Raw genomic sequence first — 57,671 nt, 5'->3', positions numbered from 1 at the left:
GTGGCCGCCCTGGCGGAGCCGCTCGCCGGCAAGATCGTCATCGACTGCGTGAACCCCCTCGGCTTCGACAGGCAGGGCCCGTACGCGCTGCCCGTCGAGGAGGGCAGCGCCGTCCAGCAGGCCGCCCGGCTGCTGCCGGAGTCCCGGGTCTGCGCCGCGTTCAACCACGTGAGCGCGCCGCTGCTGGCCGACCCGGAGATCGACCGGATCGACCTCGACGTGCTGATCTGCACCGAGGAGCGGGAACTGGTCGATGTCGTGGCGGCGCTCGCCGCCCGGATTCCCGGCATGCGCGGCATCTACGCCGGGCGGCTGCGCAACGCCCACCAGATCGAGGCGTTCACCGCGAACCTGATCGCCATCAACAAGCGCTACAAGGCGCACGCCGGCATCCGCGTCACGGACCTGTGAGCGCCTCGGGCTGACCGTTGGAGATCTTGGTACGAACTGGCCCCTCCGGGGGCCGTTTCGTACCAAGATCTACGGCTGGCGTGCCGCCGGGAGCGGATGACGGCGGTACCGGGGGTCCGGCGGGCCGACCGAGACGGCATTTTCGTCGAGCCCGTTGAAGACGACCAGCTCCGCCTCGGCGAAACGGAAGCCGAGCGCCAGGCTGCCGTTCGCCAGGTCGCCCGCGCTCCCGTGCCACTCCAGCAGGGCGGGCTCGTGCAGCGGCCGACCGATGAGCCCGGCCAGCTCCGGCAGCGGCTCAGGCCGCCACGCGAGCCGGAAGTCGTCGGACGTGGGCCAACGAACGCCGGCCGCCGGGTCGACGGTGTTCCAGGTGATCGAGATCTCCTCGAACTTCTGGTGGTTGATCTCGACCTGCTCGCCGGCGAAGTCCAGCAGTACGGGGCAGTCCGCGAACCAATTGTCGTCGTCGCGGGGGCGCGACCGGCTTTCCGACGCTGCCAGGCAGGGGTGTCAACAGGGCCCCTGCTTTACCGAAAGGTGTTGACAGGGGCCCTTCCCTGCACCTCAGAACGTGTGCTCGGCGGCGGGGAACGTGCCGCCACGGACCTCGTCGGCGAACCGGCGGGTCGCCTCGGTCAGCACCCCGGACAGGTCCGCGTAGCGCTTCACGAAGCGCGGCGCCTTACCGGTGCGCAGGCCGGCCATGTCCTGCCAGACCAGCACCTGGGCGTCGGTGTCCGGGCCGGCGCCGATGCCGACGGTCGGGATCGGCAGCTCGGCGGTGATCCGCTTGGCCACCTCGCCCGGCACCATCTCCAGCACCACCGCGAACGCGCCCGCCTCGGCTACCGCCCGGGCGTCGGCGACGACGTCCTCGGCCGCGTCGCCGCGCCCCTGCACCCGGTACCCGCCGATGGCGTGCTCCCGCTGCGGGGTGAAGCCGATGTGCGCCATCACGGGGATGCCGGCGCCGGTGATCGCGGCGACCTGGTCCGCGCAGCGCCGGCCGCCCTCCAGCTTCACCGCGTGGCAGCCGCCCTCCTTCATGAACCGCACCGCCGTGCGCAGCGCCTGCGTCGGCCCCTCCTCGTACGAGCCGAACGGCAGGTCGGCCACCACCAGCGCCTGCCGGGTCGCCCGTACCACCGCGCGGACCAGCGGCAACAGCTCCTCGGCGGTCACCGGCACCGTCGTCTCGTAGCCGAAGACGTTGTTCGCCGCCGAGTCGCCGACCAGCAGCACGGGTACGCCGGCGGCGTCGAAGATCGACGCCGTGTACTGGTCGTACGAGGTGAGCATCGGCCACCGCTCGCCCCGCTCCTTGGCGGCGAGCAGGTCGCGGGTGCGGACCCGCCGGGTCGCGGGGCCGCCGTAGAGGGCGGTCACCTCGGTCGGGGTGGACTCCACCATGACTGTCTCCTTTCCCTCGAGGCCGCCTGCGCGGTCCCCGGGTTCTGCCGCGATCGTCCCACCCGGGCGGGTGGCGGCGGCAGGGCGCAGTGGAGGATTTCACTCCCGACGACCCGCGGCCGGCCGGCCACGCACCCGACGTGCGAGCCGGCCGGGCGCCCGACCCGCGGCTGGCCAGGCACCCGACGTGCCGAGCCGGACCGGCCCGGCCGGGACCGGCTCAGCCGTGCTCGCGCCAGCGGTTGGTGATCGGCAGCCGCCGGTCGCGCCCGAACGCCTTCATGGAGATCTTCGTGCCGGGGGCGGACTGCCGGCGCTTGTACTCGGCCGTGTCCACCATGCGCAGCACCCGGTCGATCACCGCCGGGTCGTGGCCGGCCGCGACCAGGCCGTCGCGGCCCAGGTCGCCGTCGACGTACCCGATCAGGATGGGGTCGAGCACCTGGTAGTCGGGCAGGGTGTCGCTGTCGAGCTGGCCGGGGCTCAGTTCCGCGCTCGGCGGCTTGCCGATGGAGCTCTCCGGGATCGGCGGGGTCTCGCCCCGGTTGGCGGCGTCGGCGTTGCGCCACTTCGCCAGCCGCCAGATCAGCGTCTTCCACACGTCCTTGACCGGGTTGAACCCGCCGACCGAGTCGCCGTACAGGGTCGAGTAGCCGACCGCCAGCTCGCTCTTGTTGCCGGTGGTGAGGACGAGGTGACCGTCCTGGTTCGACAGCGCCATCAGGATCACCCCGCGCACCCGGGCCTGGAGGTTCTCCACCGTCACCCCGGACAGCGACATGTTCGCCAGGTACGTGTCCACCATGGGCTGGATCGGCTGGACCCGGTAGTCCAGCCCGGTCCGCTTCGCCAGGTCCTCCGCGTCGCCGAGGGAGTGCTCGGAGGAGTGCCGGCTGGGCAGGGACACCCCCACCACCCGCTCCGGGCCGAGCGCGTCGACCGCGAGCGCGGCCACCACGGCCGAGTCGATGCCGCCGGAGAGCCCCAGCACCACCGACGGGAAGCGGTTCTTGTCGACGTAGTCGCGCAGGCCCAGCACCAGCGCGCGCCACACCTCGGCCTCGTCGGCGACCGGCTTCTCGATCCCGCCCACCGCGGCCGGGCCGTCCGCCGGCGGCAGGGCGGCGTCGATCGGCGTACGGACCAGCCGCATCCCGTCGGCCAGCTCGCCGTCGGCGGCCAGGGCCGCCGCCGCGGCCGGCAGCTCGACGTCGTGCACGAGCAGGTGCTCGACGAACTGCGGGGCGCGGGCGAGCAGGGTGCCGTCCGCCGCCACGATCATCGAGTCGCCCTCGAAGACCAGCTCGTCCTGGCCGCCGATCATGTTGACGTACGCGATCGTCGCGCCGGCCTCGGCGGCCCGGCGGCGGACCAGCGGCAGCCGGATGTCGTCCTTGTTCAGCTCGTACGGCGAACCGTTGATGTTGACCACCAGGCCCACCCCGGCCTGCCGGGCGACCGCGAACGGCCCGCCGGCCTGCCACAGGTCCTCGCAGATGGTCAGCGCGACGTCCACCCCGCCGACCCGCACGACGGTCAGCGTGTCGCCCGGCACGAAGTAGCGGTCCTCGTCGAAGACGCCGTAGTTGGGCAGGTGGTGCTTGAAGTAGGTGGCGACGACGGCGCCCCCGTGCAGCAGCGCGGCGGCGTTGCGCGCCCCCCGGCCCGGCTCGGCGTCGGAGCTGATCTGCGGCGGGCCGTCGGCGTCCAGGTAGCCGACCACCACCGGCAGGTCGCCGAGCCCGTCGGCGGCCAGGTCGGCGGCGAGCCGGTGCAGCGCGGCCTGGGACGCGGCGACGAAGGACCGGCGGAAGACCAGGTCCTCGACCGGGTACCCGGTCAGCATCATCTCCGGGAACAGGACGAACTGGGCGCCGGCGTCGGCGGCCCGGCGGGTCCAGCGACGGACCAGGTCGGCGTTGCCGACGAGGTCGCCGACGGTCGGGTTGACCTGGGACAGGGCGAGACGCAGGGTGGGCATGACCTCATCTTGCCCCAGCCGGTCGGCCCCGACACGCGGGGCGGCGGAGCAGGCGCCCGGCCGGGCGGCGGGCGGCGGGCGGCGGGACAGGGCGCCGGGGCGCCGCCGGGCGGCACGGACAGGCGCCGGGTGCCGGCGCGTCCGGGTGGCGGGGCACCGGGGTACGCGTCCCAGACGGTTCGCGTAACGTCTCCGTAAAGAGGTGGTTGGAGACTGGGCGGTCAGGGCGGACCGGCCGGGCCGGTGGCCGACACAGTGTCGCGAGGGGTGGAAGTGGACCGTCAGCAGGAGTTCGTCCTCCGTACGCTGGAAGAGCGGGACATCCGGTTCGTCCGGTTGTGGTTCACCGACGTGCTGGGCACGCTCAAGAGCGTGTCGGTGGCGCCCGCCGAGCTGGAAGCGGCCTTCGAGGAGGGCATCGGGTTCGACGGCTCGGCGATCGAGGGCTTCGCCCGGGTCTTCGAGTCCGACATGGTGGCCATGCCCGACCCGACCACCTTCCAGGTCTTCCCGTTCGAGGGCGGGGGGAGCGGCGAGAGCGCCCGCATGTTCTGCGACATCCTGCTCCCCGACGGCGGGCCGTCCTGGGCCGACCCGCGGCACGTGCTGCGCCGGGCGCTGTCCAAGGCCGCCGAGAAGGGCTTCACCTTCTACACCCACCCCGAGATCGAGTTCTTCCTGCTGGAGAACGGCGCGCCGGACGGCGCGGTGCCGACCCCGGTGGACACCGGCGGGTACTTCGAGCACACCACCCACGCGGTGGCCCGCGACTTCCGCCGGCAGGCCGTGCTCGCGCTGGAGCGGATCGGCATCTCCGTGGAGTTCAGCCACCACGAGGTCGCCCCCGGCCAGCAGGAGATCGACCTGCGCTACGCCGACGCGCTGACCACCGCCGACAACATCATGACCTTCCGGCACGTGGTCAAGGAGGTGGCGCTGTCCACCGGCGTGCAGGCCAGCTTCATGCCGAAGCCGTTCACCGACCAGCCGGGCAGCGGCATGCACACCCACCTGTCGCTGTTCGAGGGGGAGCGCAACGCGTTCCACGACGGTGGCGACCCGATGAAGCTGTCCAAGGTGGCGAAGTCGTTCATCGCCGGGCTGCTCGTCCACGCCCGGGAGTACACCGCCGTGACCAACCAGTGGGTCAACTCGTACAAGCGGCTCTTCCCGCAGGCGCTGCCGGACCGGATCACCGAGAGCCCCGCGTACATCTGCTGGGGGCACCTCAACCGGTCCGCGCTGGTCCGCGTCCCCGCGTACGGCAAGCCGAACTCGGCCCGGGTGGAGGTCCGCTCGCTGGACTCGGCGGCCAACCCGTACCTGGCCTTCGCGGTGCTGCTCGGCGCCGGCCTGAAGGGCATCGAGGAGGGCTACGAGCTGCCCCCGGGCGCCGAGGACGACGTGTGGTCGCTGACCAGCGCCGAGCGCCGCGCCATGGGCTACGAGTCGCTTCCGGAGAACCTGTCCGAGGCGATCGACGTGATGGCCGGCTCCGAGCTGGTCGCCGAGGTGCTCGGCGAGCACGTCTTCGACTTCTTCCTGCGCAACAAGCGCGCGGAGTGGGAGCAGTACCGCCGCGAGGTCACCCCGTACGAGCGGCAGCGCTACCTGTCGCTCTAGGCCGGGGCTCCACGGGTTGCGCCGGCCCGCTATCGTCTCGATCACCGTCCCGGTACCCCCGCCGGGCGGAGACGCCTCGGGAGGCAGTCGGTGCTGGCGGACCTGTTCGGCGGAGCCTGGCAGAGCATCGTGTTCGGGGTCGTCGGGGTGGGGCTGATGGCGGCCGGCTTCGGGCTGGTCGACCTGCTCACCCCCGGTCGGCTGCGGGAGCTGATCTGGGTACGGCGCAACGGCAACGCCGCGTTGCTGCTGGCCGCCAACCAGCTCGGCATCGCCGGGATCGTGTTCACCGCGATCCTCACCAGCTACAGCGACTTCGCCAAGGGGCTCGCCTCGACGGTGATCTTCGGCCTCATCGGCCTGCTGATCATGGCGCTGGCGTTCTTCGTGCTGGACCTGCTGACCCCCGGCAAGCTCGGCGAGATCATCTGCTCCGACGAGCCGCACCCGGCCGCCCGGGTCAGCGCCGCCACCCACTTCGGGGCCGCGCTGATCGTCTGCGCCTGCATCGCCTGACCGCGTGCCCGACGCGCTCAGCTACGCCGACGCCGTTCGGCTGCTCGGCGGAGAGAAGAGCAAGGTCGTCGACTGGTTCGACAAGCTGACCGGGGGCGTGCTGCTGGCCGCCTCGGTGCCGGTGCCGGCGTTGCTCGGCATCTTCGACGCCAAGGCGGAGTTCGTCCGGCTGGGCCACGAACTGGTCAGCGGCGCGTCGGAGCGGCGCTCCGGGCTGTCCCGGTACGGCAGGACCCAGCGGCTGGAGGCAGCGCACGCGGTCGTCGCGGTGACCGCCTTCTTCGAGGCTTTCGGCGAGCTGGACCTGCCGTTCGAAGTCAAGGAGCTGAGAATCAGCCGCGCGGAGCAGGTCCTGCTGGCTGGGGGCAGCCCCGGGGACAGTCTCATGGGCGCGCTGTTCACCACCGCCGCTCCGGTGCCCGGCCCGCACCTGCCCTACCCCGCGCTGCGGGAGGTGCTCCGCACCTACTACGAGGGATTGACCAACCGCCTCACGGCCTTCCTCGGTGGACTGGCGGTCGTCGACGCGCTCTCCGACCGGCGATGGAGCAAGACCCAGCAGGTCCTGTACGCCCTCCCGGCCGCCGCCGCCGACCGGCACCGCGACCTGCTGACCCGGCTCGCCGTCGATTTCCCCGAGGTGGCCCTCTGGCTCGACCTGCACGAGCACGAGGCGACCCGGGCCGACATCCGTTGCCTCTCCGTCGGGCTGGCCGAGCTGCACCGGACCCTGTCGGAGATCTCCACCGGCCGGGCCCCGGACGACCGGCGGGCCGCGCTCGCCGCCGCGTACGCCGCCGAGCTAGGCCGGCCGATCATCGCCTCCGGCGACGTGCCGGCCGGGCTGACCGTCCCGGCGCTCGGTGAGGCGTACGTCCCGCCGCTGTGCCGGATCGCGGAGCTGGACCCGGCGGCGCGGCCCAGCGACGAGGGCTGGTGGGACGGCCAGCCGGTACGCGACGACCTGTGGCAGTCCCTGGTCGTCCACCTCACCTCGCCCGGGGCGACCCGGGCGCCGCTGCTGGTGCTCGGGCAGCCGGGCTCCGGTAAGTCGCTGCTGACCCGGGTCGTCGCCGCCCGGCTGCCGGCGGCGGACTTCATGGTGGTCCGGGTGGTGCTCCGGGACGTGTACGCCGCCGGCGACCTCCAGGACCAGATCGAGCAGGCGATCCGCAACGACACCGGGGAACGGCTCGACTGGCCGGCGTTGGCCCGGTCGGCCGGTGACGCGCTGCCGGTGGTGCTGCTCGACGGCTTCGACGAGCTGCTCCAGGCCACCGGGGTCAGCCAGACCGACTACCTGCGGCGGGTGGCCGCGTTCCAGCGCCGGGAGGCCGACCAGGGCCGGCCGGTGGCGGTGCTGGTCACCAGCCGCACCAGCGTGGCCGACCGCGCGCAGCCGCCGCCCGGCGCGGTCGCGATCCGGCTGGAGCCCTTCGACGACGCGCGGGTCGGGGCGTGGCTGGACACGTGGAACCGGGTCAACGCCGCCGCGTTCCGGAGGCTGGGCGTGCGCCCGCTGGACCGGGCGACCACGCTGGCGCACCGCGAACTGGCCGAACAGCCGCTGCTGCTGCTGATGCTGGCGCTCTACGACGCCGAGGCGAACGAGCTGAGCCGGGCCGGGGAACTGCGCCGGGGCGAGCTGTACGAGCGGCTGCTGTGCCGGTTTGCCCGGCGGGAGGTGGTCAAGCAGCGGACCGGCCTGCCCGACCAGGAGCTGGACCGGGCCGTCGGGGAGGAGCTGCGCCGGCTGGCCGTGGTCGCGTTCGCCATGTTCAACCGGCGGGCCCAGTGGGTCACCGCGACCGACCTGGACGCCGACCTGGCCGCGCTGCCCTTCGGCGGCACGCCGGCAACGGGGGAGCGCGCCGGGCTGCGGGCGCCGCTGGCGGCGGCCGAGGTGGTGCTCGGTCGATTCTTCTTCATCCACCGGTCCCGGACCCACGACGACGAGCGCCGGCGCGAGACGTACGAGTTCCTGCACGCCACCTTCGGCGAGTACCTGGTGGCCCGGCTCACCGCGCAGATGGTGGACGACCTGGTGGCCCGGGACGCCGCCGCCAGCCTGTCCTGGGGCGGCGAGCCGGTCTCCGACGACCTGCTGCACGTCCTGCTCTCGTACGCCGTGCTCAGCACCCGGGTCACCGTGTTCGCCTTCCTCGCCGAGCGGCTGGCCGGGCGGGACGAGGCGCACCGGCGGGCCTGGACGGACCTGCTGCTGCGGCTGTTCCGGGCCGCCCCGTACGCCGCCGGCGCCCGCCGGTACGACGGCTACCGGCCCCGGCGGCTGCCGATGCCCGCCCGGTACGCCGCGTACGGCGCGAACCTGCTGCTGCTCGTCCTGGCCGCCGCCGGCGAGGTCACCGGGCGGGCGCTGTTCCCGGAGGCCGCCGACCCGGTCGACGGGTGGCGGGCCGAGGTGGGGCTGTGGCGCGCCCAGCTCGACGGCGAGGAGTGGCAGAGCCTGAGCGACCTGCTGGCGCTGGAGCGGCAGGGGGAGGGCGCGAACCGGGACGTCCGGGTCTGGGCGGACGGCCGGTTGGCGGCACCACCGGACCTGGACGTGCTGTGGGCGCTGGGCCTGCCGGAGGGAATGGCCTACGGGCTGGCACGCGAACGGCTCGCCCGGCTGCGCCGCGACGCCCACCTGAGCTGCGACACGGACGCGGCTGTCGCGGCGCACGCGCTGGAGCCGATGCTCGACAAGCTACCCACGGCGCTCGCGCTGTTCCATGACGCGGGGTCGGGCGTGGTCACCTCCGTCGCCCGCGCGCTGGCCGACGCCTGGCTCCTGCCGCTGCGCCCGGCGACGCAGCAGGAGCGCCGCGACGTCTACCTGCGCTGCGTTCGGTTGGCGTCAGGGACGCGGGGCCTGACCGACGACTGGGATCGGGCCGCCTTCCTGCGGCTGCTGCTCGACCGGCTGGCGGGGGACCGCGAGGCGTCCGTCCCACTGGTGACCGAGGTGCTGCTGCTCGCCTGCACCGATGACACCCTGTTCAGGGACAACGATGCCCTTGACGGAGCGCTGCGCTGCGTGCAGCGGGTGCTGGGCGCCGCCGCCGACGTCCACCCACGCCTCGGCTCGGTGGTCGCCACCCTGCTGGATGCCATCGCCTTCGAGTCGGACGGTTGGCTGGACGATGCCGCGATCGACGTGCTGACCCGCATGCACGAGCGAGGCGTGCCCATCCTGCTCGACATGGACTCCCTGGCCACCATCCTTGAGGAGGACCCCCAGGCGGGGAACCGGCCCGACCTGGCACGGCGGCTGCGCGCGCTGGCGTCCGACAAGCCCGGACCCAACGGACGGCGCGGGCATGACGGCGTCGCGGACGGGGATGAGGCTGCTTCCTGACGGCATGTCGCCGACATGGCGGTGTCCTGCTCATTCGGACACCGCCATGTCGGCGAAAATGCGCGTCAGACGGGCGCGTCAGGCGCGTCAGACGGGCGCGTCAGGCGCGGCCGGGGCGGGCCCGGGCGTGCCCCGCGTCACTTGTCGCCGCGCTCGCCGTGCCAGCCGCCGAGCCAGCCGCCGTGGCCGCCCGCGCCGGGGAAGACGCCGGCCTCGACCGCCTTGGTGATCGCGTCGGCCTGCTCCTGGGTGAGCTTGCCGTCCTTGACGGCCTGGTCCAGCCGTTCCTTCAGCTTCGCCTGGCGGTCGGCGGCGTTCCCGTCGCGGTCGCCGCGCTCCGGCCGGTCGGCCTTGTGCTGCTCGCGCACCTTCTCCAGGGCGGCCGTCACCTTGTCGGTGGAGACGCCCAGCTCCTTGGCCAGCGCCTCGGCGAACTCGGCCTGCCGGTCGGCGCGCTTCGACTGGTCGGCGTCCTGACTCGCGCCGGCGCTCGGCGCCGGGGTGGCGTCCTCGGCGAACGCGACGGCCGGCGCCGCGACTCCCACGCCTAGCACGCCGGCGGCCGCCAGCCCGACCAGCAGGCGCTTCTTCGAAATGGTGCGGGACATCTGTCCTCCAACTCGGCACTCGTGTGCGATGACCTCACCGACAGTGACCGGACGAGCTGGGCGGAAGCCGTGGCGAACCTGTCAACAGGCTGAAAACCCGAGGCAGCGCCGGGCAAAATCGGTTGCCGAGGTACGCCGTGCCGGCGCAGGGTGGGCCGAGCCGAGCAGGGAGGCGGACGTACCCGTGACAGCCCCCACCATCCGACAGACGGCGCTGCCCGACGCGCGCTCCGGGCCGTACGGGATCACCGTGGGCCCCGACGGCGCGCTCTGGCTGACGCTGGTCCACAGCGGCGGCATCGCCCGGGTGGAGCCCGGCGGCGCGGTCGAGACCCACCCCGGGGACGCGGCGAGCCGGCCCCTGGCCATCACGACCGGCCCGGACGGGGCGCTGTGGTTCACCCGGTCCGGGGACGACCGGATCGGCCGCCTCACCACCGCCGGGGAGGCGACGTCCGTGGCGCTGCCCGCCGGCACCGCGCCGTGCGGCATCGCCGCCGGGCCCGACGGCGCCCTCTGGTACGCGGGCATGAGCAGCGACACCGTCGGCCGGGTCGGCACGGACGGGGCGGTCACCTCGTTTCCGCTGCCGATGACCGGGGCGTTCCCGTCGATGATCGTCGCCGGGCCGGACGACGCGCTGTGGTTCACCCTGAACCAGGCGAACGCCGTCGGCCGGATCGCGCCCGACGGGGCGGTGGCCCTGCACCCCCTGCCGACCGAGGCGGCCGGGCCGGTCGGCATCACGCTCGGCGTCGACGGCGCGCTCTGGTTCGTCGAGATCGCCGCCGGTCAGCTCGGCCGGATCAACGCCGACGGCCGCATCGCGGAGTTCCCGCTGCCGGACCGGGCCGCCCGGCCGCACGCCATCGTCGCCGACCCGGCCGGGGGCTGCTGGTTCACCGAGTGGGCGGCCAACCGCATCGGCCACGTCACGCCGGACGGCCGGATCGAGACGTACGACCTGCCGACCGCGCAGGCGGAGCCGCACGGCGTCGCCGTCGGACCCGACGGCACGGTCCACGCCGCCCTTGAGGTGGGCGCGATCGCCCACCTCACCCCTGACCGTCCCCCTCACCCCCTGACCGCCCACCTTGGCCCACGCGCCCGCCGCAGACCCACCCCGCCCCGTTGATCATGGAGTTGACGGCGTTTTCGATCTCCGTGACCGCCGCCAACTCCATGATCAACGGGAGTCGGCGGGGGCGGCGGGGCAGGGGGCAGGGGGCGGTGGGGGGCGGGGGCTAGGCGGGGCGGACGGCTGGGGCGACCGTCAGGGTGCCGGTCGTGGCGTCCAGGGTGGCTGGGGTGCCCAGCGGGACCGTGAGCTGGCCGTGGCCGTGGCCGATCGGCAGGCCACCGAGGACGGGTACGCCGAGGTCGCCGAGGCGCTCGGCCAGCACGTCGGTGACGGTCGTGTCCCAGCCGTCCGCGCAGTCGGTGAACTGGCCGACGGCGACCCCGGCGACCCGGTGCAGCGCCCCGGCCCGGCGCAGCTGGGTCAGCATCCGGTCGACTTTGTACGGCGGCTCCTGCACGTCCTCGACCAGCAGGATCGCCCCGGCCAGGTCGGGCATGTCCGGGGTGCCGACCGAGGCGGCGATCAGACAGAGGTTGCCGCCGAGCAGCGTCCCGGTGGCGCGGCCGGGGACGCGTACGCCGCACGTCTCCTCCTCGGGCACGGCGGTCACGGTGACCGGCTCGGTGGTCATCAGCGCGGCGTGCAGCGACTCGGCCGAGCGCGGCGGGGTGCGCTCGTCCAGCCAGGCCGCCCCGGGGCCGTGCACGCTGGCCAGCCGGGCACCGCGCCACAGCGCGAGCTGCAACGCGGTGATGTCGGAGAAGCCGGCCACCACCTTCGGGTCGCGCCGGACCGCCGTCATGTCGACGGCGTCGACGACCCGCTGGGCGCCGTACCCGCCGCGCGTGCAGATCACCCCGCGCACCCCCGGGTCGCCGAACGCGGCGTTCAGGTCGGCGGCGCGCAGCTCGTCCGCCCCGGCCAGGTAGCCCCGCCGGGCGTACGCGTTCGGCGCGAGCACGGGTCGCAGCCCCCAGCCGGTGAGCAGCTCGATGCCCCGGGCCACCCGCTCCGGCCTGGTCGGCCCGGACGGGGACACCAGCATCACCGTGTCCCCGGGACGAAGCACGGGCGGCCGCCGGACACCGTCGTCATCGCTCACAGCCGCTGAGCCTAGCCCGGCTTGTTGCACGTCGATCATGGAGTTCTGGTGTCCGACAAAGCGGAACATTTGCCGTGTTTGCTGGCACCGCAGCTCCATGATCGGCGAGAGTGGGCCCGGGGGGACGAGGCCTGACTGGCGGGCGGGGGCACACCGGATAGCCTCGACGGCGTGGGAACCGCGCTGGTGATCGAGAACGATCCGACCGACGACGTCCGCCGGCTGGGGGAGTGGCTGGTGGAAGGGGGGCTGGAGCTGCGGGTGCTGCGCCCGCACGCCGGCGACGAACTCCCCGCCGACCTCGACGGGTACGTGGCACTGGTCGTGCTCGGCGGCGAGCAGCAGGCGTACCCGCTGCCCGACGGCTCCCCGGGCGCCCCCTGGTTCCCGGCCCTGGAGGGGCTGCTGCGCAAGGCGGTCCGGCACCGGCTGCCGACCCTCGGCGTCTGCCTCGGCGCGCAGCTGCTCGCCACCGCGCACGCCGGGCTGGTCGAGCGCAGCCCGTCCGGGCCCGAGGTCGGCCCCGCCGTGGTCGGCCGGCGTGACGCCGCCGAGGCCGACCCGCTGTTCCGGTACGTGCCGCTGATCCCGGACGTGTTGCAGTGGCACTCCGATGAGATCACCGAACTGCCGCACGGGGCGACCCTGCTGGCCGCCTCCACCCGCTACCCGCACCAGGCGTTCCGCCTCGGCGACCGGGCCTGGGGGCTGCAGTTCCACATCGAGTGCGATACCGCGATGATCGCCGACTGGGCCACCGACTCCACGCTGCTCGCCGAGCTGGGCTACGACCCCGAGCTGGTGGTGGCGGCCTGCGACCGGGTGATGGCCGACGTCGAGGAGGTGTGGCAGCCCTTCGCGGTCCGGTTCGCCGCCCTCGCCCTCGGCGAGCTGGCGGACGACACGGTGCGGCGCGGTCTTCCGCTGCTCGGGCACTGAGCCGTGCTGAGCAGACCCACCCGGGGGCGGCTGGCCCGCTACGGCTTCGGCACGGCCGAGGGCGACGGTGGGGCGCGCGCGGCCGACCTGCTCGGCCCGGCCGGGCTGGGCCTGTGGCGGCCGGACGAGCAGGAGCCGGTCGACGAGCGGGCCGCCGAGCTGCTCGCCGCCCTGTCCCGGGCCGCCGACCCGGATCTCGCGCTGCGCCAACTGCACCGCCTCGCCGAAGCCGAGCGCCGGGCCGTCGAGGTCGAGCGCCGGGCCGTCGAGGTCGAGCGCCGGTCGAGCGTGGAAGCCGAGCGCCGGGCCGTCGAGGTCGAGCGTCGGTCGAGCGGCGAAGCCGCGCGCGCGGACGCTGCGGGTGGGCGTCGCCCGAGCGGCGAGGCCGAGCGCCGGGGCGGCGGCCAGGAGGAGGAGCCGTCCGAGCTGCTGGAGGCGCTGTACGCCGACCCGGGGCTGCGGCGGCGGCTGCTCGCCGTCCTGGGTGCCTCGGCGGCGCTCGGCGACCACCTGGTGGCCAACCCCCGGCAGTGGCCGGTGCTCGACACCGAGCCGGACGGGCTCGCCCCCACCGCCGAGGGGCGGCTCGACCTGGCCGCCGCCGCCCGCCGCACCGCGTCCGACCAGCCGGTCGCGGTGCTGCGCCAGGCGTACCGGGTGGCCCTGCTGCGGATCGCGGCGGCCGACCTGACGGGCGCGCGGAGCCTGGAGCAGACCATGGCCGCGCTCTCCGCGCTGGCCGACGCCACCCTCGCCGCGGCGTACGGAATCGCCGTCGGCGAGCTGCCCGAGGGCACCGCCCCGCCGAGGCTGGGCGTGGTGGCGATGGGCAAGTGCGGCGGCGGCGAGCTGAACTACGTCTCCGACGTCGATGTGATCTTCGTGTGCGCCGAGGACGACGACCTGCCGGCGGCCACCACGGTCGCCACCCGGCTGATCCACGTCTGTGGGCTGGTCGCCTGGCCGGTCGACGCCGCGCTGCGTCCCGAGGGCAACCGGGGGCCGCTGGTGCGCACCCTGGCCAGCCACCTGGCGTACTACCGCCGCTGGGCGCGCACCTGGGAGTTCCAGGCGCTGCTCAAGGCCCGCCCGGCGGCCGGCGACCTGCCCCTGGCCCGGGAGTGGATCGACCAGCTCGCCCCGCTGGTGTGGCGGGCCGCCGAGCGGCCCGAGGCAGTCTCCGACGTCCGGTCGATGCGTCGCAAGATCATCGACAACGTCCCGCCGAAGGAACTGGAACGCGAGATCAAGCGCGGCCCCGGCGGGCTGCGCGACATCGAGTTCGCGGTCCAACTGCTGCAACTGGTGCACGGCCGGGGCGACGAGTCGCTGCGGGCGCCGGGCACGATCCCCGCCCTGCGCGCCCTGGTCACCGGCGGCTACGTCGGCCGGGCCGACGGCGAGGCGCTGCTGCGCGGGTACCGCTTCCTGCGCGGCGTCGAGCACCGGCTCCAGCTCCAGGGCCTGCGCCGCACCCACACCGTGCCGACCGACCCGGCCGCGCTGCGCTGGCTCGCCGCCGCCCTCGGCTACCAGGCCACGCCGGGCCGCAGCGCCGTCGAGGAGTTCCGCGCCGAGTGGGTCACCCACGCCACCGAGGTACGCCGGCTGCACGCCAAGCTGCTGTACCGGCCGCTGCTGGAGTCCGTGGCCCGGGTACCGGCCGACGGGCTGCGGCTGACCCCGGAGGCGGCCCGGCACCGGCTGGAGATCCTCGGCTTCGCCGACCCCGCCGGGGCGCTGCGCCACCTGCAGGCCCTCACCGGCGGGGTGAGCCGCACCGCCGCCATCCAGCGCACCCTGCTGCCGGTGCTGCTCAGCGAGTTCGCCGACGCCCCCGAGCCGGACCGCGGGCTGCTCAACTACCGGCAGGTCTCCGACGCCCTCGGCAGCACCCCCTGGTACCTCCGCCTGCTGCGGGACGAAGGGCCGGTGGCCCGCCGGCTGGCCCGGGTGCTCTCCTCCTCCCGGTACGCCGCCGACCTGCTGGCCCGCGAGCCGGAGGCGCTGCGGCTGCTGGCCGAGGAGAACGAGCTGACCCCGCGCACCCACGAGGTGCTCTGCGAGGGCTTCGCCGCCGCGGCGGCCCGGCACGCCGACCCGGTCGAGGCGATCCGGGCGGTCCGCGCGCTGCGCCGCCGCGAGCTGCTGCGGCTCGCCTGCGCCGACGTGCTGAGCCGGGCCGGCTCGCTCGCCCCCACCCCGAGTCGCCCGGACCCGAGTCGCCCGGACCCGACCCGTCCGGACCCGACCCGTCCGGACCCGAGCCGCCCGGACCCGAGCCGCCCGGACCCGACCCGTCCGGACCCGACCCGTCCGGACCCGACCCGTCCGGACCCGAGCCGCCCGGACCCGAGCCGCCCGGACCCGAGCCGCTCGGACCCGAGCCGTCCGGACCCGAGCCGCGACCCGGCCGCCCGGCCCGCGCCGGGCCTCACCCACGTGATCGCCGTCGGGGCCGCGCTGGCCGACGTCACCGACGCCACCCTGGCCGCCGCGCTGCGTGCGGCGCGGGCCGCCCAGCCGGCCCCGCCCGGGCTGCGGTTCGCCGTCATCGGCATGGGCCGGCTCGGCGGGTACGAGTCGAACTACCTCTCCGACGCCGACGTGCTCTTCGTCTACGACCTGCCGGCCGGGGCCGACGAGCGGGCCGCCGGCGCGGCCGCGCACGCGATCGCCGAGGAGCTGCGCCGGCTGCTGTCCGCGCCCGCCCCCGACCCGCCGCTCGGGGTGGACGCCGACCTGCGCCCCGAGGGCCGGCAGGGCCCCCTCGTCCGCAGCCTCGCCGCGTACGCCCAGTACTACGCGCGCTGGTCGAAGGTGTGGGAGGCACAGGCGCTGCTGCGCGCCCGGTTCGTCTGCGGGGACGCCGACCTCGGCGCCGAGTTCGAGGCGCTGGTCGACCCCGTCCGCTACCCGGCCGACGGCCTGACCCGGGAGCAGATCGTCGAGATCCGCCGGATCAAGGCGCGGGTGGAGCACGAGCGGCTGCCCCGGGGCGCCGACCCGGCCACCGACACCAAGCTCGGCCGGGGCGGCCTGGCCGACGTCGAGTGGGCCGTGCAGCTGCTCCAGCTCCGGCACGCCGGACGCCTCCCCGCTCTGCGTGGCACGCGTACCCTCGACGCGCTCGCGGCGGCCGCCGACGCCGGCCTGGTCGACCCGGCGGACGCCACCGCGATGGCCGCCGGCTGGACCCTCGCGGCGCAGGCCCGCAACGCGCTGATGCTGGTGCGGGGCCGCGCCGGCGACCAGCTGCCCCGGCACGGCGTCGAGCTGGCCGGGGCGGCCCGGCTGCTCGGCCGCGACGACCCCGGGGAGTTCCTCGACGAGTACCTGCGCACGGCCCGCCGATCCCGCGCCGCGATGGAGCGCGTCCTTGATGCCTGACGTGCGAGGAAGGGCCCCTTCCGATCGCCTTTCGCAGAGCAGCGGCCCCCTGGTGACACCCGCGACGGCGGCGGCCGGTGGCGCGGCGCTCGCGGCGGCCCTGCTGGCGGTGGCGTTCCTGCTCGCCCCGCCGATGGGCACCGACCTGGCCGCCCAGGTCGCCCGCGCCGGGTTCACCGGCCGGCACGGCGCCATCCCCGTCGACCTCGGCTGGTACGGCGGCGTCGACCAGTACGGCTACAGCCTGCTCACCGCCCGCCTGGCCGCCTGGACCGGACCCCGCCCGCTCGGCGCGGTCGCCGCGGTGCTCGCCGCCGGGGCGCTCGGTTGGCTGTTCGCCCGGCACCGGGCGCGCCGCCCGGTGCCGGCCGGGCTGCTCGGCGCGATCGTGCTGGTCGGCAACCTCGCCAGCGGCCGGATCACCTTCGCCGTCGGGCTGGCGTTCGGCCTGCTCGCCCTCTGCGCGGTCGCCGCCGACCGACCGCCCCGCCCCGCGCGCCTGGTCCTGGCCGGGCTGCTCGCCGCGCTCGCCACCTGGGCCAGCCCGGTCGCCGGGCTGTTCACCGGCCTGGCCGGCGCGGCGTTGCTGCTGGCCGCCCTACGCCGGGGGCCCGGCCCGGGACGGCCGCTGCCCGGCGGCTGGCGGGTCGACCGGCCGCTCGGCGAGAGCCTGACGCTCGCCCTCGCCCCGGCGGTCGCGCTCGCCCCGATGGCGCTGCTGTTCGGCAACGGCGGCACCCAGCCGTTCAGCGCCGAGTCGATGCGCATCAACGTGGCGCTGGCGGTGGCGGTGTTCTTCCTGCTGCCGCGCCGCCGCCGGACGCTGCGGGCCGGCGCCGCGCTGGCCGTGCTGCTGCTGGTCGCCGCCCAGGCGGTGCCCACCCCGATCGGCTCCAACGCGCTGCGGCTGCCGATGCTGTTCGCGCTGCCGCTGCTCGCCGCGCACGCCCCGCTGCCGGGGCCGTGGCTGGCCGGCCTGCTCGCCGCCGTCGTCTGGTGGCAGAACCCGGTGATGACCAGCGACCTCGGCCGGGCCGGCTCGCCCGAGAGCGCGCGGGCGTTCTACCAGCCGCTCGCCGACGAGCTGGCCCGTCGGCAGCCGGTGGGCCGGGTCGAGGTGGTGCCGCTGCGCGACCACTGGGAGTCGGCGTACCTGCCGGACACGGTCCCGCTGGCCCGGGGCTGGGAACGGCAGGTCGACACGGCCCGCAACCCGCTGTTCTACGAGGGCGACCTGACCGCCGACGGATACGCCGGCTGGCTGCGCCGGGAGGCCGTCGCGTACGTCGCGCTGGCGCCGGACAGCGTGCCCGACCGGTGGGGCCGGCAGGAGGCCGCCCTGGTCGCCGAGGGCCAGCCGTACCTGCGGGAGGTGTGGCGGGACGCGACCTGGCGGCTGTACGCCGTGACCGACCCCGCCCCGCTGGTCGGCGCGCCGGGGCGGCTCGTCGACTCCGGGCGGTCCGCCGTGCGGTTCACCGTCGACGTCCCCGGCGACGTGCCCGTGCGGGTGCGCTGGTCGCGTTGGCTGACCCTGACCGGGGCGAACGGCTGCCTCGCCCCGGGTCCGGACGGCTTCGTCACGGTGCGCGGGGCCACGCCCGGGGCGTACCGGGTGAGCAGCTCGCTGCGGCCGGCCGGACAATGCTGACCGTGGACCGTTCCCGTCTCATCCGGTACGTGGGGCTCTGCGGCTCCGTGCTGCTGTCGCTGTCCGCCTTCCTCGGCGGCGCGCTACCGTCGTCCCCGCTGCGTACCAACCCGGTCAACATCTGGCGGGCCGAGCACGGGCCGGTCGTGGTGCTCGCCTGGCTCGCCGGCACCGCGCTGATGGCGTGGGCCTGGTGGTCGCTGCGCGATCGGGTGCCGTCCGCGCGGTGGGCCCTGGTCACCGCCGGGCTCTGGGTGCTGCCGCTGCTGGTCGCGCCGCCGATGGCCAGCCGGGACGTGTACGCGTACGCCTGCCAGGGGGCGAGCTACGCGGCCGGGATCAGCCCGTACGAGCACGGCGTCTCCACGCTGCCCTGCCCGTGGCTGGACACCATCTCGTACATCTGGCGGGACACCCCGGCCCCGTACGGGCCGCTGTTCGTGGTCCTCGCCGGTGCGGTGGTCAAGGCCACCGGTTCGCTGACCGCGAGCATCGTGGCGTTCCGGGCGCTCGCGGTGGCGGGGGTGGCGCTGACCGCGTGGGCCCTGCCGGCGCTGGCCCGCCGGTGCGGGGTGCCCGTCGCGCGCGCGCTGTGGCTGGCGCTGGCCAGCCCGCTCGTCGGCGTGCACCTGGTCGCCGGCGCGCACAACGACTCGCTCATGGTCGGCCTGCTCGTGGCCGGGCTGGCCGTGGTCGCCGCCCGCCCCGGCCGCCCCGGCCCGCTGCTGGCCGGGGGTGTGCTGCTCGGGCTGGCCGTGTCGATCAAGGTGACCGGACTGGTGGTGGTGCCGTTCGCCGCGCTCGCCGCGATGACCGGGCCGTACCGGATCCGCACGCTGGTCCGCGACGGCGGGTGGGTCGTCGGCGGCGCGGTCGCCACGGTGGTCGGGGTGACCGTCGCCGCCGGCCTGGACTTCGGCTGGATCGGCGGGCTCTCCACCGGCGGCGCGGCCGTCGCCTGGACCTCGCCGCCCACCGCGGTCGGGCAGACCGCCGAGTACGTCGCGCGGCTGTTCGGCGCCCACGTGAACGCGCTGCCCGTGGCCCGCGCGCTGGGCGTGGTGGTGCTGGCCGGGCTGCTGCTGTGGCTGTGGTGGCGGGCCCGCACCGGGGATCCGCTGCGGCACGCCGGGCTGGCGCTGGCCGCCACGGTGGCGATGTCGCCCGTCGTGCACCCCTGGTACTGGATCTGGCCGCTGACCGTGCTCGCCGCCACCGCCCGGCGCGGCGTGTGGTACGTGGTGGTGGCGCTGGTCGGGGCGTTCCTCATCCTGACGGACGGCACCGGGCTGGCCCGGTGGACCAAGATGCCCGGTGCGCCGCTGATGACGTTGTTGCTGATCTGGGCGGCTGTGCGGTTGGTACGGTCGGCTCGGGCGGCCCGTGAGCCGGCCCGCGCCGCCGAGGGAGCCGACTGAACAGAGGTGTTGCCGGTGAGCGTTGCCGGCGAGCCGCCCGCCCCGCCCGCGGCGCAGGCGCGCCGGGCCCGCTGGGCCGGGCTGCTCGGGGCGGCGCTGCTGGCGGTCGCGGGCTGGCTCGGCGGGGCGCTGCCCGAGCTGACCGACGGCACGCTGGCCGACATCTGGCGGGCCCCGTACGGGCCGGCCGCGCTCGGCTGCTGGCTGGTCGGCACGGCGCTGACGGTCGGGGCGTGGTGGACGCTGCGCCGGGGCGCGCCGTCGACCCGGTGGGCGTACGTGACCGCCGGGCTCTGGCTGCTGCCGCTGCTGGCCGCGCCGCCGCTGGGCAGCCGGGACGCCTACTCGTACGCCTGCCAGGGCTGGTCGTACGCGCACGGGCACGATCCGTACCGGGTGGGGGTGGCGGCGGCCGGGTGCCCGTGGCTGGACTCGGTGGCGCCGATCTGGCGGGACACCCCGGCCCCGTACGGGCCGCTGTTCGTGCTGCTCGCCGCCCTCGCGGCGACCGCCGGCGGCGGGCTGGCCGGGGCGATCGCGCTGCTGCGGCTCTTCGCCGTGGCCGGGCTGCTGCTGGCCGCGCTCTGCCTGCCGGTGCTGGCCCGGGCCGCCGGGGTGCCGACCCGGCGGGCCGCCTGGCTGGCGCTGGCCGCCCCGCTGGTCGGGGTGCACCTGGTGGCCGGCGCGCACAACGACGCGGTGGCGCTCGGCCCGCTGCTGCTCGGCCTGCTGGTGCTGGTCCGCAGGCCGGGCCGGCCGCCGGCGCTGCTGGCGGCCGGGGCGCTGCTCGGGCTGGCCCTGGTGGTGAAGGCGACCGCGCTGGTGGTGCTGCCGTTCGCCGCCCTGGCCGCCGTGTCCGGCCGGTACACCTGGCGGGCGCTGCTGCGCGACGGCGGGTGGCTGGCCGGCGGCGCCCTGGCCGCGCTGGCGGCGACCTCGCTGGCGTCCCGGCTGAGTCTGGGCTGGCTCGGCGGGCTGGCCCACACCGGCGACACCGCGCAGTGGACCTCGCCGCCCACCGCCGTCGGCTTCGTCGTGAACTACGTCGGCGAACTGGCCGGACTCCGGCCGGGCGCGGTGCCGGCGGCCCGGGCCGCCGGCCTGGCGGTGCTCGCCGTGCTGCTCGTGGCGCTGTGGGTCCGGGCCTGGCGCTCGCTGCGCCGCCTGAACGACGCCCGCGAACCGGTCCGCGCCCTGGCCGCGGCGCGGCCCCGGGTGGCGCTGCTCGGGTCGGGCCTGGCGCTGGCCGCCACGGTCACCCTGTCCCCGGTCTTCCACCCCTGGTACGCGACCTGGCCCCTGGCGCTGCTGGCGCTCTCAGTGGTCGGGGTGACCCGGACCACCTGGTTCGTCCTGCCCTGCGCGGTCGCCTCCTTCCTGACCCTGCCGGACGGCGCCAGCCTGGCCGGGCTCAGCAAGGCGCCGGGCGCGGTCACGATGACGGCCCTGCTCGTCGTCCTGGCGGTGTGGGCGGCGCGGGCTGCCCGCGCCGCCCGGGGCGGTGGCGCCGCCCGGGGCGGTGGCGCCGCCCGGGGCGGTGGCGCCGCCCGGGCCGGTGGCGCCGCCCGGGCCGGTGGCGCTGCCGGCGGGGAGGGGGCTGACGCCGGGGACGGCCGGCCGGACCGCTGAGCCGACTGGGCGCTGCCGTTCACCCTGGATCGACCCTGCGAACCGCGGCGCCGCGCGCTCCGCCGAGCGGCACGCGTCGCCACCGTCAGGTGAAGTTGGGGCGCTGTGGAGCTGCCCCACCTGTGCGCCCAGCCTTTCGCTTGCCTTTCGCTCCGTAGGCCCGGCGTCGTGGGCTGGCGTGTGGCGCGGGGTGTTGCGGGCCGACGTGCGGGGCGTCGCGGGCCGGGAAGGCGGGGCCGACAGGCGGCCCGGCACGCGGTGTGGCACGCGGTCCGGCACGCGGTCCGGCACGCGGTCCGGCACGCGGTCCGGCACGCGGTCCGGCACGCGGTCCGGCGGGCGGTCCGGCGGGCGGTCCGGCACGCGGTGCGGCGGGGACGTGCCCCGTTCACGCGGGCAGCTCCACAGCGGCCGAGAGACAGTGGCTGCGGTCGGCGCGACGCGGGCCGTGCGGGCGGCACGGCCGGACGGCGACCGCGAACGCGGCCGGGCCGGCCCCGCGGAAGCGGAGCCGGCCCGGCCGGTGCTGGAGGAGCGTGCTGACCCGAGGCTCAGCAGTCGAAGTACATCGCGAACTCGTGCGGGGTCGGGCGCAGGCGCACCGGATCGACCTCGTTGGCCCGCTTCCAATCCACCCAGGTGGAGATCAGGTCCGGGGTGAAGACCCCGCCGTCGAGCAGGTAGTCGTGGTCGGCCTCGAGCGCGTCGAGCACCTCCGGCAGCGAGCCCGGCACCTGCTTGACCGTGCCCCACTCCTCCGGCGGCAGGTCGTACAGGTCCTTGTCGATCGGCGCCGGCGGCTCGATCTTGTTCTTGATGCCGTCCAGGCCGGCCATCATCATCGCCGAGAACGCCAGGTACGGGTTGCTCGACGGGTCCGGCACGCGGAACTCGACGCGCTTGGCCTTCGCGTTGCTGCCGGTCACCGGGATACGGGTGCAGGCGGACCGGTTGCGCTGCGAGTAGACCAGGTTGACCGGCGCCTCGAAGCCCGGCACCAGGCGGCGGTACGAGTTGACCGTCGGGTTGGTGAAGGCCAGCAGCGACGGCGCGTGGTGCAGCAGGCCGCCGATGTACCAGCGGGCGGTGTCGGACAGGCCGGCGTAGCCGGTCTCGTCGTAGAACAGCGGCTCGCCGTTCAGCCAGAGGCTCTGGTGGGTGTGCATGCCCGAGCCGTTGTCGCCGAAGAGCGGCTTCGGCATGAAGGTGGCCGTCCTGCCGTTCGCCCAGACCTCGCTCTTCACGATGTACTTGAACAGCTGGAGCTGGTCGGCGGCGTGCAGCAGCGTCGAGAACCTGTAGTTGATCTCCGACTGGCCGGCGGTGCCGACCTCGTGGTGCGAGCGCTCGACGGTGAAGCCGTTGTCGACCAGCCGGCGCACGATCTTGTCGCGCAGGTCGGCGAAGTGGTCCACCGGCGGCACCGGGAAGTAGCCGCCCTTGTACGCGGTCTTGTAACCGCGGTTGCCGCCCTCCTCCTCGCGGCCGGTGTTCCAGGCGCCCTCGACCGAGTCGATGTAGTAGTAACCCCTGTTCGCGGCGGTCTCGTGCCGGATCGAGTCGAAGATGTAGAACTCCGCCTCGGCGCCGAAGTACGCGGTGTCGGCGATGCCGCTGGCCGCGAGGTACGCCTCGGCCTTCTTCGCCACGTTCCGCGGGTCCCGGGAGTAGGCCTCGCGGGTGAACGGGTCGTGGATGAAGAAGTTGAGCGCGAGGGTCTTCTGCGCGCGGAACGGGTCGATGAAGGCGGTCGCGACGTCCGGGAGCAGGAGCATGTCCGACTCGTGGATGGCCTGGAAACCGCGGATCGACGAACCGTCGAACGCGAGACCGTCGGTGAAGACGCTGTCGTCGAAGGACTCCACCGGCAGGTTGAAGTGTTGCATCACGCCGGGCAGGTCACAGAAACGTACGTCGACGAACTTTACGTCCTCATTCTTGAGGTACCGCAGGAGTTCCTCGGGATTGGCGAACACAACGTCCTCCTGGCTCCACAGGGTGGCTGGCTCCTGGCGACGCTATGGCCCCGGGGTTGCCCGGCCGTGTCCCTTCTGTTTCCGCCGTGTTACGTCCCTCGCGGTGCGTCATCGGCGCCGGTCAGGGGCCACCGGATGTCCGTTCGGACGTTACCCGCCGTGACGTTCGGTCGCAGATCAACGGGTTCATCCGATTCTGCGGTGGGTGTGGATCCGACCACCCGGCGCCTGGCTACCCTTGGCGGCTGTGACCACGCCGCAGCGCCCCGTGCCGCCCGCCGACGATTCCGGGTTCGTCCCGCCCAGCCTGGGCCGCCGCTTCGGCGCCCTGGTGATCGACTGGGTGCTCTGCCTGCTGGTGTCCAACATCTTCGCCGACCCGGTCCGGGACGGCTGGGCCCCGGTCGTGGTGCTGATCGTCGAGTACGGCTTCTTCCTGGGCCTGTTCGCGCAGACCCCCGGCATGTACGTCACCCGGGTCCGGTGCGTCGACTGGGCCGACGGCGGGCGGATCGGGCTCGTCCGCGCCCTGCTGCGCGGCGCGCTGCTGGCGCTGGTCGTCCCGGCCCTGATCATGGACGGGCAGCGCCGCGGGCTGCACGACCGCCTCACCGGCTCGGTCGTCACGTCCGTCACGTACGTCACACCGGAGCGCGCCGCGACCCGGCGGTAGCGCGCCCGACGCCCAGGCGGACGAGTCGGGCTCAGCGACCCCGGGTCTGGCGGAACGCCCCGCGCGGCGGGCGCATGTTCTTCGGGATCGCGCCCTTGGGCAGCTGCGGGCGGGCGGTGAGCGCCTTGAGCCGCTTGTCGAGCGAGTTGACGTCCTTGCCGCTGAGGTTGCGCGGCAGCCGCATCAGGGTCATCCGCAGCTTGCGGATCGGCAGCTCGCCCTCCTCGCGGCCGATCACGTAGTCGTACAGCGGGGCGCTGCCGATCACCTTGGCCAGCCGCCGCTTCTCCTGCCCGAGCAGGCCGCGCACCCGCTGCGGGTTGCCCTCGGCCAGCAGGACCACGCCGGGACGGCCGATCACCAGGTGCACCATGTCCATCTGGGTCGTCGAGCTGACGGCGGGGGTGACCCGCCAGTCGCCGCGCATGCTCTCCATGATCTGCGCCGCCGCGCCGGGCTGCCCCTCGGCGGCGTTCATCATCGCCGCGTTGGACCGCAGGTTGAGCACGATCAGCAGCGCGAGCAGCGCGAACAGGATGCCCAGCGGCAGCCAGAACCAGCCCCAGAGGATCACCGCGACCACGGTCAGCGCGAGCGGGATCAGCACCGCGCCGGCGGCCAGCGGGGCGAACCACCTGTCCTGCTTGGCGGTGAACCGGAACACCATCCCGATCTGCTTCAGCCGCTGGCCGAACGAGACCTTCTCCTGGGGCTTTGCCATGCCGCAGAGTCTAGTGGCCCCCGCCCACCCCGTTGATCCGCGCCCGGCACCTCGCCCGCGGGACGCTCAGGCGCCCGCCGGGACGCTGCCGCGGGACGCTCAGGCGCCCGCCGGAACGCTGCCGCGGGCGGCCAGGGCCTGCCGGTAGAGCCGCCCCGCCCGGTACGACGAGCGCACCAGCGGCCCGCTCAGCACCCCGGCGAAGCCGATCTCCTCGGCCTCCTCGCGCAGCTCGACGAACTCCTCCGGCCTGACCCACCGGCTCACCGGGTGGTGCCGGGGCGACGGGCGCAGGTACTGCGTGACCGTGACCAGCTCGCAGCCCGCCTCGTGCAGGTCGCGCAGCGCCTGGGACACCTCGGCCCGCTCCTCGCCCATGCCCAGGATCAGGTTGCTCTTGGTCACCAGGCCCGCGGCGCGGGCCTGCCGGATCACGCCCAGCGAGCGCTCGTAGCGGAACGCCGGCCGGATCCGCTTGAAGATCCGGGGCACCGTCTCGACGTTGTGCGCCAGCACCTCCGGGCGGGCGCCGAAGACCTCGGCCAGCTGCTCGGGGACCGCGTTGAAGTCGGGGATCAGCAGCTCCACGCCGCACCCCGGCTGGAGCGCGTGGATCTGCCGGACCGTCTCGGCGTACAGCCACGCCCCGCCGTCGGGCAGGTCGTCGCGGGCGACGCCGGTGACCGTCGCGTACCGCAGGCCCATCGCCACCACCGACTCCGCCACCCGGCGCGGCTCGTCGGCGTCGAACTCCGCCGGCTTGCCCGTGTCGATCTGGCAGAAGTCGCAGCGCCGGGTGCACTGGTCGCCGCCGATGAGGAACGTCGCCTCCCGGTCCTCCCAGCACTCGTAGATGTTGGGGCAGCCGGCCTCCTGGCAGACGGTGTGCAGCCCCTCGCGCGAGACCAGCCCGCGCAGCTGGGTGTACTCCGGCCCCATCCTGGCCTTCACCTTGATCCACGGCGGCTTGCGCTCGATCGGCGTCTCGGCGTTGCGCGCCTCGATCCGCAGCATGCGCCGCCCCTCGGGGGCGACGGTCCCGGTACGCGCGGCGGCGCTCGTCGGCTGCTCTGCCGTAGGCGCGGAGTGCTCGATCGTCACAAACCGAGCCTACGCCCGACGGCCGCCGTCGATGAACGTCGGGCGACGCCCGTCACCCCCGGAAACCCTGTGACGCCGCGCACCGTCGCCGACGAAAACCCCGTCACATCCGCCCCGGCCGGCTGTTACGCTCGCCCGCAAAGCTGTGACGGAGCCGAGTAGCGCGCCGACCCGCCAGCCCAGAGAGCCGCCGGTCGCTGAGAGGCGGTCTGGTGCCGGCGCGCGAAGACCCCGCCGGCCTCGCCCAGGTGGTGGTCACCGACCCGGCCATACGCGCCGCCGTCGACAAGCTCACCGAGGAGACCGTCGTCGAGGTCACCGCCACGGTGGTCGCACGGCGCGGATGCGCCGCTCCCGAGGTCGCGGCGGCCGCGGCCCCCGCCGGGGTCGAGCTGACCGAGCCCACCGTACGACCGCTCGGCCCGCCCGCCGTACCGCCGCCCTTCGACCTGTACCGGCCGGCGCTGACCGCGACCCTGCCCACCCAGCTCGACCACGCCCCGACCGCGCTGCGCCACCCGTCGCGGTCGGCCGCGCTGCGGGTCTCGGCGGCGAGCGTGGCCGGCTTCCGGGCCGCCCTGGACGCCCGCGACTTCGTGGAGATCCACACCCCGAAGGTGGTCGCCTCGTCGACCGAGTCCGGCGCGAACGTCTTCGCGCTGGACTGGTTCGGCCGGCCCGCGTACCTGGCCCAGTCGCCGCAGTTCTACAAGCAGCTCATGGTCGGTGTCTTCGAGCGGGTGTACGAGGTCGGGCCGGTGTTCCGGGCCGAACCGCACGACACCGTCCGGCACCTGGCCCAGTACACCTCCCTCGACGCCGAGCTGGGGTTCGTCACCGACCACCGCGACGTCATGGCCGTGCTGCGCGACACCCTCGCCGGGATGCTCGACGCGGTCGCCGACCGGGCCGGCGCCGCCCTGGCCACGCTCGGCGTGACGCCCCCGCCGGTGCCGGCGCAGATCCCGGTGGTGCACTTCACCGAGGCGCTGGCCATCGCCGGCGCGCCGGCCGACGAGCCGGACCTCGCCCCCGCCCACGAGCGGGCGCTGGGGGAGTGGGCCCCGCCGGGAGCACGGCTCGGAGTTCCTCTTCGTCACCGGGTACCCGATGGCGAAGCGGCCCTTCTACACCCACCCGGACCCGGCGCGGCCGGCGTACTCGAACGGGTTCGACCTGCTGTTCCGCGGCGTGGAGCTGGTCACCGGCGGGCAGCGCCTGCACCGCTACGACGACTACCTGGCGGCCCTGGCGGCGCGCGGCGAGCCGGTCGAGCCGTACGCCGGCTACGTCGACGCGTTCCGGCACGGGATGCCGCCCCACGGCGGCTTCGCGATCGGCCTGGAACGCTTCGTCGCCCGCCTCACGGGCGCGACGAACGTCCGGGAGGTGACCGCCTTCCCCCGCGACCTGCACCGGCTGACCCCCTGAACGGGGTGTGACCGGGCCGTCGCCTCCGGCCCCCACCCACCCCTCGGTTTCGCGCCCTTTGCTCTGCACCCACGGACGCAGCGGTCACCGGGAGTGTGTGGTGCGTCGACGGGTGCAGAGCGAAGGGCCCGAAAGTAGTCGGTGGTGGTGGGCGGTGGTGTGACCCTGGGTGACGAGACGGGGGTCGGTCGGCGAGGACGGCACGCGCTGGAAGCCGGGCCGCCCGCGAGATCAGGCCGGGCCGAGCAGGTCCCAGGCGTGAGGTCGATCCGCACCAGCGTCAGTCCGCGACCGTGACCAGGGTGGGGAGCCGCCGCTCGACCACCGGCAGCACGTCGGCGACCGTGACCGGGCGGCCCAGCTCGGCGGTGAGGGAGGTGACCCCGGCGTCCCGGATGCCGCAGGGCACGATCCGGTCGAAGTACGTCAGGTCGCAGTCGCAGTTGATCGAGAAGCCGTGCAGGGTGACCCCGCGGGCGACCCGGATGCCGATGGCGGCCACCTTGCGGGCCGGCCCCCGGTCGTCCTCCGGCACCCAGACCCCGCTGCGCCCCTCGACCCGGCCGGCGGCCAGGCCGAACTCGGCGCAGACGTCGATCAGCAGCTGCTCGGTGCGGCGCACGTACGCGACCACGTCGACCGGGTCGGGCAGTCGCACGATCGGGTAGCCGACCAGCTGCCCCGGACCGTGCCAGGTGATCTTGCCGCCCCGGTCGACATCCACCACGGGGGTGCCGTCCATCGGCCGGTCCCACGGCTCGGTGCGCTTGCCGGCGGTGTAGACGCTCGGGTGCTCCAACAGCAGCACGGTGTTCCCGCGCTCGCCGGCCACCACCGACTCGTGCAGTCGGCGCTGCTCGTCCCACGCGGCCTGGTAGTCGAGCACCCCGGCGCGGACGGCCGTGAGGCCCGGAATCGTCGTCGTCACGCCGACCAGCCTAGTCCCGTACCCGCCGGTCACCTCCCGTGAGCCGGCTCACGGCCGCGTCCCCGGCCGCGCGCACGGCCGCGCCTCCGCCGGCGGGACCCGTCACGCCGGCGGGGGCACCTTCCACAGCCAGACGTCGTCGACCCGCTCGGGGGGCCCGAGCAGGGCCGTGGCGGTGCGCCGCAGGGCGTCCTCGTCGACGTCGTACTTGGCGCCGTGCACCCGGTCGGGGAGGACCACCACCTCGACCTTCCAGTAGTGCAGGTCGGCCAGGGCTTCCCTGATGCTGCCCTCGGTGACGATCGGGACGAGGCCGTCCCGGCCGGCGGAGAACATCAGGCTGTCGAAGGTGCGGGGCACCGGGCCGATCCGGCCCCGGCCGTCCGGGCCGCCGGGCCCGAGGAAGAACCCGGCCGGGATGCGGAACTCGCCCTGCCGGTCGGCCAGCGCGTACGCCTGCCAGCGCTGCCCGTCCGGGGTGAGGTCGATGGTCACCGGCAGCGGGGTGAGCACCCCGCCCGGGGAGACGTACCGCTTCCAGGTGCCGGCCGTGATGAAGGCCGGCACCGGCTCGCGGACGCTGGTCAGCAGCGGCGTGGGCAGCAGGGGCAGGAGGGCGGCCGCGAAGCCGACGGCCCACGCCGCCGTCGCGGCGCGGCGCCGGGGCGGCTGCGCGCGCAGCCGGTCGACGGCGTACGCCAGCAGCAGGCCGAGCACCACCGCCACCACCAGGGCGAACCGGGCCGGCAGGGCGGCGTTGACCACCGGCAGGTTGTCCAGCAGCCGGAACGGCAGCGAACGGTCGCTGCGCTGGCCGTCGAACTTCATCCGGGGCCCCCAGGAGAGCACCGCGAACACCACGGCGGTCACGGCGAGGCCCCAGACGGTGGCCCGGCGGGCGCGGTCCCGCCACCACAGGAAGCCGACGCAGGCGACCGCGAGCAGCAGCAGCGGCACCCCGAAGAACGAGTTCTCCTCCGTGGGGTTCGGCGCCAGCGAGGTGCCGAGGCCCGCCTCGCCGGCGAGGGATCGGCGCGGGTACGCCCAGTACGCGGCGATGTCCTCGGAGTGCACGAGCGGGTCGAAGCCGGTGCCGTGGTACCGCTGCGGCCCGGCGAAGTGCAGCCACAGCGGGTACGCCAGCAGCACCCCGGCGGTCAGCGCGGTCACCGCGAGCCCGCGCAGGAAGGGGGGCAGCGCGGCCCGGGCCTGCGCCCGCCGGCTCGGGTGCAGCGCCCAGACGGCGAGGAACAGCGCCAGCGCGAGGGCGGTGAAGAACAGCCCCTCGGCCGCGACGGAGAACGCCACCGCGACGGCGACGCCCAGCAGGATCCCGTCGCGCAGCCAGTGCCCCGGGCGGCGCAGCGCGAACAGCCGCCAGGCCAGCAGCGGCACCAGCCAGCCGGCGGTCCAGTTCAGGTGGGCGTTGGCGTGCGACACCATGCCGGGGGAGTAGGCGATGAACAGCGCGCCGACCGCCGCCGCGAGCCGGCTGCGCACGAGGTGCCGGGAGAGCACCCAGTACCAGACCAGCGCGGTGGCGGCCAGGTTGAGGGTGAGGATCACCAGGAACGTCGCCGGGGGCCCGATCAGGTACGTCAGCGGCGCGAACACGGCCGCGTACACGGTGATCGAGGTGTTGACCGCGAGGTTCACCCCGTGCGGGACGTTGAGCAGGTACGTCAGCAGCGGGTTCTCCCCGTGCGTGAGCGCGTGCCCGCCGAAGGCGAGCAGCCACTCGAACAGCGCCTGGTCGCTGGAGTTGACGGTGATCGCCCGGTGGTTCGGGTCCCGCCACAGGCCGCTGGTCACCCAGACGGCGAGTCCGATCGCGAGCAGCGCGGCGATCAGGTCGGCGCGCCGGTCGCGCGCGGCGGCGGGGCCGGACGTCGGTCCGGTGGCCAGGGACGGGGAGGACGGCACGCAGCGGACGTTACCAACCGGACCTGGACACGCCGGTACGACACGGAAGCTGACCAGTCGGACACCGACACACTTCGGCGTACGTCAATGTGTGATCGCCGGCCATGTCGGTGGCCGATAACACAGATGTAACGTCGCGGCAAGTCGGACGTGACTCAGTTCACAATCCACCGTAGGAGGTGGCCCGTGCGCCGCTCCCCGTCCCCGCTCGCCCGGCTCGCCGCAGTCGCCGCCGGGATCACCCTCGCCGCGGCGGCCCTGGTCGCCGTGTCCGCGCCCGCCCAGGCCGCCAGCCTCACCCAGGTCACCGGCTTCGGCTCCAACCCCGGCAACCTGGCCATGTACGCCTACCGCCCCGACGGGCTGCCCGCCAACTCGCCCGCCGTGGTGCTGCTGCACGGCTGCTCCCAGAACGCGTCGACGTACTTCACCAACTCGGGCTGGCGGAAGTACGCCGACCAGTGGCAGTTCGCCCTGATCGTGGCCCAGCAGCCCTCGGCCAACAACTCCAGCTCCTGCTTCAACTGGTTCGAGACCGGCGACACCGCCCGGGGCCAGGGCGAGGCGCTGTCGATCAAGCAGATGGTCGACTACGCCAGGAGCAACTACGGCCTCGACGCCGGCCGGATCTTCGTCAGCGGCCTCTCCGCGGGCGGGGCGATGAGCGCGGTCATGCTGGCCACGTACCCCGACGTCTTCGCCGCCGGCTCGGTCGTCGCCGGGCTGCCGTACCGCTGCGCCACCAGCTCGACCAGCGCGTTCTCCTGCATGAACCCGGGCGTCGACAAGACCCCCGCCGCGTGGGGCGACCTGGTCCGCAACGCGTACCCGGGGTACGCCGGCCGCCGCCCCCGGGTGGCGATCTGGCACGGCACGTCCGACTTCACGGTACGGCCGATGAACGCCGTCGAGTCCCGCGACCAGTGGACCAACGTGCTGGGCGTGTCGCAGACCCCGACCAGCACGACCACGCTGCCCGCCGGCACCAGCCTGGAGGTGTACGGCAACGACGCCGTCCGCCTCTACCGGATCGCCGGGATGGGGCACGGCACCCCCGTCGACCCGGGCGCGGGCGCCGACCAGTGCGGCACCGCCGGGGCGTACTTCCTGGACACCATCTGCTCGGCGTACCGGGACGCGGTCTTCTTCGGCCTGGGCAGCGCCGCGCCGAGCCCGACGCCGACCACCTCGCCCACGCCGGCCCCGACCTGCGTCACCGCCAGCAACTACGCGCACGTCGTCGCGGGCCGCGCCTACCAGTCCGGCGGGTACGCGTACGCGCTCGGCAGCAACCAGAACATGGGCCTCTACAACACCTTCACGTCGACGACCCTGCGGCAGACCGGCCCGAGCTACTGGGTGATCGGCTGCTGAGACGCCGTGGCCGGGAGGGCCCCCTTTGCCGGGGCCCTCCCTTCGTTCACTCGGTCAGGGCGGCGCGCAGCGCGCCCGGCAGGTCCTGGTGGCGGTAGGTGAAGCCGGCCCGGGTGAGGGCGCCGGGCAGCACCCGGGCGCTGGTCAGGGCCTCGTGGGCGAAACCGCCGAGCGCGAGCCTCAGCGCCGGCGCGGGAATCGGGATGACCGCCGGGCGGTGCAGCTGGCGGGCCAGTTCCCTCGTGAACTCGGCGTTGGTGACCGGGTTCGGCCCGACGGCGTTCACCGGGCCGGCGACGTCGTCCCGCTCCAGCAGGAACGCGGCCACGCGCAGCCAGTCGGCCAACGAGATCCACGGCAGCCACTGCCGGCCGCTGCCGAGCCGCCCCGCGATCCCCAGCCGGAACGGCAGCAGCTGCGGCTTGAGCATCCCGCCGTCGCGGTGCAGCGGCAGCCCCGTGCGCAGCCGGACCACCCGTGCACCCGCGTCCTCGGCCGGACGGGTGGCCGCCTCCCAGACCCGGCAGACGTCGGCCAGGAAGCCCTCGCCCGCCGGGGCGTCCTCGTAGACGACCCGGTCGCCGGTGTTGCCGTACCAGCCGACGGCGGAGGCGTTGAGCAGCACCGCCGGCCGGTCGGCCGCCGGCAGCTCGGCGATTCTGATCGCCAGGGTCGTCGTGGTGTCGACCCGGCTCGACCGGATCAGCCGCTTGTACCCGTCGTTCCACCGCCGGTCGCCGACGCCGGCGCCGGCCAGGTTGACCACCGCGTCGGCCTCGGCGACCGCCGCCGGGTCCAGCTCCGCGGCCGACGGGTTCCACTGCCGTTCGTCGGGGGTGCGCGCCGGCCGCCGGACCAGGCGGGTGACCTGGTGCCCGTCGGCGGTGAGCCGCTCGACCAGCCGGGTGCCCAGGAAGCCGGACGCGCCGGCCATGAGGATGCGCATAGGCCCATCTTCGGGCACGCGGCCCCGGTCCATCCGGCGAGTGGCGTACGGAGCACGCGGACCCCGCCGTGCCCGCCCGCCGTGCCGTGCCCGCCCGCCGTGCCGTGCCGTGCCGTGCCCGCCCGCCGTGCCGTGCCCGCCCGCCGTGCCGTGCCCGCCCGCCGTGCCGTGCCCGCCCGCCGTGCCGTGCCCGCCCGCCGTGCCGTGCCCGCCCGCCGGGCCCGGCCCCTGTGGAGCTGCCCCGCCTGTGCGCCCGGGGCAGGGGGCGCCTCGACGGCGTGAATCCGATTCACGACAGTGGCGGGCCGCTTCCGATCATGATCCCCACAATGGTCGGTGCTGACGGCCTCCGGGTCAGGCCGACCCGGGTGCTGAACGGGCTGTGCTCCGGGCCTTGTGCCGGGAGCACAGCCCCAGTTGGGCGCCCTCCGGCCCGTCGTGCGGTTCCAAGCCAGGACGACCCCGGTCGATCCGCTGGGGTATCGTGCCCCGGCGGTCGACAGGAGAAGAGGGCACGGCGCATGGCGGGATGAGGACGGCGAACGCTCGGCGGCGCCTGGTGGGGGTTGTGGCGGTGGTCCTGGCCGGGCTCGTGACCGCGACCGGATGCACACGCCTCAGCGATGTCGCCGAGCCGGCGGCGGAGGCGATTCCCACGTCCTCTCCCGCCGCGATGCGCCTGACCAAGCCCGAGCTGTTGTCGGGACGCTGGCCCGAGTCGCTCGACCGGCGCCTGCACCTGCAGGCGCGGCAGGCCATGGGCGGCTTCAAGCAGCTGCTTGACGGGGAGCCGACGAGCGCGGTCGGGACCGCCTACACGCTGTCGGCCGAGGAGTACTCCGCGGAGCGCGGCGTGCACAGCCCGGACGGCCAGCGCGCCGTCCTGATCAGCGGGGTGTCCGGCAGAGTCGTCGCGCCCGAGGCGACCCTGGACACGGTGTTCGCGGGGCTGACGCGGTTGCGCGGCATCACGCCGACCGAACCCGGCCCGCTGGGCGGCGTGGCTCGCTGCGGCGACCTGTGGGTTGGTGCGGGTCACCTTGTCCCACAAACGGCTGTTCCGCCCGGCACCGGTCCTGCTGCGGCCCGACGGGCGCGAATCTTGGTATGAAACGGCCCCTCCGGGGGCATTTTCGTACCAAGATTTCCCGGCGGTCTCGGCGTCGTCGGTCACCACCACCCGCTGCACCAGCGCCTCCAGCGGCGGTGGCTCGGCCCGGCCGGCCGCCCCGGCGGCGACGCACGCGAGCTGCGCCTCGATCTGGTCGGCGCGCCAGCGCGCCTCGTGCATGTGGCCGTCGGCGAGCGTACGGCCGAAGCCGGCGAGCCCGACGATGTCGGCGTGCGCGCCGGCCCAGCGCAGCAGGGTCGAGTTGGACGTCCCGACGGTCAGCGGGATGCGTCGCTGGACCGGTCGGGGCGACTTCAGGTTGGCCGCGTGCATGGTCAGGTCGGGGAAGTCCACGGTGACCTCCTCGCCGTCGAGCAGGGCGCGGACGGCCTCGGTGGCGGCGATGCAGCGGCGTACCCGGCCGGCGACGTCGGGGCGTTCCCGGCCGACGGCGCGCCACTCGGCCGGGGTGTGGCCGGCGCCGACGCCCAGCCGGGCCCGCCCGCCGGAGATCAGGTCGAGCGTGGCCACGTCGGTGGCCAGCAGCATGGGCTCGCGGACGCCGAGGTTCGACACGTTCGAGCCGAGCCCGATCGTCGAGGTGACGGATGCGGCGGCGGCCAGCGCGACGAACGGGTTTCCACAGGAGCCGGGGTGGTCGGCGGCGAGCAGGGCGTCGAAGCTGGCCGCCTCGGCGCGCCGGGCGAGGTCGAGCCAGCTTGCGGCGTCGGTGGGGGTGGACTGGAGGGAGAACGTCACCGCCGGCCCAGCCTCCGCTGTCGACGCCCGCCGGGCCAGCCCGCCGGGCCAGCCCGCCGGGCCAGCCCGCCGGGCCGATTTCTGCCCACCGCCGAATCTGCCCACCGCCGAATCTGCCCACCGCCGAATCTGCCGACGGCCGAATCCGCCGCCGGGGCTGCGTCCCGGCAGCCGGCACCTGTTCTGCTGCCTGTGGAGCTGCCCCGTCCATGCGCCCGCCTGCTGTCCCGGCCGCGGGTGCCCGGTGTGGGTGATGATGGGGCCGTCGGCGATGCCGCCCCGGCCGATGCCGGTGCAGGCCCGTCCACCCGATCGTCACGGCCGCTACGACAGGGCCGACCGGCGCCTTCGCCGGGGTGCCCGGGCGCGCTGCCGTCGGGAGACAGGCCGTGGTCTTTGCCCCGTCTGTGCGGGCAGCTCCACAGGCGTCCGATCCCACCACTTTCTCCCGGCCGAGAGGGGCAGCACGCTCACGGCCAGGACGATGGTCGCCGGCCGGCGGGGTCCCGCATCCCGTACCGTCACGCGCAGGCCGCGGTGGGGCACCCGTTCGACGTGGGGGCGGGACGGCCCGCCGGTGGGCGGGGCCGGGGGACCCGGCGGTGCGGGCTCTCCCGCGCCCGTTCCCGCGCCCACGCGTGGACCAGCGGGTTCATCCGGTACCCGTCCGAGCCCGTCGGGTCGATCAGGTGCACGGCGGCGAGCGCGTGCAACCGGCGGCGTGCCTCCGGCGCGGGCAGGCCGGCGCGGGCCGCGACCGTGCGGGCGGTGAAGGCGAGGCCCGCGGCCGCGACGGTCGGTAGCAACGCCCGCGCCGGCTCGTCGAGGGCGTGGTAGCTGGCGTCGAACGCGGCCCGCAGGTCGATCGTCGGGTCGCCGTGCGGGTCGAGGCCGTCCAGCGGCCCGGCGGCGTCGAGCAGGTCCGCGTACGCGCTGGCGTGCTGCTCCGGGCGGTCGGCGAGGCCGACGGCGGCGACGCGCAGCGCCATGGGAAGCCCGCCGCAGTGGCCGGCCACCCGGGCCAGGGCAGCCGGCTCCCGCTGAGCCCGTGGCGCGCCCAGCATCGCGGCGAGCAGCGCGACCGCCTCTCGCTCGCCTAGGGCGGGCAGCCGGAGCCGGTGACCTCCCTCGCGGGCGACCAGGCCGGAGAGCCGGCTGCGGCTGGTGACCACCGTCAGACAGTCCGGCCCGGCCGGCAACAGCGGGGCCACCTGCGCGGCGTGCGGGCGTCGTCGAGGACGACCAGCAGCCGCAGGGGGTACGTCAGCGAGCGGTACAGCGCGATCCGGTCGGCCGGATCGGCTGGCAGGTCCGCGGGCGGCACGCCGAGGAAGCGCAGCAGCCGGGCCAGCGCGGCGTGCGTGGCGGCGGCCGGCCGCCCGGCGAAGCCGTCCAGCTCGACGTGCAGCTGCCCGTCCGGGTAGTGCCGGGCGACCCGGTGCGCCCAGTGCACCGTGGTCGCCGTCTTGCCGGTGCCGGCGCCCCCCGACGAGCAGGGCGAGCGCGGGCTGCCGCCGGTCGGCCTGCTCGCGCCGGACGGCGTCGAGCTGGTCCAGCACCCCCTGGCGGCCGACGAAGGGCGCCGCCGGCCGGGGCAGCAGGTGCGGCGTGGCCGCTCCGACCGGCCCGCCCTGCAGCGACCGCCAGACCGCCTCCCACCGCGCCCGGTCGGTGGGGGGCGCCCCACAGGCCATGACGAAGCCGCGCACGGTCTCCAGCCGGGGCAGCTCGTGGAAGGACGGGTTGCCCGCCCACACCTTGAGTGACCGTAGCCGGTCGACGAACTCGGCCACGTTCCGCGCCGACCCGGGATCCGGCGGCGAGTCGTCCCAGACCATGTCTCCCCCGTATCCGTGGTTGCCCGGACCGCCCCAATCTATCGGCACCAATCGATTTGTGTCACGAGGTGGTCGCGCCGGGTTCGGTCTGCGCGGTCGGCGGCGGAGCGGATGGCTCCGAGTGTCGGTGCGCCGGCGGGTCGGCCGACTCCGGCCGGGTTCGGCCGAAACCATAGCCAGCGACCGTCATCGATCGGAATGATCACCGCGCCGGGGTCTCCGGCGGCGGGGGCGACCGTCACGAGGGGTCGACGTCCCGCCTTCCCTGACGAAAGGTCTGCCCACCCATGCAGAGATCAGTCCGGCGCTTGATCACCAGGTCGGCCAGCCGGCGCGCGTCCGTCTGGCTGCGGGTGCCGTACCGGTCGGTGAACCTCTGCTGGACGTACGCGGCCTGCGCCGGCAGCGCCGCGACGAGCAGGTCGCGGGCGGTGTACCCGGCGGCGGCGAGAAGTACGACCGGGCCGGGGACGGCCGTGCTTCCCCGCCTGGGTGTCCGGCCACGCCACCATCGGCGCGGCGTGGGCCGGCATCATGCGCAGCACCTTCGGCGACGCGGTGTCGTTCGTCGGGACGACGGAGGACCCGCACGCGGTCGGGGTGACCCGCTGGTGAGCTGACCGCCGGGCAGGACCGCCCCGCCGCGCCGGACGCGCCGCGGGGCGGTCGTGCCGCCGCCACGCTGCCCCGGAGCCTACCCGCAGCGTCCCCCTCGCGCGGGGTCCTCCGGCTCCTCCGGCGCCCCGGCCTTGTCGAGCTCGTCCTCGTGCCACCGGGCCCGCCAGGCGGCCTCGTGCGCCTCGTGGGTGGTGCGCTCGTGGAAGACCATCGCGTGCAGCGCCTGCCGGGCCTCGTTCATGGTCAGCACCTCGACCACGCAGAGACCCACGCAGATCCCGGTCGCCAGGCCGAGGGCGGCCAGCCCGGGCAGGTGCGGGGCGGCCGGGATGCCGGCGGCCAGCACCACGACGGTGCCGACCCGGGACCAGGACAGGGTGCGCAGCGTGCGGAGCTGGAACAGCATGTTCCCGCCCAGGTAGCAGATCAGGCCGCCGTAGAGCAGTCGCACGTCCTGGCCGCTGGCCACCCCGTAGAAGGGGGTATGCGGGTCGGCGATGTCGTCCAGGATCCCCTCTGCGCCGAGGGAGAACAGGATGATCCCCGCGATCATCGGCAGGAAGAGGTAGGCGTGGCCGTCGCGGGCCATCGTCATCCGGGGGCGGCCCTGCGCGGCGTGCAGCGCGATCCGGGCGGCCGGCCCGATCATGTCGAAGTGGGCCCACCAGAGGGCCGCGGTGAGGAAGATGCCGAGGGCGGCGGCGACGACCGCCGGCCAGGTCGGCACCTGGCCGAGGAGGTTGCTGCCGACGCCGATCGAGATGACCGACTCGCCCAGGGCGATGATGAGGATGAAGTCGTACCGTTCCGTCCAGTGCTCCGCCGACGGGACCGTCCAGTTCCGGGTGCCGCTGATGATTCCCGTGGCGTACTGGAGGAGCACCACGGTCGCCCAGAGCCCGTCCCGGACCCATGCCGCCCACTGGGGGTCGTCGATCTGGCCGGGGATCAGCGCCGCGGCGAGCAGCAGGAAGGTGCTCAGCACGAGCTCCGGCGCGAGCCGGGCGAGCTGCCGCAGTTCCTCCGGGTCGCGTCGCACGGCGTGCAGGTACAGCAGCACGTGCGCGGTGCGCAGCACCACGTAGGCCAGCGCAACGACGACCGGCCCGGCGGCGCCCCCGTGCGGGTTCCCGAACGCCTGGGGCAGCCCCAGGGCGAAGCAGAACAGCGCGGCCATCGCGAGGACCATCAGCACCGGGACGAAGCCCGCGCCGAGCCGGACCCGGGTGGCCACGATGCTGTGGATCACCCAGGCCCACCACAGCACCGCCAGCACCAGCATGCCGCGCAGCAGGGACGTGCCGCTGATCTGGACGGCCGTGGCCCGGGTGATGATGAAGAAGGAGAAGACGAAGACCAGGTCGAAGAACACCTCGAACCGGTCGACCCGGGCGCCCGGGGCCACGGCCACGGCCGGCCCGAGCCGCCCGCGTCCCCCGTAGCCGCCCACCCGTCCACTCTGCCGAGCGGACGACGGGGCGGGTGCGGGTTCGACGGGAGTCCCCCCGCGAGCGGGACCGGCGGGTGAAACGGCGCGGGGCGCCCCGGTCGGTGTGACCGGGGCGCCCCGCGTCCGGCGGCGCTGCGGGTTACAGGCCCAGCTCGGCCTCGAAGTTGCCGGCCTCCAGCCGCTCCTTGACCGCGACCAGGAAGCGGGCGGCGTCCGCGCCGTCGATGAGCCGGTGGTCGTACGACAGGGCCAGGTAGACCATCGAGCGGACCGCGATCACCTCGCCGAGCTCCGGGTCGTTCACCACGACCGGCCGCTTGACCACGGCGCCCGTGCCGAGCATCGCCGACTGCGGGCTCGGCACGATCGGGGTGTCGAAGAGGGCGCCCCGGCTGCCGGTGTTGGTCAGGGTGAAGGTCGCCCCGGCGATCTCGTCCGGGTTGATCTTGTTGGTGCGGGTGCGGTCCGCCAGGTCGGCGATCCGCTTGGCCAGCCCGCCCAGGTTCAGGTCACCCGCGTTGTGGATCACCGGCACCATCAGGCCGCGCTCGGTGTCCACCGCGATGCCCAGGTGCTCGGCGGCCGGGTAGGTGATCGTGCCGGCGTCCAGGTCCATGCTGGCGTTGACGATCGGGTACGCCTGCAGCGCCTCGACGGCCGCCAGGCCGAAGAACGGCAGGAACGACAGCTTCACGCCGTGCCGCTGCTGGAACGAGTCCTTGGCCCGCGCCCGCAGCTTGGCGACCTTGGTGACGTCCACCTCGACCACCGTGGTGAGCTGCGCCATCTCGTGCAGCGACTCCTGCATCCGCTTGGCGATGACCGCGCGAATCCGGGGCAGCTTCTCGGTGGTGCCCCGCTTCGCGCTCGGCTGGGGCTTCGCGGCCGGCTTGGCCGGGGCCGCCGCGGCGGCCGGCTGGGCGGCCGGTGCCGGCGCGGCCTTGGCGGCCTTGGCCCGCTCCGCCGCCTCGAGCACGTCCTGCTTGCGGATCCGGCCGCCGACGCCGGTGCCCCGCACGGCGGAGAGGTCCACGCCGTGCTCGCCGGCGAGCTTGCGTACCAGCGGGGTCACGTAGCCGGCCGCCTCCTCGCCGCCCCCCTGCGCGGGCGCCGTGGGGCGCTGCGGGACGGCGGTCGGCGCCGCCGGGGTCGCCTGCCGCTCGGCCTGCGCGGGCCGGGCCGCGGTCTCGGCCTCCGCCGCCGGCTCGTTGTACGACAGGCCCGGGGTCGGCTCCTCGACCTTCGGCGCCGGGGCCTCGACCTTCGGCGCCGGGGCCTCGACCTTCGGCGCCGGGGCCTCGACCTTCGGCGCCGGGGCCTCGGCCTTCGGCGCCGGCTTCGCCGCGGGCGGCTCCGGCGCGGCCGCGGGCTTCGGCTCGGGCTTCGGCTCCGCCGCCGGGGCGGCACCGGCCGCGCCGACGACCGCCAGGTCGGCGCCCACCGCCGCGGTCTCGTCCTCGGCGACCTTGATCTCCAGCAGCGTGCCGGCGACCGGCGACGGGATCTCGGTGTCGACCTTGTCGGTGGAGACCTCGAGCAGCGGCTCGTCGACCTCGACAGTGTCGCCGACCTGCTTGAGCCAGCGGGTGACCGTACCCTCGGTGACGCTCTCGCCGAGGGCCGGCATCTTCACCGGGGTGCCCTGGCCCGACGGGGCCGCAGCGGCCGGGGCTGCAGCGGCCGGGGCCGCAGCGGCCGGGGCCGGCTCCTGCACGGCCGGCTGCTCCGCCTCGGCCTGCGGCTCGGCGGCGGCCTCGGCCGCCGGCTCCTCCTGCTGCGGGGCCGCGCCGCCGCCCGCCGACTCGCCCTCACCGGCGATGACCGCCAGCTCGCTGCCGACCTCGGCGGTCTCGTCCTCGCCCACCACGATCCGGCTCAGCACGCCCGCCGCCGGCGACGGGATCTCGGTGTCGACCTTGTCGGTCGAGACCTCGAGCAGCGGCTCGTCGACCTCGACGGTGTCACCCTCCTGCTTGAGCCAGCGGGTGACGGTGCCCTCGGTGACGCTCTCGCCGAGCCGAGGCATGGTGACCGATACCGGCATCTCTCTAAGACTCCTTCATTCCCTGGTGCATCTCGCCCGTCTGCCGCCGGACGCCGCGGGTATCAGTTCTCGATCAGGCGTGCGCGTGCAGCGGCTTGCCGGCGAGGGCCAGGTGCGCCTCGCCCAGGGCCTCGTTCTGCGTCGGGTGGGCGTGCACGAGCTGCGCCACCTCGGCCGGGTACGCCTCCCAGTTGTAGATGAGCTGCGCCTCGCCGATCAGCTCACCCACCCGGGCACCGACCATGTGCACGCCGACGACCGGGCCGTCCTCCACCCGGACCAGCTTCACGAAGCCGGTCGTCCTCAGGATCTGGCTCTTGCCGTTGCCGCCCAGGTTGTAGTTGTAGCTCTTGACCTTGTCGGCACCGTACTGCTCCTTGGCCTTCGCCTCGGTGAGGCCGACCGACGCCAGCTCCGGCTCGCAGTAGGTGACCCGCGGGATGCCAACCTCGTCGATCACGGCCGGGTTGTTGCCGGCGATCTCCTCGGCGACGAAGATGCCCTGCTGGAAGCCGCGGTGGGCGAGTTGGAGGCCGGGCACGATGTCGCCGACGGCGTAGACGTTCGGCACGCTGGTGCGCAGCCGCTCGTCGGTCAGCACGTAGCCGCGGTCCATCTTCACGCCCTGCTCCTCGTACCCGAGGTTGGCCGTGTTCGGGCCGCGGCCGACGGCGACCAGCAGCAGCTCGGCCTCGACGGTCTCGCCGCCGGCGATGGTCACCCGCACGCCGTTGTCGGTCTTCTCGACCTTCTCGAACGGCTTGCCGACCTTGAAGTTGATCTTCCGCTTGCGGAACGCCCGCTCCAGCGCCTTCGACGACTCCTCGTCCTCGGCGGCCACCAGGCGGGGCAGCGCCTCGATGATGGTCACGTCGACGCCGAAGGACTTCCACACGCTGGCGAACTCGACGCCGATCACGCCGCCGCCGAGCACGATCGCGGAGGAGGGAACCCGGTCCAGCGTCAGCGCGTGGTCGCTGGTGATGACCCGCTCGCCGTCGACCTCCAGGCCGGGCAGGCTCTTCGCGTACGAGCCGGAGGCCAGCACGACGTTGCGGCCGGTGTAGCGCCTGCCGTCGACCTCGACGGCGTTCGGGGCGACCAGCCTGCCGGCGCCCGCCACGAACGTGATGTTCTTGGAACCGCCCACCAGGCCCTGCAGGCCCTTGTAGAGGCGGGAGATCACCCCGTCCTTGTACGAGTTGACCGCGGCCATGTCGATGCCGACCAGCTCGGCCTTGACGCCGAACTGCTCCGACTCGCGGGTCTGGTCGGCGATCTCGGCGGCGTGCAGCAGCGCCTTGGTGGGGATGCAGCCGTTGTGCAGGCAGGTCCCGCCGAGCTTGCCCTTCTCGATCAGCGCGACCGACAGGCCCAGCTGGGCGGCACGCAGCGCGGTCGCGTAGCCGCCGCTACCACCTCCGAGAATGACGATGTCGAAGGTTGCGTCGTTCGGCTCGCTCACGTCCAACTCCCAGGTCGCGTCACTGCTCGGGGGTCACGGCGGGGTGTCAGGGACAGCCCCCACCTCGGTCATCTTGTCACCACCCCGCGCCGGACGCGTACTGAGGTGCCCAACGACACGTCTTGGACACGTACGCTTGCCATGCTTTTCGATGACAGGACATGGGGGGACGGGTCGGTGGCGCTGTTCCGACGACGACGCAAGCAGGCGCGCCCGGCGGGGGGTGGTGACCGGCCGGTCGACCGCGCCGACCTCGACCACCTCGAGAACTTCGTCCGGACCCGGCGGGGTGTCGAGGCGTACATCGAGCCGCGGACGACGGTCACCGAGACCACGGTCATCCTGATCGCCGACGACGGGGAGTGGACCCGCCGCCGCATCGACGGCCCGGAGGGCGCCCGCCGCTTCGCGCACCGGATGGCCATCCCGGTCTACGACGTCCGCCTGATGGGGTACCCGCAGCGCATGCGCGACTACAACGAACGCCGCAAGCGCCGGCCCGAGCTGTACTGAATCCGCTCGCCGCCCGCCGGCAAGGAGGGCCTCCTGCCATGCCGAAAGCGCTGACCGGGGGCCCTCCTTGCCGCTCAGCCGTTGGCGGCGACGTCCTCCACCAGGTGGACCAGGGTGCGGACCGGGACGCCCGTGCCGCCCTTGGTCCAGTAGCCGGTCGCCTCGCCCGAGTGGTAGCTGGGGCCGGCGATGTCGATGTGCGCCCAGGCCACCTCGTCGGTGACGAACTCGCGCAGGAACACCCCGCCCTGGAGCATGTGACCCGCCCGGTCCATGCCGGCGTTGGTCTGCGAGATGTCGGCGACGTCGGAGTCCATGCCCTTGCGTACGTCGTCCGGCAGCGGCATCGGCCAGGCCGGCTCGCCGGTGGCCTCGCCGGCGGCCTTCACCCGCTCGCACAGCTGCGGGGTGCCCATCACGCCGGCGATCCGCTTGCCCAGCGAGATGACCTGCCCACCGGTCAGCGTGGAGGTCTCGAACAGGTAGTCCGCGCCGTCCTCGCAGGCTCGGGCGATCCCGTCGGCGAGGATCATCCGGCCCTCGGCGTCGGTGTTGAGCACCTCGACCCGCTTGCCGTTGTACATGGTGACGACATCGCCCGGCCGGTAGCTGGTCCCGGACGGCATGTTCTCGGCCATCGGCAGGTACGCGGTCACCGCGACCGACGGCTTGAGCGCGGCGATCGCCAGCATGGCGGCGCCGACGGCCGCCGCGCCGCCCATGTCGGACTTCATCTCCCACATGCCCTGCGCCGGCTTGATCGAGACGCCGCCCGTGTCGAAGGTGATGCCCTTGCCGACCAGCGCGACCCGCTTGCCGTTGCCCCCGCCGTCCGGGGTGTAGGTCAGCTTCACCAGGCGCGGCGGGGCCTCCGAGCCCTGGCCGACGGCGAGGATGCCGCCGTAGCCGCCGGCCGCCAGGGCCGCCTCGTCCAGCACCTCGACGCCCAACCCCGCCTCGCGGGCGGCCTCGGCCACCGCGTCGGCGAACACCGGCGGGCGCAGCAGGTTCGGGGCGGTGTTCACCCAGTCCCGGGTGAGCCGGACAGCGCTCGTCACCGCCTGCGCGCGGGCCACCTCGGCCTGGGCGTTCGCGTCGCCCGCGTCGGGGACGGCCACCAGCACCTCGGCCACCGGCTCCCGCCGGGCCGGCTGCGGCCGCGTCTTGTACCCGGCGAAGCGGTATCCGCCCAGCAGCGCGCCCTCGGCGACCGCCCGCAGCGCCGCGGCCGCGTCGGCGTCGTCGGGCAGCGGCAGGGCCAGCGCCACCCGACGCGCCCCGGCCAGCGCCCGGACGGCCGAGCCGGCCGCCCGGCGCAGGGTCTCCGGCGCGGGGGCGGCGCCGGTCGGCTCGCCGCCGAGCCCGACCGCGACGACGACCGGGGCGGTGACCGTGCCCAGGGTGGCCAGCTTGACGACCTCACCCGGGGCGCCGGCCGCGCCGAGCAGCGCCAGCGTCTCGGTGAGCTTGCCGTCGAAGGCGGCGGCGATGCTCTCGGCGCCGCTGGCCAGCAGCAGCGCGCCGGCGGGACCGGCGTCGGCGGCCTGCTCCCCGCTCTGGCTGTAGAGGCCGATCACGATCGCGTCGACGGCGAGTTCGGCGGGGTCGGTGTCGACCAGACTGAGGGTGATGCTGGGCGATGTCACTGAGGCAACTCCGGGCGGGCCGGGCCGGCGCGTCGTCGCGTACCGGCGATGAAGGTCTCCGGCGGCAACCTACCCGCCGGACGATTGGCTGTCCCGCCGAACGCCGCCGGCAGGGTCCCGCCGATGCTAACCAGCCGTTCAAGGGCCGGTAAGTTGCCACCCATGACCGACGTGACCTCCGGCGCCGCCGCGATCCGACTGCGCCGTTCCCCGCTGCACGAGCGGCACGCCGCCCTCGGCGCCAAGTTCGCCCCGTTCGGCGGTTGGGAGATGCCGCTGGAGTACGCCGGGGGTGGGGTGCTCAAGGAACACACGGCGGTTCGCGCCGGGGTCGGCGTGTTCGACGTGTCGCACCTGGGCAAGTCGCGGGTGACCGGGCCGGGCGCGGCGGACTTCGTCAACGCGTGCCTGACCAACGACCTCGGCCGGATCGCCCCGGGCGGGGCGCAGTACACGCTGTGCTGCGACGACGCGACCGGCGGCGTGGTGGACGACATCATCGCCTACCTGTACGCCTCCGACCACGTCTTCCTCATCCCGAACGCCGCGAACACCGCCGAGGTGGTACGCCGGCTGCGCGCCGCCGCGCCGGAGCACGTGGTCGTCACCGACGAGCACGAGGCGTACGCGGTCCTGGCCGTGCAGGGGCCGCGCTCGGCGGAGCTGCTCGACGCGCTGGGCCTGCCCACCGACCACGACTACATGAGTTTCCGGCCCGCCACCCTGGCCGGCGCCGACCTGACCGTCTGCCGTACCGGCTACACGGGCGAGCTGGGCTACGAGCTGGTGGTGCCGGCCGAGCACGCCGTCGCCGTCTGGGACGCGCTGTTCTCCGGCGGCGAGCGGTTCGAGCTGCGGGCGTGCGGGCTGGGCGCGCGGGACACGCTGCGCACCGAGATGGGGTACCCGCTGCACGGGCAGGACCTGTCGCCGGAGATCACCCCGGTGCAGGCCCGCGCGGGGTGGGCGGTCGGCTGGGGCAAGCCGGCGTTCTGGGGCCGCGACGCGCTGCTCGCCGAGAAGGCGGCCGGCCCCCGGCGTACGCTGCGCGGCCTGGAGGCGGTCGACCGGGCGATCCCGCGCCCCGGCATGACGGTGTACGCGGGCGAGCAGGCCGTCGGCGCCGTCACCAGCGGCACCTTCTCGCCGACTCGCAAGCTGGGCATCGCGCTGGCCCTCGTGGACACCGCGGCGGACCTGGCCGACGGCGCCACGGTCGAGGTCGACATCCGCGGCCGCCGCGCCCAGATGCGCCTCACCCGCCCCCCGTTCGTGCAGCCCTCGGTGAGGTAGCCGCCCGGCTCGCCCCGACGCCGGGCCCCTGCCCCGCCCCGGTGATCAAGAAGATTGCGTCAGGATCGGCGCTCCCGTTGACGCAAATCTCTTGATCACCGAGGGCGGCGGGCGGGCTGCCGGGCGGGTGCGCGGAAGGGCGACGGGGTCGTCAGGTGGGGGGTTCGCCGGCGTCCAGGACCGCCTGGGTCCAGCCGCCCTCGATCACGCCCGTGCGGTCGAGCACGGCCCAGTCGACGACGTCGGCCGCCTCGACCACCACCGGTGAGCCGATCCGGACGCTCGGGTCGCCGGCGGCGTCGCTGGCGCTCGCGCCCGTGATCCGCTCCGGGGAGTCCCACGAGGTCACCCCGGCCCAGACGTACTCGGGGCCGTCGTCGCCGGGCAGGCCGTACTTGACGACGAGCTGCGACTCCGGCGGCAGCGCCCCGGCCACGAACCGGGCCCGGACGTCGGCCAGGCTCGCCCGGGCCGTGGCGATCGCCCTGCTCATCGCGTCCCCGGTGCGGGCGTAGCGGACGTCCGGCTGGATGCCGGCGAACAGGGTGGCGCAGGCCGCGGCGAAGTACCGGCCGGCCGGCCCCGGGTGCCCGGGCGGCGGGCGCAGGCTCAGGAACGAGTCCGCCTCCGGGTCGGTGGCCGGGTCCAGCTCCAGCCGCAGCAGCACCGGCGCGGTCGCCCCGTGCTGCTCCGGGTTCCCGTACGCCACCGCGATGTCGTGCCCGGTGACCGTGGCGAGCACCGGCAGCTGCACGAACGCGGGCACCTCCTCGCCGGCGAGGCCGTCGGTCCACTCCCGCAGCAGCCGCCGGGCGGCACCGGTCATCACCGCGCCCCAGGCCCGGGTGAGATGGTCGGGCACCCCCTGCGTCTGCAACTCCAGCAGCCCGAACCGACGCAGCCCCTTCGTGGTGAACCACAGCCCGTCGCTGTCGGAGGAGTATGGCACCAGCACCCAGTCGACCAGTCGGACCCGGCCCTGCGCGTCGGGCAGCGACCGCAGCGCCGCCGCCGGGTCGAGGAACTGCAGGCCGAAGACGTCCACCACGTCCCCGCCGGAGCTCTCCGCGACCGCGGCGGCCACCGCCCGCGCCGCCCACTCGTGCGCCGGCGGCCAGCCCGGCCGGTACTCCGCCTGCACGACGACGAGGTGGGTGGCCGCGGCGAGCCGGTCGAGCTGCGACTCGCTGGCCCCGAACGCGGCCAGCAGGTCCGGCGGCAGCTCGGGGAACTCGCCGATCGACCGGGTGTCCACATTCATCAGCGGGCTGTCCAGCATCTGCGTCGCCAGCCCGTGCACCGGCTCGGCGAGCCGGCCGGCCAGCCCCCGCACGGCGGCCTTCGGCCCGACCCTCGGCAGCCCCCGCATCGGCACCAGGTACGTCGCGCTGAGCGACTCCGGGACGGGGACCGGCAGGAAGTCGTCCGTGATGAGCATGGCCCTCCTCGTCTCCCCGCGCCGGCGCCGCCGCCCGTCCCGCGCCCCCGCAATTCGGCCCTGTCGCCCGAAACGCTACCCGCCCCGGGCCGGCGGATCAGCGGGTCGCCACCAGACCCAGGTAGACCAGCGTGGTGACCACCTCCACGGCGGCGCCCAGCACGTCGCCGGTGACCCCGCCGAGGCGGCGTACCACGTGCCGCAGCAGCAGCACCGCGACGGCGAGGGCGGCGAGCACGGCGGCCGGCCCCTGCCACGGGCGACCCGGCACCGCGGCCACGGCGACGAGCGCGACGGCGGCCGTGCCGAGGCCCACCGCCACCGGCCCGACGGTGCCGGCCACCAGCGCGCCGAGCCCGTCCGGGCGGGCGGCGGGCACGCCCCGCCGGCAGGCCACGGTCACCCCGAGCCGGCCGGCCGCGGTGGCCGCCACCACGGCCGCGAGCGTCGCCGGCCACGGCCGGGCCGCCAGCTCCGCGAGCGCGGCGGCCTGCACCAGCAGTACGACCACCAGCGCGGCCACCCCGAAGGGGCCCACGTCCGGCTTCTTCATGATTTCCAGCGCCGCCGCCCCCCGCCGGTACGAGCCGAGCGCGTCGACGGTGTCGGCCAGCCCGTCCAGGTGCAGCCCCCGGGTGAGCAGGGCACCGACGCCGACCGTCACCCCGGCCGCGACCAGCGGCGCGGCGACGGCCGACAGGGCCAGCAGCGCCCCGGCGAGCGCCGCGCCGAGCAGCGCCCCGATGGCCGGGGCCAGCGCCATCGCCGCGCCCGCCGCGGCCCGGTCCACCCGGCCCGCGCGCACCGGCAGCGTGCTGAACGTGGTGAGCGCCAGCCGCAGCCCGTCGCCGAGGCGTCGCTCAGCCGGCACGCCGCCCGGCCGGGTCCGCCGTGGCGGCCTCGTCCGCCCCCGCCGTGGCGGCCTCGTCCGCCCCCGCCGTGGCGGCCTCGTCCGCCCCCGCCGTGGCGGCCTCGTCCGGCTCCGTGCTGGCCGGTTGGCCCGGCTCGGCGGGCTGGCTCGACTCCGCGGGCTGGCCCTGCTGGCCCGGTTCGCCCGGCTGGCCCGGCTGGCCCGACTCGGCCGGCTGGCCCGGTCGGCCCGGTTCGCCCGGTCGGCCCGGTTCGCCCGGTCGGTCCGGCCCGGCTGGCTCGGTGGTGGCCGGCCCGGGGCCCGCCGGCTCCGGCTCGCGGAAGTCGGGCTCGTCGCCGTCGCCCAGCTCCTCGCCGCCCTGGACGCCCTCGCCTGTCACCGGGCGGGCGGGCAGCGCGGCGGCCAGCGCCAGCACCGAGCGCAGCAGCGGCAGCGCGGCCAGGGCGTTCGCGCCCTCGCCCAGGTCGAGCCGCAGGTCGAGCAGCGGGGTCAGCCCCAGCACGTCGGCGCCGAGCCGGACCGCCGGGTGGCCGCCGTCGTCGGCGAGCAGGCACCAGTGCCGGGCCTGCCCGGCCAGGTCCCGGCTGACCAGGCCGGCGGCGATGCCGACCGGGCCGTCGAGCAGCACCGGAACCCGGCGGGCGGTCGCGCCGAGCAGCACGCCGGTGGCCGCCGCGATGGTCCCGCCGCCCAGCTCGGCCAGCACGTCCCGGGCCTCCCGGGGCGAGCGCCGGGTGCGGTGCACCGCGTCCCGGACGGCGGCGCAGCGCCGCATCCAGGCCGCGTCGTCGATCTGGCCGTGCTCCGTCACGACCCGGCCGAGCACGGCCGGCGGCTCCGCCCCGGCGGTCGCCGCGAGCACGGCGGCCGCCGCCGCCTCGGTGCCGGCCCCGCACGCCCCCAGCACCAGCAGCCGTACGCCCGCGTCGGCGGCCTCCTCCGCCAGCCGCCAGCCGTACCGCAGCACCTTGTCGACGGTCTCCAGGTCCAGCGCGGGCATGCCCTCCATCGGCGCGGCGGCCGGCACCTCCGCCACCTGGAGGCTGGCGCCGTTCTCCGCGGCCAGCCGGGCCAGGGCGCCCTCGCCGGCGCGCGCCTGCGCGGCCCGGCGGGCCGACTCGGCGGGGGAGGCGCCGGCCGCCGCCCCGCCGGCGTGGTCGCCGTGCAGCAGCAGCACCCGTACGGCGTCCCAGGGCGCGGGAGTCGGGGTGCCCTGGGTGGCGGCGGCGAAGCTCACCACCCGCTCCAGCACCCCCAGTCCGGCGCCGGGCGGCAGGTCGAGGGTGGCGAGCCGCTCCACGGCCTGCGGGCCCGTGTACTCGTCCGGCATGGGCAGTTCCATGCCGGGCTGGATGACCAGGCCGGTGGTGACCATCGGCAGCGCCATCGTCGGCGCGGCCCACGGGGCGCCCGCAGGCTCTGCCGAGGGGGCCGGGGCCGGGGCGACGGCCGGGGTCAGCACGTCCGGCAGGGCGGCCTCCCAGCCCGGGGCGCGCGCGGCGGCGACCGCTGCCGCGTCGGCGGAGACCCCCTCCGCCTCCGCAGCTCCGGCGGCGGCCCGCTCCGGCGTGGCGGCCCTGGCGGGCTGCGCCGGGACGGCGGCGCCGGCGAGCGCGGTCGGCTTCAGCCAGCACGCCTGGCCGGCGACCACGAGGACCACCGCGTCGCACGCGTCGGCGACCGCCCGGTTGGCCGAGCCGAGGGCGTCGGCGAACGCGCGGCCCAGCGGCGTGGTCGGCACCAGCGACAGCCCCACCTCGGGGCTGACCAGCACGAGCCGCGCCGGGCAGCCGCGGACCGCCGCGGCCAGCTCCGCGATGGTGGCCGTGTCGTCGGCCGGCTGGTGGGCCGGGTCGAGCAGGACGGTCACCCAGCCGCCGAGGTCGTCGACGAGCAGCGTCTCGTCCGGGGCGGCGGAGGCGATGACGTCGGCCAGCCGGCGCGGGTCCTCGGCCGTCTCCTCGGTGGTCCAGCCCACCGGCCGCCGGCCGCGGTGCGCCGCCAGGCGGGCGGCCCACTCCGCGTCCGCCGGGTCGCCGGTCGCCGCCGTCGCCACGTAGCGGACGGTGGGCGCGTCGACGACCAGGGCCTCCGCGAACTCGGACTTGCCCGAGCGGATACCGCCGAGCACCAGGAGCGTGTGCCACCCGTCAACGGACATGCCCGTACCTTACGGCCGCCGCGGGCCGCGTCGCCCGCCGGCCCGTACGCCGGCCGGCGGCCCCGGTGTCGTCCCCGCCGGCGGGCTCAGCCGCAGTGTTCGTACGGGCTGCCGTAGCCGACCCCGCCCACGGAGCCGCCCCACCTGACGCACGTTCCGGCGGCGCGCGCCCGCACCGGCCCGGCGTAGTACGCGAAGGAGCCGCTGTCGGTGACCCGGGTCTTCCCCTGCACCTCCAGGTACGCGGACGCGGTCGACCGCACGCCCACCCCGGTGTCCTTGAGCGTCACCACGCAGTTGTCCCCCGTCGCGGCCTTGTACAGCAGGAACACCCGGCCGCGCCGGACGCCGTCGGAGCCGGTCAGCGTCGCCGAGTCGATCACGGCGTACCCGCTGCCGCAGACCTGCCCCGCCGTGTACGGGTTCGGCTTCTGCGGGGCGGTGGTGGTCGTACCCGGCCGGGGGCTGGCGCTCGCGGCGCCGGAGGGCGCGGCCGGGTCGTCGGCGGGGCGGGTCGGCCGGGCGGTGGCGCCGGGGCGGGCGGAGCCGGACGGCGTGGCCGCGGCGGTGGCGCCGGTGGGGCCGGGCCGGGCCGAGCGGATCCTGCCGGCGTCGGTGGACCCGGCCACGGCCGGTGCCGAGCCGTCGGCCAGCGCGGCCTGCTGGTCCCGCGGGTCCTGCCCCGCGCCCGACCACAGCGCCGTCACGGCGACGCCGGCGACCAGCACGGCGGCCACCGCGCCCGCGACGCCGGCCAGCGCGAGACGCCGACGCCGCCGGGACCCGCCGGTCGGGTTCTCCAGGGTCGCCGGCAGGCCCCCGCCCGTGGGCCACCCCGGCGGGCCCGGCACCGCCGGGAAGACCGCCGGGTACGGCGCGGACGTCCCGGTCGGCGCGGGCGGGACCGCCGGTGGGCTGGCCGGCCCGGGCGGAGCGACCCGGGCCTGAGGAGGTGCGGCCGGGGTGCTGGGCGGCGTGACCGGGGCGCTGGGCGGCGTGGCCGGGCCGGCGGTGCTGCTGGGCGGCGGGGCCGGGGCGCTGGGCGGCGTGGCCGGGCCGGCGGTGCTGCTGGGCGGCGTGGCCGGGCCGGCCGCGGCGGGTGGGGCGCTCAGGGCGGGACCGGGCACGGCCCACGGCGGGCGGGCCGAGACCGGGAAGGTGGCCATCGTGGCGTCCCGCGCCGCCAGAGCCGCGTCGGCCAGCTCCGCCGCGCTGCCGTACCGGTCGGCGGGGCCCTTCGCCATCGCCCGGGCGATCAGCTCGACCACCGCCGGCGGGGTGCCCGGCGGCAGCGGCGGCGGCTCGTCCTGGGCGTGCCGCATGGCCACCTGCAACGGGTTGTCCCCGTCGAACGGGGGCCGGCCGGCGAGACAGTAGTAGGCCACCGCGCCGAGGGCGTAGACGTCGGTGGCCCCCGACACGGGCTGGCCCGTGGCCTGTTCCGGCGACATGTACCAGGCGGTGCCGAGCAGCGTGTGCGCGGCGGTCATGCCGGCCGTGCCGCGGGACCGGGCGATGCCGAAGTCGACCAGCACCACCGTGCCGTCCCGCTGCACCATCAGGTTGCCCGGCTTGACGTCGCGGTGCACGATTCCCGCCGTGTGCGCCGCCTGCAGCGCCGCCGCCGCCTGGGCCACCACCGACATCGTGGACGCCGGGTCCAGCCGCCCCGCCCGGCGCACCCAGGTCGCCAGGGGCTCGCCGTCGACGTACTCCATCACCAGGTAGCTCACCTGGCTGCCGTCGTCGAGGGCGGACTGCCCGAAGTCGTGCACGGCGACGATGCCGGGGTGGCGCAGGGCGGCCATCATCCGGGCCTCGGCGTGGAACCGCGTGGTGAACTCCGGATCGGCGACCAGGGAGGGCAGCAGCACCTTCACGGCCACCACCCGGTCCAGCAGGGTGTCGGTGCACCGCCAGACGGCGCCCATGCCGCCGGTCGCGACGCGCTCGGTCAGCAGGTAACGGCCGCCGAGCAGCACTCCTTGAGTCAGCACCGCGCCACCGTACCGGCCCTGGTGATCCACCCGGTCGCCAGTGGCGGGCGGAGGAGCGCCGGGGCCGTCCGGTACGGGGGCGACTACGCTTGCGGGGGTTCGTCCCAGGGAACTCAGCGGCGAGGGGAGACGCGGCATGGCGTGGAGCTGGCGGTACGAGGGCGCGGACGGCGCGTCGGCCGAGGGGCCGGCGGAGACGTTCGGCAGCCAGGCGGACGCCGAGTCGTGGATCGGCCAGACCTGGCGGCAACTCGCGGCGTCCGGCGTCACCACGGTCACGCTCGTCGAGGACGACCGCGTGGAGTACCGGATGAGCCTGCAGCCCCCGGCCGAGTGATGACCGGCGACCGGCCGGGCGCGGGCGGGCCGCTGGTGCTCGGGGTGCCCCGGGACGCGTTCCGGCCCAGCCCGGTCTTCGTCGCGCTGGTCGCCCTGCTGGTGACCAGCGCCGTGCTGACCTGGAACGGGATCGGCAACGTCCGGTTCGACGTGTTCCTCTTCGTCGTCTCGGGCTGGCTGGTCTCGCTCTGCCTGCACGAGTACGCCCACGCGCTGGTCGCGTACCGGGCCGGCGACCGCGGCGTGGCCCACCGGGGCTACCTGCGACTCAACCCGTTCACGTACACCCACCCGCTGCTGTCGATCGTGCTGCCCGTGGTGGTGGTGCTGCTCGGCGGGATCGGGCTGCCCGGCGGCGCGGTCTGGGTGGACCGGCACGCCATCCCGGGCCGGGCGCGGCACACGCTGGTGAGCCTCGCCGGGCCGGCGACCAACGTGCTGTTCACCCTGCTGCTGGTGGCCGTCCTGCGGCTCGGGTTCGGCGGCAACGGGCCGGTGGAGTTCTGGGCGGGCGTGGCGCTGCTGGCGTTCCTCCAGCTCACCGCCAGCGTGCTCAACCTGCTGCCGGTGCCCGGGCTGGACGGCGGCAACATGATCCAGCCGTGGCTGAACCCGCAGTGGCGGCGGATGTACGACCTGTTCGCCCCGTACGGGTTCCTCCTGCTGTTCGCGCTGCTGTGGAACCCGCGCATCGGCGGCTGGTTCTTCGACGGCGTCTTCGCCGTGGCGGACGTGCTCGGCCTGCCCCCGCGGCTCTACGGCTACGGCCTCGACCTGATCCGCTTCTGGCAGGGCTGACGCCGGGGCCGGACGCGATCATGATGTCCCGGGCCCGGCCGACGCGGGCGCGCCGGCCGGACCCGGGCGGGGTCACGGGCGCTGGGCGGGGGACCTGGTCTGCGCCGGGTCGCGCTCGGTGATCGGGTCCACGACGGCGTCGATCGCCTTGAGCAGGCCGGCGTCCAGCTTCACGCCGGCGGCCTTGACGTTGTCGTGCACCTGCTCGGGGCGGGACGCGCCGATGATCGCCGAGGAGACGTTCGGGTTCTGCAGCACCCAGGCGACGGCGAGCTGCGGCATGGTCAGCCCGGCCTGCTCGGCCAGGGGCTTGAGCTGCTGCACCCGGGTCAGCACCTCGTCGGTGAGGAAGCGGGAGATGAACATCGACCCCGACTTCTCGTCGGTGGCGCGGGAGCCGGCGGGCGGCGGCTGGCCCGGCAGGTACTTGCCGGAGAGCACGCCCTGCGCCATCGGCGACCAGACGATCTGCCCGACGCCCAGCTCCTCGCTGGTGGGGATCACCTCGGCCTCGATGACCCGCCACAGCATCGAGTACTGCGGCTGGTTCGAGACCAGCGGGATGCGCAGCTCCCGGGCGAGCGCGTGGGCCTCGCGGATCTGCGCGGCCGTCCACTCCGACACGCCGATGTAGTGCGCCTTGCCGGAGTGCACGACGTCGGCGAACGCCTCCATCGTCTCCTCCAGCGGGGTGCTGACGTCGTACCGGTGGGCCTGGTAGAGGTCCACGTAGTCGGTCTGCAGCCGGCGCAGCGAGCCGTTGATCGACTCCATGATGTGCTTGCGGGACAGGCCACGGTCGTTGCGGCCCGGGCCGGTAGCCCAGTAGACCTTGGTGAAGATCTCCAGCCCCTCGCGGCGCTCGCCCTTGAGCGCCCGGCCGAGCACCTCCTCGGCCTTGGTGCCGGCGTACACGTCGGCGGTGTCGAACGTGGTGATGCCGTTGTCCAGGGCGGCCCGGACGCAGGCGAGGGCGGCGTCCTCCTCGACCTGCGAGCCGTGGGTGATCCAGTTGCCGTACGAGATCTCGCTGACCATCAGGCCGGAGCGGCCTAGGTGTCGGAATTCCATGCTCCGACCCTAGTCCCGCCCGATCATGGTCACACAGCGACGAGCCGCGCGGCGGGCCTTGCTCACCGCGTCGGCGGACGGCTGACCGGGGACCGCGCGGCTCACAGCAACGGGGTGGCGTCGGCGAGCAGCTTGTCGATCTCCTCGACCACCCGGTCCCGGCTCGGGTGCACGCGGTCGATCAGCGGCTCACCCCGCCGGTCCAGCGCCCCCCAGCGGCCCGCCCCGTCACCGACCAGGAACGCGACCGGGTGGACGACCAGCGCCGGATGCGCGGGCGCCACGATCACCCGCCCCGTGCGGTCCACCACCCCGCGCCGGCCGTTCAGCTCGACCACGGCCAGCCCCTCCTGCGTGAAGCCGTCGATGTAGCGGCCGTCGGCCAGGGCCGTGGTGATGCCGTGGTACCGGGTGGGAAGCACCAGGGAGCCCGTCCGGTCCACCGCGCCCCAGCGGTCGCCCACGCGTACCGCCGCGAGCCCGCCCCGGAAGGGGCGCACGTCGTCGAAGCCGGGCGGGATCACCACGATGTTGGACGGGTCGATCGCCATCCAGTTGCCGGCGCCGTCCACCGAGACCCAGGCCAGGCCGTCGGAGAACGAACCGACCACCCGGTAGCCGTTGTTGGCCTCAATGAGCGTGCGACCGGACTCGTCGACCAACGCCCAGCGGGCTGCCTCCGGCCGGCGTACCCAGGCCACGCCCTCCCGGAACGGCTGCACCTCGACGTACTCGGTGCCGAGCACCAGGTTGCCGTCGGCGTCGGCGTACCCCCACCGCTGCTGGTCCTGGTCGAACGTGGGCACCGGAGGCCGCTCCGCGCGCACGATCTCGTCCCCGCTGCGCGGGTACGGGCCGAAGCCGTCCCGGCCGGCCCGCTCGGCGACCGCGTCCAGTGCGACGCGGGTCCGCGCGGTCAGCTCCGGATCGTCGGCCCGGCGCAGATCCAACGCCCGCTCGAAGTGGTGACACGCCTCGATCAGCCGGCCCTGGTCGTAGCAGCACCGGCCCGCGTGCTCGTGCAGGGCCGCCCGCAGCCGGTCGGGCAGCTCGGTGGAGTTCGCCTCGGCGAACAGCCGGTCGGCCTCGGCGAACTCGCCCCGCCAGCGCAGCACCTGGGCCAGCCGCGCCCGGGCCAGCGCGGTCCGCCGCAACTCGCCGGTGGCCTCGGCGTACGTCAGGGCGAGCCGGGCGTCGTCGAGCGCCTCGTCCAGGTCGCCGAGGATGCGGGACGCGACCGCCCGGAGGCTCAGCAACCGGGCCCGCGACCGGTTGTCCAACGCCTTTTCGAGCTTCGCCGTCAGCCCGTCCCGGACCGTACGCAGCTTCTCCGGGTCGTCGGTCTCCTCGCGCAGGGTCTCCGGGTGCAGCCGCCACTGCAACGCGGCGAGCGCCTGCTCCGGGTCCATCGGCCGGTCCTGCCCCGGCCGTGCCGCCGGCCCGGCGGGCCACACCGGCCGACCGGGCGGCGCGGAGACCGGGTTGGCGGGTACCCCCGAGACGGGGTGCGCGGGCGGTGCGGAGACGGGGTGTGCCGGGGGTGCGGAGACCGGGTGTGCGGGTGGCGCCGAGGCGGGGTGTGCCGGTGGCGCCGAGACGGGGTGTGCCGGGGGTGCGGAGACCGGGTGTGCGGGTGGCGCCGAGGCGGGGTGTGTGGGCGGCGCGGAGACCGGGTGTGCGGGTGGCGCCGAGGCGGGGTGTGTGGGCGGCGCGGAGACCGGGTGTGTGGGTGGCGCGGAGGCGGGGTGTGTGGGCGGCGCGGAGACCGGGTGCGCCGGGGGTGTGCTCGTCGGGCGGGACGGCCCACCGCCGGCCGCCGAAGGAGTGGCGGGGGCGGCTGCCGTCGACGTCCCCGCGACGGGCTCGGCCGCGGGGGCCGGGTGGCCGTCCTCGTCGTGCGAGGGCCGTCCGGCGGCCGGGTCGGCGACCGGCGGCACCGGACGGCTCGGCCGGAACCAGGCAGCCGAGTTGTCCATGGTCGGCGCAGCCGTCGGGGCCGACTGGTCGACCCGGGCCGGCTGCTCGTCGGGCCGGACCGGGGTCGGGAACACGTCGGCCGGCGGAGTGGTCACGTCGGGCTGGGCCGGGGTCGGAGGTGCGGTTGGCGCGTGCGACGGGCCTGCCTCGGCCGAGGGGGACGTCGGCGAAGCCGCGACGGCGACAGGCTCCTGCGGCGCGTGGCTCCCCTCCCGTACGACCGGGGTCGCGACGCCCGGAAGGCCGTCGTCGTCCCGCCGGCCGGTCCGCTCGGGAGCCTCGCCGGACGTCGAGGTCGTGTGGGCGTCCTCGGCGTCGTCCGGAGCGGGACGGTTGGTGAGCCCCTCGTCGGCGCCGCGTGGGGCTCCCACGTGATCGTCTGCTGCTGTGGGCGACGACACGCCGTCGGACGTCTCGCTCGACGACAGTTGATCGTGCGGCCGGTCGGCGCCGTCCTCGCCCGCCGTGGGGGTGGCCTCCTGCCGCGGCGCCACCGGGTCCCCGACCTGTCCGGGCGACGGCGCCTCGGCGATGGGGGCGGTGGTGGAGCCGGCAGGGGCTGGCGAGGCAGGGTCGATGCCCGAGCCGCTGCCGGCCGGGTAGTCCTCCCGGCTGCCGGCCTCGGCCTCGCCGGCCGCCGGCCCTGTCGCGGGCGCCGGGTCCGGAGCGGGCAGCGGCGGTTCGGCCGGTACGTCGCCGGGCAGACCGGCGACCGACGTGCCGTCCGGCGACGGCGGGAGGTCCGCCATCGGCGCGACGCAGTCGTCGGGGCTCGGGTGGCTGGGCGACGTCGGCGCGAGTCCGGGGAGCGTCGCGTCCGGACGGACCAGCCCCGTGTCCGCGACCGGCGGTTCGTCGCGCCGCTCGGGTGCGGGCCGGCTCTCGGCCGCGGCGGGAGCCGGCAGGAACTCCAGCCGCAGTCGCGCCGCCGGCGGCGCCGACACCGGCTCCACAGGTGGCGCGGAGACCGGCTCCACAGGTGGCGCGGAGACGGGCGGTGCGGAGACCGGCGGTCCGGAGACGGGCGGTGCCGGCACCGGCGGGTGGAAACCGGGCGGTCCGGAGACGGGCACTGCCGACACGGGCACTCCCGAGACGGGAGTCCCGGGAGCGGGCGCGCCGGAGACGGGCGCCCCCGAGACAGGCATCCCCGAGACGGGCGCTCCCGAGACCGGTCCGTCCGGAGCGGGCGCGTTGGGCGCCGGGGCCGCCGGCCGCGCCTGGCGGGGAGCGTCGGCGGCCGGGCCGACCGGCGGGCGCCGCGACTCGTCCGGGCGGACCGGTGGGGGAGCGGCGTGGTGCTCGTGCCCCGACCGCGGTGCACCGTCGGGGTCCTCCGTCAGCGGCTGTCCACCACCGGGGCCCTCGACCGGCTGGTGCCCGCGTACGGGCTCCTCGACCGGTCGACGGGCAGGCGGCTGCTCCTCGGGGCGGGGACGGCGCGGCTCCACCGGGGGATACGCAGCCGTGCGCTGGTCTTCGTGGGCCGGCGGGGCGGCTCGGTCGACGGGCGGGCGGTGGTCGTACAGGTCGGTGGCGGGACGGGCGGATCCCCGGCCCTGCGGCTGGATGGGACCGGGCTCCGGCCAGGGCAGGCCGTCGCGGTGCGCGGGTGCGTGCCGGGCCGCCGGGTCGCGGTACGTCTCCGGGTGCGCGGCGTCGCCCCGCGGGGCTCCCCGGTACGGCTGTCCGTCCCGCTCGGCGGGCCGCCGTGGCGTGTCGACCCCGGGCCGGCCGACGCCCGCCTGGTCGTGGTGGCGGACCGGCCGCTCCACCGGCTGGCCCGAACCGGCGCCCGGTGGCACGGGCCGGTCGGATCCGGGTCGGCTGTCCCGCTCCGGCATGGGCCGGCCTTCGCGGTCCAGCGGCGGCCGGACATCGCGGCCCGACGCGAGCCGCCCTTCTCGGTCCGGAGCGCGCCGAGCATCCCGGTCCAGCGGAGGCCGGCCATCCCGGTCCGCCCGAGCATCCCGGTCCAGCGGCGGCCGGCCATCCCGGTCCAGCGGCGGCCGGCCATCCCGGTCCAGCGGCGGCCGGCCATCCCGGTCCAGCGGCGGCCGGCCATCCCGGTCCAGCGGCGGCCGGC

40 protein-coding genes and 2 pseudogenes (1 of these 42 running past the window's edge) are annotated in these 57,671 nt (G+C 75.4%); 19 read left to right on the top strand and 23 right to left on the bottom strand.

Annotation, left to right across the window (positions count from 1 at the left end):
• A protein-coding gene (gene npdG, locus ACGFIZ_RS16320) for an NADPH-dependent F420 reductase (protein WP_393419948.1) crosses the window boundary here: on the top strand, positions 1–411 show its 3' portion. 288 nt of this gene lie to the left of the window's left edge; only the last 411 of its 699 coding nucleotides appear in the window; its start codon lies off the left edge, out of view; its stop codon occupies positions 409–411.
• Positions 412–978: 567 nt separating this feature from the next.
• Here npdG and panB read toward each other — a convergent pair.
• The gene (gene panB / locus ACGFIZ_RS16315) at positions 979–1,824 is read right to left on the bottom strand and encodes a 3-methyl-2-oxobutanoate hydroxymethyltransferase (protein WP_393419946.1); all 846 of its coding nucleotides are present in this window, start codon (positions 1,822–1,824) and stop codon (positions 979–981) included.
• A 220-nt stretch (positions 1,825–2,044) separates the two neighbouring features.
• Complete coding sequence (locus ACGFIZ_RS16310; protein ID WP_393419944.1) at positions 2,045–3,805, bottom strand: NAD+ synthase; 1,761 nt, start codon at positions 3,803–3,805, stop codon at positions 2,045–2,047.
• A 273-nt stretch (positions 3,806–4,078) separates the two neighbouring features.
• On the opposite strand from ACGFIZ_RS16310, the gene ACGFIZ_RS16305 reads away from it, so the two are divergent.
• The 3 genes from ACGFIZ_RS16305 (at position 4,079) to ACGFIZ_RS16295 (ending at position 9,305) form a co-directional block, all read left to right on the top strand.
• The gene (locus tag ACGFIZ_RS16305) at positions 4,079–5,428 is read left to right on the top strand and encodes a glutamine synthetase family protein (protein ID WP_393419997.1); all 1,350 of its coding nucleotides are present in this window, start codon (positions 4,079–4,081) and stop codon (positions 5,426–5,428) included.
• A gap of 90 nt (positions 5,429–5,518) precedes the next feature.
• Complete coding sequence (locus tag ACGFIZ_RS16300; protein WP_393419942.1) at positions 5,519–5,944, top strand: DUF350 domain-containing protein; 426 nt, start codon at positions 5,519–5,521, stop codon at positions 5,942–5,944.
• Between the two features lie 4 nt (positions 5,945–5,948).
• Positions 5,949–9,305, top strand: a complete 3,357-nt coding sequence (locus tag ACGFIZ_RS16295) for an NACHT domain-containing protein (protein WP_393419940.1) — start codon at positions 5,949–5,951, stop codon at positions 9,303–9,305.
• Between the two features lie 137 nt (positions 9,306–9,442).
• Here ACGFIZ_RS16295 and ACGFIZ_RS16290 read toward each other — a convergent pair whose 3' ends face one another.
• Positions 9,443–9,913, bottom strand: coding sequence for a hypothetical protein (locus tag ACGFIZ_RS16290; protein WP_393419938.1), 471 nt, complete (start codon positions 9,911–9,913; stop codon positions 9,443–9,445).
• Between the two features lie 184 nt (positions 9,914–10,097).
• On the opposite strand from ACGFIZ_RS16290, the gene ACGFIZ_RS16285 reads away from it, so the two are divergent.
• Complete coding sequence (locus tag ACGFIZ_RS16285) at positions 10,098–11,048, top strand: virginiamycin B lyase (RefSeq protein ID WP_393419936.1); 951 nt, start codon at positions 10,098–10,100, stop codon at positions 11,046–11,048.
• Between the two features lie 109 nt (positions 11,049–11,157).
• On the opposite strand, the gene ACGFIZ_RS16280 is transcribed toward ACGFIZ_RS16285, so the two are convergent.
• Positions 11,158–12,039 carry an LD-carboxypeptidase gene (locus ACGFIZ_RS16280; protein WP_393419995.1) on the bottom strand — a complete coding sequence of 294 codons (882 nt, stop codon included), beginning with the start codon at positions 12,037–12,039 and terminating at the stop codon, positions 11,158–11,160.
• A gap of 228 nt (positions 12,040–12,267) precedes the next feature.
• Here ACGFIZ_RS16280 and ACGFIZ_RS16275 point away from each other — a divergent pair, with 228 nt between their 5' ends.
• From ACGFIZ_RS16275 to mptB (ACGFIZ_RS16255), 5 genes are read left to right on the top strand one after another with little or no spacing between them, the layout of a single operon-like run.
• Positions 12,268–13,035, top strand: coding sequence for a type 1 glutamine amidotransferase (locus ACGFIZ_RS16275; protein ID WP_393419934.1), 768 nt, complete (start codon positions 12,268–12,270; stop codon positions 13,033–13,035).
• A gap of 6 nt (positions 13,036–13,041) precedes the next feature.
• Positions 13,042–16,425 carry a bifunctional [glutamine synthetase] adenylyltransferase/[glutamine synthetase]-adenylyl-L-tyrosine phosphorylase gene (locus tag ACGFIZ_RS16270; protein ID WP_393419993.1) on the top strand — a complete coding sequence of 1,128 codons (3,384 nt, stop codon included), beginning with the start codon at positions 13,042–13,044 and terminating at the stop codon, positions 16,423–16,425.
• Positions 16,426–16,477: 52 nt separating this feature from the next.
• Positions 16,478–18,076: a hypothetical protein gene (locus ACGFIZ_RS16265; RefSeq protein WP_393419932.1), complete on the top strand. Its 1,599-nt coding sequence runs from the start codon at positions 16,478–16,480 to the stop codon at positions 18,074–18,076.
• Positions 18,070–19,494: a polyprenol phosphomannose-dependent alpha 1,6 mannosyltransferase MptB gene (gene mptB, locus ACGFIZ_RS16260; RefSeq protein ID WP_393419930.1), complete on the top strand. Its 1,425-nt coding sequence runs from the start codon at positions 18,070–18,072 to the stop codon at positions 19,492–19,494. Before ACGFIZ_RS16265 ends, mptB (ACGFIZ_RS16260) begins: the two co-directional genes overlap by 7 nt.
• Positions 19,495–19,509: 15 nt before the next feature.
• Positions 19,510–21,123 carry a polyprenol phosphomannose-dependent alpha 1,6 mannosyltransferase MptB gene (gene mptB / locus ACGFIZ_RS16255; protein ID WP_393419928.1) on the top strand — a complete coding sequence of 538 codons (1,614 nt, stop codon included), beginning with the start codon at positions 19,510–19,512 and terminating at the stop codon, positions 21,121–21,123.
• A gap of 551 nt (positions 21,124–21,674) precedes the next feature.
• On the opposite strand, the gene glnA is transcribed toward mptB (ACGFIZ_RS16255), so the two are convergent.
• Complete coding sequence (gene glnA / locus ACGFIZ_RS16250) at positions 21,675–23,099, bottom strand: type I glutamate--ammonia ligase (RefSeq protein WP_393419926.1); 1,425 nt, start codon at positions 23,097–23,099, stop codon at positions 21,675–21,677.
• 247 nt (positions 23,100–23,346) lie between these two features.
• Between glnA and ACGFIZ_RS16245 the strand changes: the two genes are divergently transcribed.
• Complete coding sequence (locus ACGFIZ_RS16245; RefSeq protein WP_393419924.1) at positions 23,347–23,772, top strand: RDD family protein; 426 nt, start codon at positions 23,347–23,349, stop codon at positions 23,770–23,772.
• Positions 23,773–23,803: 31 nt separating this feature from the next.
• On the opposite strand, the gene ACGFIZ_RS16240 is transcribed toward ACGFIZ_RS16245, so the two are convergent.
• Together ACGFIZ_RS16240 and lipA are read right to left on the bottom strand one after the other, a co-directional pair.
• Positions 23,804–24,493: a DUF4191 domain-containing protein gene (locus ACGFIZ_RS16240; RefSeq protein WP_393419923.1), complete on the bottom strand. Its 690-nt coding sequence runs from the start codon at positions 24,491–24,493 to the stop codon at positions 23,804–23,806.
• A gap of 99 nt (positions 24,494–24,592) precedes the next feature.
• Positions 24,593–25,594, bottom strand: coding sequence for a lipoyl synthase (gene lipA / locus ACGFIZ_RS16235; protein WP_393419922.1), 1,002 nt, complete (start codon positions 25,592–25,594; stop codon positions 24,593–24,595).
• 197 nt (positions 25,595–25,791) lie between these two features.
• Here lipA and aspS point away from each other — a divergent pair.
• Positions 25,792–27,025 (top strand): annotated as a pseudogene (gene aspS / locus ACGFIZ_RS16230) (aspartate--tRNA(Asn) ligase).
• Positions 27,026–27,305: 280 nt separating this feature from the next.
• Here the strand turns inward: aspS and lipB are convergent.
• Both lipB and ACGFIZ_RS16220 read right to left on the bottom strand, forming a co-directional pair.
• Entirely contained in the window at positions 27,306–27,953 is a 648-nt protein-coding gene (gene lipB, locus ACGFIZ_RS16225; RefSeq protein ID WP_393419920.1) for a lipoyl(octanoyl) transferase LipB, read from the bottom strand.
• A 102-nt stretch (positions 27,954–28,055) separates the two neighbouring features.
• Complete coding sequence (locus ACGFIZ_RS16220) at positions 28,056–29,876, bottom strand: DUF2079 domain-containing protein (protein WP_393419918.1); 1,821 nt, start codon at positions 29,874–29,876, stop codon at positions 28,056–28,058.
• A 186-nt stretch (positions 29,877–30,062) separates the two neighbouring features.
• On the opposite strand from ACGFIZ_RS16220, the gene ACGFIZ_RS16215 reads away from it, so the two are divergent.
• A complete protein-coding gene (locus ACGFIZ_RS16215) occupies positions 30,063–31,250 on the top strand; it encodes a PHB depolymerase family esterase (RefSeq protein ID WP_393419917.1) in 1,188 nt (395 codons plus the stop codon).
• A gap of 46 nt (positions 31,251–31,296) precedes the next feature.
• On the opposite strand, the gene ACGFIZ_RS16210 is transcribed toward ACGFIZ_RS16215, so the two are convergent.
• The 4 genes from ACGFIZ_RS16210 to ACGFIZ_RS16195 all read right to left on the bottom strand — a co-directional run bounded on the left by ACGFIZ_RS16210 (position 31,297) and on the right by ACGFIZ_RS16195 (position 35,519).
• On the bottom strand, positions 31,297–32,196 hold the full coding sequence (locus ACGFIZ_RS16210; protein ID WP_393419915.1) for a TIGR01777 family oxidoreductase: 900 nt from the start codon (positions 32,194–32,196) through the stop codon (positions 31,297–31,299).
• A 289-nt stretch (positions 32,197–32,485) separates the two neighbouring features.
• Entirely contained in the window at positions 32,486–34,066 is a 1,581-nt protein-coding gene (locus ACGFIZ_RS16205) for an LLM class flavin-dependent oxidoreductase (RefSeq protein ID WP_393419913.1), read from the bottom strand.
• 521 nt (positions 34,067–34,587) lie between these two features.
• A complete protein-coding gene (locus tag ACGFIZ_RS16200; protein WP_393419911.1) occupies positions 34,588–35,277 on the bottom strand; it encodes a hypothetical protein in 690 nt (229 codons plus the stop codon).
• Complete coding sequence (locus ACGFIZ_RS16195; protein WP_393419909.1) at positions 35,241–35,519, bottom strand: hypothetical protein; 279 nt, start codon at positions 35,517–35,519, stop codon at positions 35,241–35,243. Before ACGFIZ_RS16195 ends, ACGFIZ_RS16200 begins: the two co-directional genes overlap by 37 nt.
• A gap of 877 nt (positions 35,520–36,396) precedes the next feature.
• On the opposite strand from ACGFIZ_RS16195, the gene ACGFIZ_RS16190 reads away from it, so the two are divergent.
• A complete protein-coding gene (locus tag ACGFIZ_RS16190; protein ID WP_393419907.1) occupies positions 36,397–36,519 on the top strand; it encodes a hypothetical protein in 123 nt (40 codons plus the stop codon).
• A gap of 79 nt (positions 36,520–36,598) precedes the next feature.
• Here ACGFIZ_RS16190 and ACGFIZ_RS16185 read toward each other — a convergent pair whose 3' ends face one another.
• The 3 genes from ACGFIZ_RS16185 to lpdA form a co-directional block, all read right to left on the bottom strand.
• Positions 36,599–37,972, bottom strand: coding sequence for a low temperature requirement protein A (locus tag ACGFIZ_RS16185; RefSeq protein WP_393419905.1), 1,374 nt, complete (start codon positions 37,970–37,972; stop codon positions 36,599–36,601).
• A gap of 139 nt (positions 37,973–38,111) precedes the next feature.
• Complete coding sequence (gene sucB, locus ACGFIZ_RS16180) at positions 38,112–40,016, bottom strand: 2-oxoglutarate dehydrogenase, E2 component, dihydrolipoamide succinyltransferase (protein ID WP_393419903.1); 1,905 nt, start codon at positions 40,014–40,016, stop codon at positions 38,112–38,114.
• 73 nt (positions 40,017–40,089) lie between these two features.
• Positions 40,090–41,481: a dihydrolipoyl dehydrogenase gene (gene lpdA, locus ACGFIZ_RS16175; RefSeq protein ID WP_393419901.1), complete on the bottom strand. Its 1,392-nt coding sequence runs from the start codon at positions 41,479–41,481 to the stop codon at positions 40,090–40,092.
• Between the two features lie 177 nt (positions 41,482–41,658).
• On the opposite strand from lpdA, the gene ACGFIZ_RS16170 reads away from it, so the two are divergent.
• Positions 41,659–41,994 (top strand): hypothetical protein, encoded by a 336-nt coding sequence (locus tag ACGFIZ_RS16170; protein ID WP_393419899.1) that lies wholly within the window; start codon positions 41,659–41,661, stop codon positions 41,992–41,994.
• Between the two features lie 74 nt (positions 41,995–42,068).
• Here ACGFIZ_RS16170 and ACGFIZ_RS16165 read toward each other — a convergent pair whose 3' ends face one another.
• Positions 42,069–43,640, bottom strand: coding sequence for a leucyl aminopeptidase (locus ACGFIZ_RS16165; protein ID WP_393419897.1), 1,572 nt, complete (start codon positions 43,638–43,640; stop codon positions 42,069–42,071).
• Positions 43,641–43,802: 162 nt separating this feature from the next.
• Between ACGFIZ_RS16165 and gcvT the strand changes: the two genes are divergently transcribed.
• Positions 43,803–44,933 (top strand): glycine cleavage system aminomethyltransferase GcvT, encoded by a 1,131-nt coding sequence (gene gcvT / locus ACGFIZ_RS16160; RefSeq protein WP_393419895.1) that lies wholly within the window; start codon positions 43,803–43,805, stop codon positions 44,931–44,933.
• 151 nt (positions 44,934–45,084) lie between these two features.
• Here the strand turns inward: gcvT and ACGFIZ_RS16155 are convergent, their stop codons facing one another.
• From ACGFIZ_RS16155 to ACGFIZ_RS16140, 4 genes are all read right to left on the bottom strand, one after another.
• Positions 45,085–46,371 carry a DUF2314 domain-containing protein gene (locus ACGFIZ_RS16155; RefSeq protein WP_393419893.1) on the bottom strand — a complete coding sequence of 429 codons (1,287 nt, stop codon included), beginning with the start codon at positions 46,369–46,371 and terminating at the stop codon, positions 45,085–45,087.
• 97 nt (positions 46,372–46,468) lie between these two features.
• Positions 46,469–47,242 (bottom strand): adenosylcobinamide-GDP ribazoletransferase, encoded by a 774-nt coding sequence (cobS, locus tag ACGFIZ_RS16150; protein WP_393419891.1) that lies wholly within the window; start codon positions 47,240–47,242, stop codon positions 46,469–46,471.
• Entirely contained in the window at positions 47,232–49,403 is a 2,172-nt protein-coding gene (locus tag ACGFIZ_RS16145) for a bifunctional adenosylcobinamide kinase/adenosylcobinamide-phosphate guanylyltransferase (RefSeq protein ID WP_393419889.1), read from the bottom strand. The genes cobS and ACGFIZ_RS16145 overlap by 11 nt, the downstream gene beginning before the upstream one ends.
• 86 nt (positions 49,404–49,489) lie before the next feature.
• Complete coding sequence (locus ACGFIZ_RS16140; RefSeq protein ID WP_393419887.1) at positions 49,490–51,400, bottom strand: serine/threonine-protein kinase; 1,911 nt, start codon at positions 51,398–51,400, stop codon at positions 49,490–49,492.
• A 136-nt stretch (positions 51,401–51,536) separates the two neighbouring features.
• On the opposite strand from ACGFIZ_RS16140, the gene ACGFIZ_RS16135 reads away from it, so the two are divergent.
• Positions 51,537–51,737 carry a hypothetical protein gene (locus ACGFIZ_RS16135; protein ID WP_347666153.1) on the top strand — a complete coding sequence of 67 codons (201 nt, stop codon included), beginning with the start codon at positions 51,537–51,539 and terminating at the stop codon, positions 51,735–51,737.
• A complete protein-coding gene (locus tag ACGFIZ_RS16130; protein WP_347666154.1) occupies positions 51,737–52,537 on the top strand; it encodes a site-2 protease family protein in 801 nt (266 codons plus the stop codon). The genes ACGFIZ_RS16135 and ACGFIZ_RS16130 overlap by 1 nt, the downstream gene beginning before the upstream one ends.
• A 72-nt stretch (positions 52,538–52,609) precedes the next feature.
• On the opposite strand, the gene ACGFIZ_RS16125 is transcribed toward ACGFIZ_RS16130, so the two are convergent.
• Complete coding sequence (locus ACGFIZ_RS16125; RefSeq protein ID WP_393419884.1) at positions 52,610–53,608, bottom strand: aldo/keto reductase family protein; 999 nt, start codon at positions 53,606–53,608, stop codon at positions 52,610–52,612.
• Positions 53,609–53,709: 101 nt separating this feature from the next.
• The gene (locus ACGFIZ_RS16120; protein ID WP_393419882.1) at positions 53,710–56,667 is read right to left on the bottom strand and encodes a WG repeat-containing protein; all 2,958 of its coding nucleotides are present in this window, start codon (positions 56,665–56,667) and stop codon (positions 53,710–53,712) included.
• A 216-nt stretch (positions 56,668–56,883) separates the two neighbouring features.
• On the opposite strand from ACGFIZ_RS16120, the pseudogene ACGFIZ_RS16115 reads away from it, so the two are divergent.
• A pseudogene (locus ACGFIZ_RS16115) lies at positions 56,884–57,671 on the top strand (hypothetical protein); the annotation flags it as partial.

Origin of the sequence: Micromonospora sp. NPDC048830 (assembly GCF_043198215.1) — a bacterium.
GTDB lineage: Bacteria > Actinomycetota > Actinomycetes > Mycobacteriales > Micromonosporaceae > Micromonospora.
Note: the sequence above shows the minus strand (reverse complement) of the source record. Positions and strands in the feature narration are given on the sequence as shown.

What these genes read in the sequence shown, in the direction of transcription:
- ACGFIZ_RS16125 (WP_393419884.1), bottom strand. Translation starts at nt 53,608, where the DNA reads ATGGAATTCCGACACCTAGGCCGCTCCGGCCTGATGGTCAGCGAGATC.
- ACGFIZ_RS16130 (WP_347666154.1), top strand. Translation starts at nt 51,737, where the DNA reads ATGACCGGCGACCGGCCGGGCGCGGGCGGGCCGCTGGTGCTCGGGGTG.
- ACGFIZ_RS16310 (WP_393419944.1), bottom strand. Translation starts at nt 3,805, where the DNA reads ATGCCCACCCTGCGTCTCGCCCTGTCCCAGGTCAACCCGACCGTCGGC.
- ACGFIZ_RS16290 (WP_393419938.1), bottom strand. Translation starts at nt 9,913, where the DNA reads ATGTCCCGCACCATTTCGAAGAAGCGCCTGCTGGTCGGGCTGGCGGCC.
- gcvT (WP_393419895.1), top strand. Translation starts at nt 43,803, where the DNA reads ATGACCGACGTGACCTCCGGCGCCGCCGCGATCCGACTGCGCCGTTCC.
- mptB (WP_393419930.1), top strand. Translation starts at nt 18,070, where the DNA reads ATGCTGACCGTGGACCGTTCCCGTCTCATCCGGTACGTGGGGCTCTGC.
- ACGFIZ_RS16280 (WP_393419995.1), bottom strand. Translation starts at nt 12,039, where the DNA reads ATGCTGGTGTCCCCGTCCGGGCCGACCAGGCCGGAGCGGGTGGCCCGG.
- ACGFIZ_RS16155 (WP_393419893.1), bottom strand. Translation starts at nt 46,371, where the DNA reads ATGCTCATCACGGACGACTTCCTGCCGGTCCCCGTCCCGGAGTCGCTC.
- sucB (WP_393419903.1), bottom strand. Translation starts at nt 40,016, where the DNA reads ATGCCGGTATCGGTCACCATGCCTCGGCTCGGCGAGAGCGTCACCGAG.
- panB (WP_393419946.1), bottom strand. Translation starts at nt 1,824, where the DNA reads ATGGTGGAGTCCACCCCGACCGAGGTGACCGCCCTCTACGGCGGCCCC.
- ACGFIZ_RS16145 (WP_393419889.1), bottom strand. Translation starts at nt 49,403, where the DNA reads ATGTCCGTTGACGGGTGGCACACGCTCCTGGTGCTCGGCGGTATCCGC.
- ACGFIZ_RS16135 (WP_347666153.1), top strand. Translation starts at nt 51,537, where the DNA reads ATGGCGTGGAGCTGGCGGTACGAGGGCGCGGACGGCGCGTCGGCCGAG.
- ACGFIZ_RS16240 (WP_393419923.1), bottom strand. Translation starts at nt 24,493, where the DNA reads ATGGCAAAGCCCCAGGAGAAGGTCTCGTTCGGCCAGCGGCTGAAGCAG.
- ACGFIZ_RS16210 (WP_393419915.1), bottom strand. Translation starts at nt 32,196, where the DNA reads ATGCGCATCCTCATGGCCGGCGCGTCCGGCTTCCTGGGCACCCGGCTG.